General features: G+C 69.5%; 52 protein-coding genes, 1 pseudogene and 1 riboswitch (1 of these 54 cut by a window edge). Of the genes and pseudogenes, 23 read left to right on the top strand and 30 right to left on the bottom strand.

Features of this window, described 5'->3' with window-relative positions:
• Both ABS64_RS03250 and ABS64_RS03245 read right to left on the bottom strand, forming a co-directional pair.
• A protein-coding gene (locus tag ABS64_RS03250) for an ATP-dependent DNA helicase (protein ID WP_292680811.1) crosses the window boundary here: on the bottom strand, positions 1-1,314 show its 5' end (the start). It extends 1,974 nt beyond the left edge of the window; 1,314 of the gene's 3,288 nt are visible here — the first part of the coding sequence; the start codon lies at positions 1,312-1,314; its stop codon lies off the left edge, out of view.
• Entirely contained in the window at positions 1,311-4,496 is a 3,186-nt protein-coding gene (locus ABS64_RS03245) for an ATP-dependent DNA helicase (protein ID WP_288120650.1), read from the bottom strand. Before ABS64_RS03245 ends, ABS64_RS03250 begins: the two co-directional genes overlap by 4 nt.
• A gap of 176 nt (positions 4,497-4,672) precedes the next feature.
• Here ABS64_RS03245 and ABS64_RS03240 point away from each other — a divergent pair, with 176 nt between their 5' ends.
• Both ABS64_RS03240 and ABS64_RS03235 read left to right on the top strand, forming a co-directional pair.
• On the top strand, positions 4,673-4,897 hold the full coding sequence (locus ABS64_RS03240; RefSeq protein ID WP_036283262.1) for a DUF3107 domain-containing protein: 225 nt from the start codon (positions 4,673-4,675) through the stop codon (positions 4,895-4,897).
• A gap of 16 nt (positions 4,898-4,913) precedes the next feature.
• Positions 4,914-5,204 (top strand): hypothetical protein, encoded by a 291-nt coding sequence (locus tag ABS64_RS03235; protein WP_005053648.1) that lies wholly within the window; start codon positions 4,914-4,916, stop codon positions 5,202-5,204.
• A 30-nt stretch (positions 5,205-5,234) separates the two neighbouring features.
• On the opposite strand, the gene ABS64_RS03230 is transcribed toward ABS64_RS03235, so the two are convergent.
• Positions 5,235-5,951, bottom strand: a complete 717-nt coding sequence (locus tag ABS64_RS03230) for a ferritin-like fold-containing protein (protein WP_005053650.1) — start codon at positions 5,949-5,951, stop codon at positions 5,235-5,237.
• Positions 5,952-6,112: 161 nt separating this feature from the next.
• Between ABS64_RS03230 and ABS64_RS03225 the strand changes: the two genes are divergently transcribed.
• Positions 6,113-7,636: a DEAD/DEAH box helicase gene (locus tag ABS64_RS03225; protein WP_292680801.1), complete on the top strand. Its 1,524-nt coding sequence runs from the start codon at positions 6,113-6,115 to the stop codon at positions 7,634-7,636.
• 194 nt (positions 7,637-7,830) lie between these two features.
• Here ABS64_RS03225 and ABS64_RS03220 read toward each other — a convergent pair whose 3' ends face one another.
• On the bottom strand, positions 7,831-8,712 hold the full coding sequence (locus tag ABS64_RS03220; protein WP_292680798.1) for a PHP domain-containing protein: 882 nt from the start codon (positions 8,710-8,712) through the stop codon (positions 7,831-7,833).
• Positions 8,713-8,803: 91 nt separating this feature from the next.
• On the opposite strand from ABS64_RS03220, the gene ABS64_RS03215 reads away from it, so the two are divergent.
• Together ABS64_RS03215 and ABS64_RS03210 are read left to right on the top strand one after the other, a co-directional pair.
• Positions 8,804-9,835 (top strand): endonuclease/exonuclease/phosphatase family protein, encoded by a 1,032-nt coding sequence (locus ABS64_RS03215; protein WP_292680795.1) that lies wholly within the window; start codon positions 8,804-8,806, stop codon positions 9,833-9,835.
• Positions 9,836-9,890: 55 nt separating this feature from the next.
• Positions 9,891-11,321 (top strand): aminopeptidase P family protein, encoded by a 1,431-nt coding sequence (locus tag ABS64_RS03210; RefSeq protein ID WP_036288520.1) that lies wholly within the window; start codon positions 9,891-9,893, stop codon positions 11,319-11,321.
• Between the two features lie 6 nt (positions 11,322-11,327).
• On the opposite strand, the gene ABS64_RS03205 is transcribed toward ABS64_RS03210, so the two are convergent.
• Positions 11,328-11,981: an alpha/beta family hydrolase gene (locus tag ABS64_RS03205; RefSeq protein ID WP_036288522.1), complete on the bottom strand. Its 654-nt coding sequence runs from the start codon at positions 11,979-11,981 to the stop codon at positions 11,328-11,330.
• Positions 11,981-12,652 (bottom strand): general stress protein, encoded by a 672-nt coding sequence (locus ABS64_RS03200; protein ID WP_036288554.1) that lies wholly within the window; start codon positions 12,650-12,652, stop codon positions 11,981-11,983. The genes ABS64_RS03205 and ABS64_RS03200 overlap by 1 nt, the downstream gene beginning before the upstream one ends.
• 98 nt (positions 12,653-12,750) lie before the next feature.
• Between ABS64_RS03200 and ABS64_RS03195 the strand changes: the two genes are divergently transcribed.
• From ABS64_RS03195 to ABS64_RS03185, 3 genes are read left to right on the top strand one after another with little or no spacing between them, the layout of a single operon-like run.
• Positions 12,751-14,040 carry a CBS domain-containing protein gene (locus tag ABS64_RS03195; RefSeq protein WP_036283619.1) on the top strand — a complete coding sequence of 430 codons (1,290 nt, stop codon included), beginning with the start codon at positions 12,751-12,753 and terminating at the stop codon, positions 14,038-14,040.
• Positions 14,040-14,579, top strand: a complete 540-nt coding sequence (locus ABS64_RS03190; RefSeq protein WP_288120662.1) for a DUF1003 domain-containing protein — start codon at positions 14,040-14,042, stop codon at positions 14,577-14,579. The genes ABS64_RS03195 and ABS64_RS03190 overlap by 1 nt, the downstream gene beginning before the upstream one ends.
• A complete protein-coding gene (locus ABS64_RS03185; protein WP_005053669.1) occupies positions 14,576-15,766 on the top strand; it encodes a P-loop NTPase in 1,191 nt (396 codons plus the stop codon). The genes ABS64_RS03190 and ABS64_RS03185 overlap by 4 nt, the downstream gene beginning before the upstream one ends.
• A gap of 10 nt (positions 15,767-15,776) precedes the next feature.
• Here the strand turns inward: ABS64_RS03185 and ABS64_RS03180 are convergent, their stop codons facing one another.
• Positions 15,777-16,154 carry a Sec-independent protein translocase TatB gene (locus ABS64_RS03180; RefSeq protein ID WP_288120664.1) on the bottom strand — a complete coding sequence of 126 codons (378 nt, stop codon included), beginning with the start codon at positions 16,152-16,154 and terminating at the stop codon, positions 15,777-15,779.
• Between the two features lie 74 nt (positions 16,155-16,228).
• Between ABS64_RS03180 and ABS64_RS03175 the strand changes: the two genes are divergently transcribed.
• Positions 16,229-16,870 (top strand): class I SAM-dependent methyltransferase, encoded by a 642-nt coding sequence (locus tag ABS64_RS03175; protein WP_016464725.1) that lies wholly within the window; start codon positions 16,229-16,231, stop codon positions 16,868-16,870.
• Positions 16,871-16,955: 85 nt separating this feature from the next.
• Here the strand turns inward: ABS64_RS03175 and ABS64_RS03170 are convergent, their stop codons facing one another.
• From ABS64_RS03170 to dapE, 3 genes are all read right to left on the bottom strand, one after another.
• Positions 16,956-17,129, bottom strand: coding sequence for a DUF3117 domain-containing protein (locus ABS64_RS03170; RefSeq protein WP_005053677.1), 174 nt, complete (start codon positions 17,127-17,129; stop codon positions 16,956-16,958).
• A gap of 88 nt (positions 17,130-17,217) precedes the next feature.
• A complete protein-coding gene (locus tag ABS64_RS03165; protein ID WP_288120667.1) occupies positions 17,218-18,462 on the bottom strand; it encodes a hypothetical protein in 1,245 nt (414 codons plus the stop codon).
• Entirely contained in the window at positions 18,444-19,520 is a 1,077-nt protein-coding gene (gene dapE / locus ABS64_RS03160) for a succinyl-diaminopimelate desuccinylase (protein ID WP_036284910.1), read from the bottom strand. The genes ABS64_RS03165 and dapE overlap by 19 nt, the downstream gene beginning before the upstream one ends.
• Before the next feature lie 44 nt (positions 19,521-19,564).
• Between dapE and dapD the strand changes: the two genes are divergently transcribed.
• Positions 19,565-20,518: a 2,3,4,5-tetrahydropyridine-2,6-dicarboxylate N-succinyltransferase gene (gene dapD / locus ABS64_RS03155; RefSeq protein WP_292680780.1), complete on the top strand. Its 954-nt coding sequence runs from the start codon at positions 19,565-19,567 to the stop codon at positions 20,516-20,518.
• A gap of 46 nt (positions 20,519-20,564) precedes the next feature.
• A complete protein-coding gene (gene ppk2 / locus ABS64_RS03150) occupies positions 20,565-21,350 on the top strand; it encodes a polyphosphate kinase 2 (protein ID WP_005053685.1) in 786 nt (261 codons plus the stop codon).
• Positions 21,351-21,464: 114 nt separating this feature from the next.
• Here the strand turns inward: ppk2 and ddaH are convergent, their stop codons facing one another.
• The 7 genes and pseudogenes from ddaH to ABS64_RS03115 form a co-directional block, all read right to left on the bottom strand.
• Positions 21,465-22,226: a dimethylargininase gene (gene ddaH, locus ABS64_RS03145; protein WP_036284915.1), complete on the bottom strand. Its 762-nt coding sequence runs from the start codon at positions 22,224-22,226 to the stop codon at positions 21,465-21,467.
• A gap of 62 nt (positions 22,227-22,288) precedes the next feature.
• The gene (locus ABS64_RS03140; protein ID WP_005053689.1) at positions 22,289-23,584 is read right to left on the bottom strand and encodes a citrate synthase; all 1,296 of its coding nucleotides are present in this window, start codon (positions 23,582-23,584) and stop codon (positions 22,289-22,291) included.
• A gap of 98 nt (positions 23,585-23,682) precedes the next feature.
• Positions 23,683-24,792 carry a succinyldiaminopimelate transaminase gene (gene dapC, locus ABS64_RS03135; RefSeq protein WP_036284917.1) on the bottom strand — a complete coding sequence of 370 codons (1,110 nt, stop codon included), beginning with the start codon at positions 24,790-24,792 and terminating at the stop codon, positions 23,683-23,685.
• On the bottom strand, positions 24,792-25,112 hold the full coding sequence (fdxA, locus tag ABS64_RS03130) for a ferredoxin (protein ID WP_005053693.1): 321 nt from the start codon (positions 25,110-25,112) through the stop codon (positions 24,792-24,794). The genes dapC and fdxA overlap by 1 nt, the downstream gene beginning before the upstream one ends.
• Before the next feature lie 9 nt (positions 25,113-25,121).
• The gene (locus ABS64_RS03125; RefSeq protein WP_036284919.1) at positions 25,122-25,538 is read right to left on the bottom strand and encodes a hypothetical protein; all 417 of its coding nucleotides are present in this window, start codon (positions 25,536-25,538) and stop codon (positions 25,122-25,124) included.
• A 9-nt stretch (positions 25,539-25,547) separates the two neighbouring features.
• On the bottom strand, positions 25,548-25,862 hold the full coding sequence (locus ABS64_RS03120) for an AzlD domain-containing protein (RefSeq protein WP_292680770.1): 315 nt from the start codon (positions 25,860-25,862) through the stop codon (positions 25,548-25,550).
• A pseudogene (locus ABS64_RS03115) lies at positions 25,859-26,558 on the bottom strand (AzlC family ABC transporter permease). Before ABS64_RS03115 ends, ABS64_RS03120 begins: the two are co-directional and overlap by 4 nt.
• Positions 26,559-26,618: 60 nt before the next feature.
• On the opposite strand from ABS64_RS03115, the gene ABS64_RS03110 reads away from it, so the two are divergent.
• Positions 26,619-26,960 (top strand): DUF2200 domain-containing protein, encoded by a 342-nt coding sequence (locus tag ABS64_RS03110; RefSeq protein WP_036284927.1) that lies wholly within the window; start codon positions 26,619-26,621, stop codon positions 26,958-26,960.
• A 15-nt stretch (positions 26,961-26,975) separates the two neighbouring features.
• On the opposite strand, the gene typA is transcribed toward ABS64_RS03110, so the two are convergent.
• Together typA and ABS64_RS03100 are read right to left on the bottom strand one after the other, a co-directional pair.
• Positions 26,976-28,883 carry a translational GTPase TypA gene (gene typA, locus ABS64_RS03105; RefSeq protein ID WP_292680768.1) on the bottom strand — a complete coding sequence of 636 codons (1,908 nt, stop codon included), beginning with the start codon at positions 28,881-28,883 and terminating at the stop codon, positions 26,976-26,978.
• A 99-nt stretch (positions 28,884-28,982) separates the two neighbouring features.
• Positions 28,983-30,725 (bottom strand): ABC transporter ATP-binding protein, encoded by a 1,743-nt coding sequence (locus ABS64_RS03100; protein ID WP_292680765.1) that lies wholly within the window; start codon positions 30,723-30,725, stop codon positions 28,983-28,985.
• 62 nt (positions 30,726-30,787) lie between these two features.
• Between ABS64_RS03100 and ABS64_RS03095 the strand changes: the two genes are divergently transcribed.
• Positions 30,788-31,396, top strand: coding sequence for an integral membrane protein (locus ABS64_RS03095; protein ID WP_036284935.1), 609 nt, complete (start codon positions 30,788-30,790; stop codon positions 31,394-31,396).
• A 12-nt stretch (positions 31,397-31,408) separates the two neighbouring features.
• On the opposite strand, the gene ABS64_RS03090 is transcribed toward ABS64_RS03095, so the two are convergent.
• The 3 genes from ABS64_RS03090 to ABS64_RS03080 form a co-directional block, all read right to left on the bottom strand.
• Positions 31,409-32,467, bottom strand: coding sequence for an ABC transporter permease (locus tag ABS64_RS03090; protein ID WP_036284938.1), 1,059 nt, complete (start codon positions 32,465-32,467; stop codon positions 31,409-31,411).
• Positions 32,467-33,972: an ABC transporter permease gene (locus ABS64_RS03085; RefSeq protein ID WP_052241305.1), complete on the bottom strand. Its 1,506-nt coding sequence runs from the start codon at positions 33,970-33,972 to the stop codon at positions 32,467-32,469. The genes ABS64_RS03090 and ABS64_RS03085 overlap by 1 nt, the downstream gene beginning before the upstream one ends.
• Before the next feature lie 157 nt (positions 33,973-34,129).
• Entirely contained in the window at positions 34,130-35,917 is a 1,788-nt protein-coding gene (locus tag ABS64_RS03080) for an ABC transporter family substrate-binding protein (RefSeq protein ID WP_061681423.1), read from the bottom strand.
• Between the two features lie 155 nt (positions 35,918-36,072).
• Between ABS64_RS03080 and ABS64_RS03075 the strand changes: the two genes are divergently transcribed.
• Entirely contained in the window at positions 36,073-36,861 is a 789-nt protein-coding gene (locus ABS64_RS03075) for a CPBP family intramembrane glutamic endopeptidase (RefSeq protein ID WP_204947350.1), read from the top strand.
• 274 nt (positions 36,862-37,135) lie between these two features.
• Positions 37,136-38,074: a hypothetical protein gene (locus tag ABS64_RS03070; protein ID WP_271171014.1), complete on the top strand. Its 939-nt coding sequence runs from the start codon at positions 37,136-37,138 to the stop codon at positions 38,072-38,074.
• Positions 38,075-38,208: 134 nt separating this feature from the next.
• On the opposite strand, the gene gcvP is transcribed toward ABS64_RS03070, so the two are convergent.
• From gcvP to ABS64_RS03050, 4 genes are all read right to left on the bottom strand, one after another.
• Positions 38,209-41,082 carry an aminomethyl-transferring glycine dehydrogenase gene (gcvP, locus tag ABS64_RS03065; RefSeq protein ID WP_292680746.1) on the bottom strand — a complete coding sequence of 958 codons (2,874 nt, stop codon included), beginning with the start codon at positions 41,080-41,082 and terminating at the stop codon, positions 38,209-38,211.
• Positions 41,079-41,462 carry a glycine cleavage system protein GcvH gene (gcvH, locus tag ABS64_RS03060; RefSeq protein WP_292680743.1) on the bottom strand — a complete coding sequence of 128 codons (384 nt, stop codon included), beginning with the start codon at positions 41,460-41,462 and terminating at the stop codon, positions 41,079-41,081. Before gcvH ends, gcvP begins: the two co-directional genes overlap by 4 nt.
• Entirely contained in the window at positions 41,459-42,568 is a 1,110-nt protein-coding gene (gene gcvT, locus ABS64_RS03055; protein WP_016464710.1) for a glycine cleavage system aminomethyltransferase GcvT, read from the bottom strand. Before gcvT ends, gcvH begins: the two co-directional genes overlap by 4 nt.
• 156 nt (positions 42,569-42,724) lie before the next feature.
• Positions 42,725-42,831, bottom strand: a riboswitch (glycine riboswitch).
• Positions 42,832-42,888: 57 nt separating this feature from the next.
• The gene (locus ABS64_RS03050; protein ID WP_292680739.1) at positions 42,889-44,073 is read right to left on the bottom strand and encodes a MarP family serine protease; all 1,185 of its coding nucleotides are present in this window, start codon (positions 44,071-44,073) and stop codon (positions 42,889-42,891) included.
• A gap of 150 nt (positions 44,074-44,223) precedes the next feature.
• Between ABS64_RS03050 and ABS64_RS03045 the strand changes: the two genes are divergently transcribed.
• Genes ABS64_RS03045 through ABS64_RS03015 form a run of 7 tightly spaced genes read left to right on the top strand, consistent with a single transcriptional unit; the run spans position 44,224 to position 51,134 of the window.
• Positions 44,224-44,958, top strand: coding sequence for an NUDIX domain-containing protein (locus tag ABS64_RS03045; protein WP_005053731.1), 735 nt, complete (start codon positions 44,224-44,226; stop codon positions 44,956-44,958).
• On the top strand, positions 44,955-46,277 hold the full coding sequence (gene nadA, locus ABS64_RS03040) for a quinolinate synthase NadA (RefSeq protein ID WP_016464707.1): 1,323 nt from the start codon (positions 44,955-44,957) through the stop codon (positions 46,275-46,277). The genes ABS64_RS03045 and nadA overlap by 4 nt, the downstream gene beginning before the upstream one ends.
• 8 nt (positions 46,278-46,285) lie before the next feature.
• Positions 46,286-47,872, top strand: a complete 1,587-nt coding sequence (gene nadB / locus ABS64_RS03035) for an L-aspartate oxidase (protein WP_036284977.1) — start codon at positions 46,286-46,288, stop codon at positions 47,870-47,872.
• A complete protein-coding gene (gene nadC / locus ABS64_RS03030; protein ID WP_036284967.1) occupies positions 47,866-48,750 on the top strand; it encodes a carboxylating nicotinate-nucleotide diphosphorylase in 885 nt (294 codons plus the stop codon). The genes nadB and nadC overlap by 7 nt, the downstream gene beginning before the upstream one ends.
• Before the next feature lie 14 nt (positions 48,751-48,764).
• Positions 48,765-49,943 (top strand): cysteine desulfurase family protein, encoded by a 1,179-nt coding sequence (locus ABS64_RS03025; protein WP_036284969.1) that lies wholly within the window; start codon positions 48,765-48,767, stop codon positions 49,941-49,943.
• Complete coding sequence (locus ABS64_RS03020) at positions 49,940-50,908, top strand: glycosyltransferase (protein ID WP_292680734.1); 969 nt, start codon at positions 49,940-49,942, stop codon at positions 50,906-50,908. The genes ABS64_RS03025 and ABS64_RS03020 overlap by 4 nt, the downstream gene beginning before the upstream one ends.
• 25 nt (positions 50,909-50,933) lie before the next feature.
• Positions 50,934-51,134, top strand: coding sequence for a hypothetical protein (locus ABS64_RS03015; RefSeq protein ID WP_036284974.1), 201 nt, complete (start codon positions 50,934-50,936; stop codon positions 51,132-51,134).
• A 6-nt stretch (positions 51,135-51,140) separates the two neighbouring features.
• On the opposite strand, the gene ABS64_RS03010 is transcribed toward ABS64_RS03015, so the two are convergent.
• Positions 51,141-53,045 (bottom strand): ABC transporter ATP-binding protein, encoded by a 1,905-nt coding sequence (locus ABS64_RS03010; protein ID WP_292680940.1) that lies wholly within the window; start codon positions 53,043-53,045, stop codon positions 51,141-51,143.
• Between the two features lie 49 nt (positions 53,046-53,094).
• On the bottom strand, positions 53,095-53,748 hold the full coding sequence (locus ABS64_RS03005; protein WP_005053753.1) for a DUF1345 domain-containing protein: 654 nt from the start codon (positions 53,746-53,748) through the stop codon (positions 53,095-53,097).
• Positions 53,749-53,855: 107 nt separating this feature from the next.
• Between ABS64_RS03005 and ABS64_RS03000 the strand changes: the two genes are divergently transcribed.
• Complete coding sequence (locus ABS64_RS03000; protein WP_292680720.1) at positions 53,856-55,334, top strand: DHA2 family efflux MFS transporter permease subunit; 1,479 nt, start codon at positions 53,856-53,858, stop codon at positions 55,332-55,334.
• Positions 55,335-55,387: 53 nt separating this feature from the next.
• Here ABS64_RS03000 and ABS64_RS02995 read toward each other — a convergent pair whose 3' ends face one another.
• Positions 55,388-55,531, bottom strand: a complete 144-nt coding sequence (locus ABS64_RS02995) for a hypothetical protein (RefSeq protein ID WP_292680717.1) — start codon at positions 55,529-55,531, stop codon at positions 55,388-55,390.
• Positions 55,532-55,726: 195 nt separating this feature from the next.
• Positions 55,727-56,413 carry an alpha/beta hydrolase gene (locus ABS64_RS02990; RefSeq protein ID WP_292680715.1) on the bottom strand — a complete coding sequence of 229 codons (687 nt, stop codon included), beginning with the start codon at positions 56,411-56,413 and terminating at the stop codon, positions 55,727-55,729.
• Positions 56,414-56,791: the final 378 nt, after the last annotated feature.

Raw genomic sequence — 56,791 nt, 5'->3', positions numbered from 1 at the left:
GTCGATGTCGGTGTCGATGTGGATCTCCACCTCGCCCGAGCCCGCACCCGGACGCGGCCGCAGGCCTTCGACGGCGACCGGAACGCTCTCGGCGAGGGGCGCCAGCACGGCGTCGGCCGCACGCAACACGTCGACACTGTTGCGCCAGCTCGTCATCAAAGCGAAGGTCTCGGCCGCACCGGTGGTGCTGAATGCCGTCGCGAAGTCGCCGAGGTTGCCGGCGCTGGCCCCTCGCCAGCCGTAGATGGACTGATGGGGGTCGCCGACCGCCATCACCGCCGCGTCGCGGAAGGCGGAGGCGAGCAGCTGGGTCTGCACGACGGACGTGTCCTGGTATTCGTCCAGCAGCACGACGCGATAACGGTCCCTCAGCTCCTCGCCGACCGCCGGGTGCGCATCGATGATGTCGCAGGCTCCGGCCACCTGGTCGGAGAAGTCGATCACGCCGTGGCGGAGCTTTCGCCGGGCGTACTCCCGCGCCAGGTCGGCGAGGAGGTCGAGTGCGCCCACGGCGACGTGCGCTTTCGCGATATCGGCGTACACGGTGACGCGGGCCGACGTCGAGGGGCGTTCCAGGACGTCTGAGAAGCGCGCCGGGAAGCGCGCCAGCTCGTCGAGGTCGACCCGGTTGTCGGCGGCGTCGCGGGCGATCCGCAGTGCGGCGTCGATGATCGAGCGCAGCGCCTCCTCGCGCACCTCCAGCCGCGGATCGTCGGACTCGAGCACGACGCGCCGCATCAGCAGCCAGGCTGCGGACTCGCTGAGAACCGCGGCCTCAGCGTCACGGCCGAGTCTCACGGCGTGCTCACGCACGATGCTGTCGGCGAAGCTGTTGTACGTGGAGACGGTCGGCCGCTCCAGCAGTGCGTCCGCCGACAGGTCGTCCGCGACCGCGGCGGCGCCAGTGACGGCGACGAGCTGATCGAGGACGGCGAACCGGGACGGTGACGGCGCACCGCTGCGCTCGATCTCGCCGAGGACGTCGAGATGCCCCCGCGCATGGAGCGTCTCGAGGTGGGGAACAAGCCCACGGCGTTCGAACTCCGCGAGCCGCTGCAGTCGTCGATGCACGCGCTCGGCCAGCTCGCCCGCGGCCTTGCGGGTGAACGTCAGACCGAGCACCGCATCACGCGGAACGAGGCCGTTCGCCACGAGCCAGACGACCCGCCCCGCCATGGTCTCGGTCTTGCCGCTGCCGGCGCCGGCGACGACGAGCGCGGGCGAGAGGGGCGCGGCGATCACGCGCGCCTGTTCATCGGTGGGCGGGAACTGACCGAGGGCGGCCGCGAGTGCGGCGGGCGAGACGATGCTCATGAGGCGCTCACCGCGTTGATCGTGTGGATCCGACAGAGGCCGTAGGAGTGATCGTCACGACAGTGCTCCTCATACGGCGCCGAGAACTCCGCGCCGCTCATGACGGTCGCCGCCTCACGCACCCGCGCGAGGAACGCGTCGCGGGCGGCATCATCCAGCGGCGGCTGGCGGGGTTCCACGTAGTCCTTCGTGGCCGCCGACGGGCGCAAGACGAGCAGCTTCGCGCCGCCGGGGGTGAGACCGGCAGCCTCGGGGATGGCGCCCTCATCGAGCGCGAGCTGATACGCGGCGAGCTGCGGATTGTCGACCACCTTCGCGTCGGTCTGCGGTTCGCGCTTACCCGTCTTCAAGTCGACGATCACCACCTCCCCCGAGGCGGTGCGCTCCACGCGATCGATGTACCCGCTGACGATGGCGCCGTGGCTGCCGACCGGATCGAGGGCGACCGGAACCTCGAAATGCGGCTCCGAACCGATGACGCTTCCGCCCGCGGACTCGAACCGCCGCAGATACACCGACAGTCGTCGGACGAGTTCGCGTGCCCGTGCGCGCTCCGCACGCTCCCGCCAGGCGGACTCGAACTCCAGTTCGCTCCAGCGCGCGTCCACGATCGCCCACAGCGCATCTTCGTCGGAACTCTCCGCACGTTCCATCGCCGCATGCACCAGCGTGCCGAGGCCCGCCACAGCTCCCCCGTCATCGGCCCCCAGGTCGGCGAGCAGCCAGTTGAGCTGGCACTCCTCCACGCTCTGGAGCCGCGACGGCGAGACGCGCACGTCCTCCCGCGTGAGATCGCGCAGCGGTGCCGTGGATGTCACGGGCGCGATGCCGTACCACTCTTCGGGGGCGGCGCCCGGGACGCCGGCCGCAGCGAGCAGCCGCAACTGCTCGGCGGCGGCGCGCTGCGCGGACGGGTCGGCTCGACGCTCCGAAAGCGTGCGCCGGTGCTGCGCCACGAGTCCTCGCAGGGTCAGGGGATGCGCGGCGGAGCGCGCCGCCGGCTGAGCCGGCGGAAGAAGCTCGAAGAGCGGACTCGGCCCCGTATCGTCATCGTCGACCGCGGTCACGACGAGTCGTCGGCGCGCACGGGAGCAGGCGCGGGCGAACAGCCGCAACTCGTCGTGCAGCACGCCGCGTCGCCGATCGAGTGTCTCGGTGGCATCGGGCGCTGCGCCGGCGGCGAGTGCTGCCAGCCGCCAGGTCTGCAACAGGCTCCCCCGCGCGCGGAGGTTCGGCCAGACGCCCTCCTGGACGCCGGCGACCACGACGGTGTCGTACTCGGCGCCGACGGCGCCGGCCGGGGTGAGAATGTCGACGGCATCCGCGGTCGAATCGTCGGCCAGCCGGTCCTCGGCGACGTCGGAATCGAGGATGCCGCGCAGAAACGCCCCGGGTGAGGTGCCGTCCGCTCTCTCACCGTGACGTTTGGCGGCCTGGAAGAGGGCCACAAGCGCATCCAGCTCGCGGCCGGATTGCGCGGCGAGCGGACCGGAGCCCTCCGCGGCGGCGACCCATGCCCGCTCAACGCCCAGACCTTGCCACGCGCTCCACAGAATCTCGTGCGCGGTGGGCGCCTCGGCGCCACCGGCATGAACGAGGTCCCATTGGGCGTGAACGTCGGCGAGGGTGCGCGCGATCCGTTCGGCGCGGCGTCCCTCTCGCGTGTCGAGCAGCGCGAACGCGACGGGATGCCCCAGTGCGGACACGAGCAGATCGGCGCTGGAGGTGACCGGCTCGTCGGGGGCCCGCTCGCCCACCGACGGGTCACCGGCCAGCGCCGACAGCCGCAGGGCGGCGCGCAGTCGCCGGATCTCGACCGGATCCATCCCTCCGGCGCGGAGGGCGTCGACGGCGTCCTCGAGAGTCCAGGCGGTGGGCTCGAGCTCGGCCAGCAGCGCGACGCGCAGCAGATCCGCCACTGCCCGGGCCTGAGCCAGAGGTCGCTGCCCGCGGGTGCGCGTGGGCACCTCGCGGGCGGCGAGCTCGGCTTCGAGTGCCGCAACCTGTCGACTGTCGTGGGCGATGACGGCGCACGCCGACCAGGGCACCGCGTCGTGGACGTGGCGCTCTCGGAGCAGGCGCGCGATGACGTCGTGCTCTTCCGACGCGGAGCGAGCCGTGACGGCGCGGACGCTGCCGTCTCCACCGTCCTCCGGAGCATCACCGGAGGCGAGAGGGCGCAGGCGGTGCGCGACGACCCCGGCGGCACCGATCCGGGCCGTGACCGCGGCGATCAGACGTCGCTGGGCCTCGGAGCCGCGGTGCATGTGGTCGAGGACGTACACGGGCCCGGCGGCTGCCAGGCGCGAGAAGTTCTCCGGGCTGGCGCCGCGGAAGCTTCCCGAACCGACATCCGGATCACCGAAGGCGAGCACCGCCACGCCCCGCGCGCGGCAGGCCTCCAGCAGTTCCACACCGCCGAGAGTCAGCTCCTGGGCGTCGTCCACGACGATCGCCCGCAGTCGCTCCAACGCGGCGAGCCCCGGCGCGCCGGCCGGAAGCGTGCGGACGAGGCCCAGCGCCTCACGGACGAGGCCCGCGGCGTCGCGATGGGCTCCGCGCATGCGGTCGCGCGCATACAGGTACTCCCGCGAGAAGGATGCCGCCGCCGCCCACTCCGCGACGCCGTGCCGCGCCGCAAGATCCGCCAGGTGATCGGCGGAGACTCCGAGCTGCGCGCACTCGGCGAGCAGAGCGCGCAACTCGCCGCGGAACGTGCGCGTGGAGCGCACGGCCGCCGGCAGCGAGAGCGGCCACCGCACGATCCCGTCGATCTCATCCTCGGCGTCTCCGGCCAGCAGATCGGCGATCACCTGGTCCTCGTCCGGACCGGTCAGCAACTGGGGCACCGGCTCGCCACGATGGACGGCCTCGGCGCGGACGATCTGGTAGCCGAACGCCACGATCGAGCGCGCCAACGCGCCGGGTGTGGCGACGCCGACGGCGAGGGCGAGGCGGTCTCGCAGCGCAGTCGCGGAGGCGCGCGATGGCGTCAGCACGAGCACCTCGTCCGGCTGCAGGATGCCGTGCGCTTCGTCCGCCGACGGCCGAACGAGCGCGCCGACCCGTGCGATCGCGGTCGTGGTCTTGCCCGATCCTGGCGCGCCGACCACGACGCCCGACGCGTCGGCGGGAAGGTCGATGACGGCACGCTGAGCGGCATCCCACGTCACACGATCCATGCCTCTCACGCTAGCCGGAGGCGCCGACACGAGCGTTCGCGCACAGCGAGCGGCGCAGCGCCTCCGGCGCGATCCCGCTCCCGATCCGGTGTCGTAGAGTCGAGGTGCGGCCGGCTTACCGGTCCGCTCCGCACGCCGACGGCGGCGGGGTCATGAACAGAAGTGAGGCAGTCACCGTGGAGATCCGCATCGGCATCGCGAACACCGCTCGAGAGCTCAGCTTCGAGTCGGCCCAGTCGGCGGATGCCGTGACGAGCACGATCCAGAAGGCTCTCGAGGCCTCGGAGTCCTTCGTCACCTTCACCGACGTCAAGGGCAACACCTACATCGTCCCGACGACCGGCATCACGTTCATCGAGGTCGGCACGGAGGAGTCCCGCCGCGTCGGCTTCGTCGCCTGAGCGCCGGAGGACGACCGTGGACATCCTCCTCGCCTTCATCTTCGGCGGCGCCTACGGCGCAGTGATGCACTATCTGATGCCCGGACGCACCGCGCGCGGTAGCGCCGTGGCACCGGTGCTCGGTGCTGTCCTGGGTGGCCTGGTCTGGATGACCCTCACCTGGGCCGGTCAGACGACACTCGACCCGTGGCTGTGGATCCTCTCGATCGCCGTCCCCGCGATCGCCGTACCCGCGGTTCTGGCCGTCCTCACGCGCGCGCGTGCGAACCACGATGCGCGAGAGCGGCTACGACTGAAGATCTCCTGAGCTCGCTGCTGCGCCGCGCGCGGCTGACCGTCAGGCGTCCAGGCCCATCGCCGACATGCGGCGTGAATGGGCGCCGAGCAGGTCGGTGAACACCGGCTCGACCTTGCGCTCCTCCGCGGCATCCAGGGTCTGAGGACGAAGGGCGGCGCGCGCGATGAGGAGCGTGTCGCCCACGAGGCGACGACCCCACAGCGCGAGCAGCGACTTCCACTGCTCGTCGGCGGCGATCGCGTCGGTGATGATGTCGACGAGGGCTTGCCGGTCGTCGTCGCCGCGCAGGATGTCCGCGACCCGGCGCCCGGTCACGCCGTAGCTGGAAGACAGCGCGAGGTAGAAGTCGTCGAGCATGCCCGCCGTGATGTGCACCGAGAGCATCGTCTCGAGCGAGCGTGCACCGTGCGTCGACCGACGAAACGCGTCGAGGGGCTCACGGAAGGGCAGCATGAGGTCGAGGGGATCGTCGCCGCGTTCGCGGATCAGCGCGAGGATCGCGCGGTGCTTGTGCAGCGCCGCCCCGGCCGCCACCGAGATCGACTCCTTCTGCGTCAGCTCGGGGGTCGGTGCGATCAGCTCGCTGAGCGTCTCGAAGTAGCCGAGCTGCAGGTACGCAGCTTGCCCGAGGAAGGTGTCGATGTCGGGAGCCAGCTCTTCGAAGTCGACGCGCCGAACGTCGCCGAAGTCGCCGCGAGAGCGCACGCGCAGCGTACGTGCGACGGTGCGATCGCGCTGCCAGGGCCAGGTCACCACGCCCCCAGCCTAGATGCGACCCGCCGCTTCCGAGGTAGTCACGACACCCTCCGGTAGGCTGGTCAGGTCTCGGCGATGGATCGAGACCCCCGCGCCTGCGGATGAGTAGAAGGCGTGGACTTCCTCACCGGCGGCTTCTCACCGCCAGACAGGCACGTACTGTGACGACATTCGCTGAACTCGGAATCGATCCCGACATCGTGGAGGCCCTCGCCTCCAAGGGCATCGTGGACGCCTTCCCCATTCAGGAGCAGACGATTCCTCTGGGGCTGCCCGGCCAGGACATCATCGGTCAGGCCAAGACGGGCACGGGCAAGACCTTCGGTTTCGGCATTCCCGTGGTCCAGCGTCTCGGCCTCGACCCAGCACCCGGGGTGAAGGCGCTCATCGTCGTGCCCACCCGTGAGCTGGCCGTCCAGGTCTACGAAGACATGGACATGCTCACCCAGAACCGCTCGACGAGCGTGGTCGCCATCTACGGCGGCAAGGCGTACGAAGGTCAGATCGACCAGCTGAAGGCCGGCGCGCAGATCGTCGTCGGCACCCCCGGTCGCCTCATCGACCTCAACAACCAGCGCCTGCTCGATCTGAGCGGCGCGGTGGAGGTCGTGCTCGATGAGGCCGACAAGATGCTCGATCTCGGCTTCCTCGCCGACATCGAGAAGATCTTCCAGAAGGTCGCGCCGGTGCGTCACACCCAGCTGTTCTCCGCGACGATGCCCGGCCCGATCGTCGCTCTCGCGCGCCGGTTCATGAGCAACCCGATCCACATCCGGGCGACCGATCCCGACGAGGGTCTGACGCAGGCCAACATCAAGCACCTCGTCTACCGGGCGCATTCGCTCGACAAGGATGAGGTGATCGCCCGCATCCTGCAGGCAGAGGGTCGCGGCAAGACGGTCGTCTTCACCCGCACCAAGCGCGCCGCTCAGAAGCTGGTGGACGAGCTGAACGACCGCGGGTTCAACGCGGGCGCGGTGCACGGCGACATGAGCCAGGAGGCGCGCGAGCGGTCGATGGCCGCGTTCAAGGCCGGCAAGAAGGACGTGCTCATCGCGACGGACGTCGCGGCGCGCGGAATCGACGTCGACGATGTGACCCACGTCATCAACCACACGATCCCGGACGACGAGAAGACCTACCTGCACCGCGCCGGGCGCACCGGCCGTGCCGGCAAGACGGGTATCGCCGTCACGTTCGTCGACTGGGACGACCTGCACAAGTGGGCGCTCATCAACCGCGCCCTCGAGTTCGGGCAGCCCGAACCCGTCGAGACGTACTCCTCCAGCCCGCACCTGTTCACCGACCTGGACATCCCGGCGGGCACCAAGGGCCGCATCGCCAAGGCGCCCAAGACGGAGTCGGTGCGCACGCAGCGCCCGGCACCCGAGCGGGCGGTGGATGCCGCGGCCGACGGGACCGCGGAGGCCGGCACGCGTCGTCGCCGTCGCCGTCGCTCCGGATCGTCAGCGGTCGGATCGACGTTCGCCGAGGGTGCATCGGCGGGCGCCGATGCCGAGACGGCGCACACCGGCGATGCTGCCGCTGCCGCCGAGGGCGCAGGAACCCACGACGGCGCCGGCAAGGAGCACCGCGACGGCAACGCCGCGCCCGCGCGTCGCCGCCGTCGTCGCCGCGGCTCGGGCGGCGGCGCACCCGCCGCTCCCCCTGTCGCGGGAGCCTGACCTTACGCGCTGATCGCATCGCCTCGGGCACCGCGACGGACGCTCACGCCGCACGAACTCCGCAGAATCGCACGTCCTCCGCATTCACATCGGCGATCCGATGCGGAGTTCGTCACCATCTGCGGAGTTCGCGCGTCCCGGCCCGGCGCCGCCACCACAGCCGCTCGAGCGGGGTGGAATGCCGCATCGCGCCGTCAGGCGAAGACGGGGGCGCTGCCCGTCGCCCTCCCGACGATGCGCTGCACCATCTCGTCGGCGGTCGTGAACTCGCCCGGCTGGTTCGGCTTTCCCAACCCGTGATAGTCGCTGGAGCCGGTCACGATGAGATCCCTCTCCGCCGCGAGCGCGCGCAGCGCCCCGAGAGCCGGCTCGCGATTCTCCCGATGACCGAGTTCAAATCCCGCGAGCCCGGCGTCGAGCATGCGACCCAGGAGCTGGGCGGGGAGCAGGCCACCGCGGCCGGCCGGATGAGCGATGATCGGCACACCTCCGGCATCCACGACAGCGGACACCGCGGTCACCGGATCCGGCGCATACAGGTCGACGTAGTAGTCACTGCCGGGGTGCAGGATGCCGGCGAATGCCTCCCCCCGATCGCGGACGTAGCCGCGCGCGATGAGCGCGTCGGCCAGGTGCGGGCGCCCCACGGTCGCCCCCACCGTCGTCTGGGCGAGAATGTCGTCCCAGGTGAGGTCGTAGTCACGGCCGATCCGCTCCGCCATCGTTTGGGCGCGGGTCAGACGCGAGTGGCGTATCCGGTCGGTGAGTGCGCGCAGCACCGCATGCTCCGGGTCGAACAGGTAGGCGAGCACATGGACGCTGCGCCACTCATGACGAGCCGACAGCTCCATCCCCGGAATCAACGTCATCCCGAGCGACGCCGCCGCCTCTGCCGCCTCTGACCAGCCCGACGTGGTGTCGTGGTCGGTCAGCGCCGCGGTGTGCAGACCCACGGCGTGAGCGGCGACCATCACCCGCGCCGGAGTCTCGGTACCGTCCGACTGGTCGGAGTGCAGGTGCAGGTCGCTGGGCCCGCGAAACCGCGGCACCCTCTCCTGACCCGACGACACGACCATCCCCCGAGCGTACCGCCGGCTCGTGCGGGGCTCCCGCCTGCGGCATTCACGGTCCGGGAACTCCCAGGAGCACTGGCGTAGAGTCCCCCACGTGCTGCGCCTGCTCGGAATCCTCGTGACGGTGGCCGCCGCGATCGCCACGGCGGTCGTCACGTGGCCACAGTTCTTCCGCCTCGAGCAGACATTCCCGTTCGCCCAGATCGTGTCCCTGCGCCCTGTCGTCGTCCTGGTGCTCGGGGCTCTCTTCGTGCTCGGTCTGCTTCTCGCCCTCGCCCGCCCGCTCCGCGCGTTCGCGGGCGCGATCGCCGTCATCGCCCTGCTCGGTGCCCTCGCGAACGGCGGCGTCCTCCTCGTGCGCGGGGTGGGGACCGGAAGCCTGCCGCCGGCGACGGATTCCAGCATCCGCGTGATGACCTGGAACACCGCCGGCGCCGCCACCGATGCCGACCTCATCGCCCGAACCGCTGTGGCGATGAAGGCCGACGTCGTCGCTCTACCGGAGACGACCATCGAGACCGGTGAAGCCGTGGCGATCGCGATGCGCGAGATGGGCGCACCGATGTGGGCGCATCACGAGAACTACGGTGAGCGTCCTGGATATCCGGACTGGGCCGCGAACTCGACGACCCTGCTCATCTCCCCCACCCTCGGCGACTACGCCGTCGTGGCGTCCACCTCCGACGGCGCGACCAACACCTCGGCCGTCCCCAGCGTCGTCGCGATGCCCATCGACGGCAGCGGACCCACGATCGTCGCCGTCCACGCGGTCGCGCCGCGTCAGGACCGCATGTCGGACTGGCGCAGCGACCTGACCTGGATCGCCAATCAGTGCGCGAGCGATGACGTGATCATGGCCGGAGACTTCAACGCCACGGTCGACAACATGGCCCGTCTCGGCGTCGACGGCGGCGACCTGGGCCGATGCACGGATGCCGCGGCACGCACCGGTTCCGGCGCGGTGGGAACGTGGTCCACGTCGCTGCCCCCACTGATCGGCACCCCGATCGATCACATCATGGCGACGGCGAACTGGAAGCCGACCGGATCGGTCGTGCTCGGCTCGCTGGATGGGAGTGGCAGCGACCACCGTCCGCTCGTCGTGCAGTACGAGGCCGAAGGGTAGACCCCGGGGCCGCCGGCCGCCCTCCGACGAAGGGAGGAGGTGCGAGACTTGTCCCATGAGCACGAGCGAGAGCGACACGATCGCCACGACCGACACCGCCGGCGCACCCGTTGAGAACGCCAACCGCAAGCAGCCGTTCCCGCGCGGCTTCCTCGACGCCATCTCGACCGGCTGGGCCGAACGGCCCGAACTCACACCCTCGCCGCGACCGCAGGTCCCGTACACGGCGGCGCGGCGTGCGGCCGTCTCGGCAGCCTTCCCCGGGCAGCGCCTCGTGCTGCCGGCAGGAACATACAAGCAGCGATCCAACGACACCGACTACCCGTTCCGCGCGCACTCGGCGTTCGCCCACCTCACCGGCTGGGCGAGCGACAGCGTGCCCGACTCGGTCCTCGTCTTCGATCCGCGTGAGAGCGGCGACGGCCACGACGTGACGCTCTACCTGCGCGAGCGCGCCGACCGGACCACGGCCGAGTTCTACAGCGACGCGACCATCGGCGAGTTCTGGATCGGGCCGCGCCCGGCCCTGGCGGGCGTCGCCGGCGAGCTGGGACTGACCACCGCCCCGCTCGAAGACTTCGCGGCGACAGAGAGTGACCTCGTTCTGGACGAGGACCCGGAACTGACGCGCGTCGTCTCCGAGCTGCGGCTCGTCAAGGACGACTACGAGATCGCCCAGCTGCGCCTCGCCGTCGAGGTCACCGCTCGCGGCTTCGACGACATCGTCGCCGATCTCCCGCGGATCATCCAGACCCCGCGCGGCGAGCGTGCGGTGGAGGGCATCTTCCACCATCGCGCCCGTATCGAGGGCAACGGCGAGGGGTACGACACGATCGCGGCATCCGGTCCGCACGCCTGCTACCTGCACTGGACGCGCAACGACGGCGCCGTCCTTCCTGGCGACCTCATTCTCATCGACGCCGGCGCCGAGGTCGACAGCCTCTACACCGCCGATATCACCCGCACGATTCCGGTCAGCGGCACCTTCTCCCCCGTCCAGCGCATGATCTACGAGACCGTTCGGGAGGCGGCCGACGCCGCTTTCGCGGCGGCACGGCCCGGGGTGACGTTCCGTTCGGTTCACGAAGCGGCCATGCGTGTCATCGCGGAGCGCGTGGCCGCGTGGGGCCTGCTGCCGGTCACCGCAGAGGAAGCGCTCGATGCCGACAACGGCGGTCAGCACCGCCGCTACATGGTCCACGGCACGAGTCATCACCTGGGGCTCGACGTGCACGATTGCGCCCAGGCGCGCCGCGAGATGTACTACGACGGGATTCTGGAGCCGGGAATGGTCTTCACGATCGAGCCGGGGCTCTACTTCCAGATCGACGATCTGACCGTTCCGGAAGAGTTCCGCGGTATCGGCGTGCGCATCGAGGACGACATCCTCATGACTGCCGACGGCCCGGTGAACCTGTCTGCGGGCATTCCGCGCACCGCCGACGAGGTCGAGGCCTGGGTCGCGGGGCGTACCGTCACCAGCTGAGGGCGTTCAGAAGCGCTGACGGAGCCACGGGACGATCAGGTCCGCGAGCTCGGCACCGATCTGGTCGGCGGGTCGGCGGCGGCCCTTGACCTCGAAGGAGTGGGTGCCGCCGTCGATCCACACGGTGCTGGCGTCTCGGCATCCGCTGAGGGCCTGATCGTACTGCGCCCGAGGCTGGATGAACGGGTCGTTCGTGCCTTCGACGAACAGCTGGGCGACGGTGATCTGCGGAAGGTGGTCGGCGCGGAGCTTCTCCGGTGCGCCGGGCGGATGCAGCGGATACCCGAGGTACACCAGCGCCGCGGGCGCGATCGCTCCGTCGGCGGCAGCCATCGACGCCATGCGTCCGCCGTAGGACTTGCCCGCCGCGACGAACGGCACACCGGCAACCGCCTGGCGCGCTGCCGCCTCGACGGCGGCCCAGGTCGCGATCGCGTGCGAGGCGGGGCCCGGCATCTTCCGGCCCGCTTGCGCGTACGGGAACGCGAAGCGCATCACGCTCACGCCCTGGCGTGCGCAGGCTGCGGCCAAGCCGAGCAAGAACGGGTGGTCCATGCCGGCCCCCGCACCGTGAGCGAGCGCCATCACGGCCCACGGGTCGAGCGCCTTGTCCAGCGACGTCGAGACCTCGACGGCGCCTGTCGGCAGCGCGACCTCCATCACCGCTCCGGCGGCGTCGGTCCCTGTTCGCCGCCGTCTCCGACAGCGGCATCGTCCGTCGGAGGGGTCGCCGGTTCGGCCGGAGTGGTCGCGGGCGGTGCCAGGCGTTCGCCGTACTGCGGCGGATCGACGCGCTCACCGTACTGCGGAGGCGTGCTCGTGTCGGGCGTGGGTGCGGGGACCGGCGCCGCGGGTGGGCGGTGCGCGGCGGCAGGCGTCACCGTCTTGCCGACGACTTCGCGGGCGCGGTGGATGCTGCGCGGGAGAACCGTCACCTCGTAGCGGTCGGCCAGCACCTGCGTGATCGACGTGTAGTCGCGCCGGCGGCGGACGATCGAGTAGGTGATGATGCTCATCAGCATGCCCAGTGCGATACCCACCAGCATGACGCCGATGAAGAGCTGGATCGCCGCGTTCGGCGTACCCAGCACGAAGATGGCAGAGAAGAGCAGACCCAGAAGGATGCCGTTCACTGCTCCCGAGCGCGCGGCCGCCGCGTACCCGAGTCGCCCCGTGACGGTCTCCACGGAGCGCAGGCCATGGCCGACGATCGCGATGTCGCGGGCGGGGATATCCGCCTCCACGAGCTGAGACACCGCCTTCTGCGCCGCCGGGTACGTCGCGAAGTCGGCGATCTTCTCGCCGTGTTCCTGGGGTATTCCGCCCAACATGCTCACCCGACCATCTTGGCATGCGCACCCTGTGCATCCGCCGCGGCGCATCGTGCGTGTGGCCCCGGTTCCCCATGGGCGCGGACTACGCTGGTCAGGTGAGTACGCAGAGGGTTTTCGTGGCGCGCCTGGTGGGCTGCACCGTCTTCGACCCCGCGGGCGACCGGCTCGGCAAAGTCCGTGACGTGGTCGTCATCTACCGAAAAGACGACCCGCCGCGTGTGGTGGGCCTGGTCGTCGAGATCCCGGGGCGTCGCCACGTCTTCCTGTCGATCGGGCGCGTCACCTCGATCCAGTCCGGCCAGGTCATCACGACCGGACTCATCAACGTTCGACGCTTCCAGCAGCGCGGCGGCGAGGTGCGCGTCATGAGCGAGCTTCTCGGTCGTCGCGTGTACTTCACCGACGCGTCGGGACACGCCGTGATCGAGGACGTCGCGATCGAGCGCAACCGTCTCGGCGAGTGGGACATCGGTCAGCTCTTCCTCCGCAAGCCCAAGACGAGCGCCTCCCCGTTCGCGAAGGGACCGACGACGTTCGCGAGCTGGGGCGATGTGCGCGAACAGGCTGTACCCGGGCAGGCGCAGTCGGCCGAGCAGCTGGTGGCGACCTTCTCCGAGCTCAAGCCGGCCGACCTCGCCAACACCCTGCTCGACCTGCCCGACGAACGCCTCCTCGAAGTCGCGGAGGAGCTCTCCGACGACCGTCTCGCCGACGCACTGGAGGAGATGCCCGAAGACGACCAGGTGCATATCCTCGAAGCCCTCGGCGATGAGCGCGCCGCCGACATCCTCGATCAGATGGAGCCCGACGACGCCGCCGACGTTCTGGCGCAGTTGCCGGAGGAGCAGCGTGAAGAGCTCCTCGAGCTGATGGAGCCCGAGGAGGCGGAAGACGTCCGTGCTCTCCTCAAGTACGGCCCCGACACCGCGGGCGGTCTGATGACGAGCGAGCCGATCGTCCTGTCGGCCGACGCGACCGTCGCCGAAGCGCTCGCGCTGATCCGCCGCCACGAGCTGCACCCCGCCCTGGCCGCGGCGGTCTTCGTGACGCTCCCCCCGTATGAGACTCCGACGGGGCGACTGCTGGGCACCGTGCACTTCCAAAGGATGCTGCGATATCCACCGCACGAGCGACTCGGCGCGATCATCGATGACACGCTCGACCCGGTGCCCGTCACGGCATCCGCCGCCGAAGTGGCACGCCTGCTCGCGAGCTACAACCTCGTCTCCCTCCCCGTCGTCGACGCGGCGCACCGCCTCGTCGGAGCGGTCAGCGTCGACGACGTGCTGGACTACCTGCTGCCCGAGGACTGGCGCTCTCACGACGGCGACGATGATGCGCTGACCACCCCCGCGACCACCGCGACGCTCCCGAGGAGGCTCTGATGGCGAAGGACCGCCGCACCTTCTCGCTGGACGCGCCGCGCGGGCGCGCGGGCATGCTCAGCCGCAGCCCGCAGCCATCTCGCGACCGGTTCGGCCGCTTCTCCGAAGCCTTCGCCCGCGCGATGGGGACCTCCGGCTTCCTCATCGGCATGACCGTATTCGTTGCGGTGTGGCTCTGGTGGAACACCGCAATGCCGCGCGAGATGCAGTTCGACGCGGCGGAGAACAACTTCACGCTGCTGACCCTGATCCTCTCGCTGCAGGCTTCGTACGCCGCGCCGCTGATCCTTCTCGCCCAGAACCGGCAGGACGACCGCGACCGCGTGCAGATCGAGCAGGATCGTCAGCGCGCAGAGCGCAACCTCGCCGACACCGAATACCTCGCCCGCGAGGTCGTCGCGCTGCGCATGGCGATGACGGACGTCTCCGAACACGTCGTCACCCGCGACGTGCTGCGCCAGGAGTTGAAGGCTCTGCTCGAGTCATTGGAGGACTCCCGGGACCGTGACCACCGCGGCGAAAAGGCCGACCAGCCGTGACGTCTGCTCTCGCAGGCGCCGGCGACGCCACCGGTGCCGAGGGTGATGCGCGGACGGATGCCGTCCGGCGGGCCGTCGGCGCGGTCATCGACCCGGAGCTTCGCCGTCCGCTCGCCGAACTCGACATGATCCGCAGCGTCGGTGTGAGCGGCGCGCGCGCCCGTGTGGAGATCGCCCTGACGATCGTGGGATGTCCCGCCGCCGACCGCATTGAGCGGGACGTGCGCGCGGCGGCATCCACCGCGCCGGGCATCTCCGATGTCGAAGTCGTCGTCGGGGTGATGTCGCCGCCAGAGCGCCAGGCGCTGACCGCTCGGCTGCGCGGAGGCCGTGCCGCGCGGACCATGCCGTTCGGTCCCGATGCCCTGACGCGCGTCATCGCGGTCACGAGCGGCAAGGGCGGTGTCGGCAAGTCCAGCATCACCGCGAACCTCGCCGTCGCCCTGGCCCAGCGTGGGCTCGCCGTCGGGCTGATCGACGCCGACGTGCACGGCTTCTCGATCCCTGGACTGCTCGGTCTCGTGGATGCCGAGGGCCGCCCACCCGCACCCACCCGCATCGACGACCTCATGCTGCCGCCCGTCGCGTTCGGGGTGAAGGCGATCTCGATCGGGATGTTCCTCCCGCGAGACCAGCCCGTCTCCGCGGCCGTGGCTTGGCGCGGCCCGATGCTGCACCGCACGGTGCAGCAGTTTCTGACCGATGTATTCTTCGGCGACCTCGACGTGCTCCTCATCGACATGCCCCCCGGAACGGGCGACGTGGCGATCTCCGTTGGGCAGCTCCTGCCGCACGCCGACGTGCTCGTCGTCACGACACCGCAGACCGCGGCATCCGACGTCGCCGTGCGCAGCGGGCTCGTGGCGGCGCAGACCGGTCAGCGGGTGATCGGCGTCGTCGAGAACATGGGGGCGATGACGCTTCCCGACGGCAGCACCCTGGATCTATTCGGGGCCGGTGGTGGTGACGCGGTGGCGGCGTCCCTGTCCTCGGCAGATCATGTCGTTCCGCTGCTCGCCTCCGTTCCGCTCAGCGTCGATCTGCGGCGCGGCGGCGACGAGGGAGCTCCGGTGGTCGTTTCACGACCCGAGGATGCCGCCGCACGGGCGATCGCCGCGCTGGCCGAGCGGATCGCGGCGACACCCCGCGGCCTTGCCGGCAGGTCGCTGCCGGTCACGCCGCGCTGACGCTCCGCGCTTAGGTGGCCTCGTCGTCGAACGGGACCACACCGTCCGGATCGAACGTCGACAGCGGCGACGCCGTGGCTGTGGCGGCGATCGCTGTTCCGACCGCTGCGGCACGAACCGTGGGAACCGGCGCGTCATCGAGGAGGGCGTCGCGGATGATGCGACGCGGGTCGTACTGACGCGGGTCGAGGCGACGCCACTCCACGTCGTCGAAATCGTCGCCGAGCTCCTCCTTCACGCGCGTCTTCGCACCACTCAGCCACTCGCGTGCGCGCACCGTGAACTTCGCCAGGGTCTCCGCGTACTGCGGGAGGCGCTCGGGTCCGACCAGGAGGGCGGCCACGATCAGGAGCAGGACGAGCTTGTCCGGGTCGAGGCCGAAGAACATGCCTCCAGGTTACCCGTGCGCCTGTCGGATACGACGCCGACCGCCCCGTACGCTGGGCAGTGGAGGAACAACACATGGCCGATCAGGACGCGATCCGCAGGTATGTCGACGACGTCACCGTCGAACCCGAGGCGATCGAGCGTGCCCGCGCGCATGCGCTCGAACTCGGCGCGGCCCCGATCAGCCCGGCGGTGGGAGCCCAGATCGCGGTGATCGCCGCAGCGACGGCGGCCTTGAACGTCGTGGAGATCGGCACGGGTGCGGGGGTGTCCGGCCTCTGGCTGCTGCACGGCGCACCCCGCGCGACTCTCACCACCATCGACAAGGAGCCCGAGCACCTGGCTGCGGCGCGCACGGCATTCGCCGACGCGAAAGTACTGCCCGCTCGCGCCCGTTTCATCACGGGCCTCGCCAGCGACGTGCTGCCCCGGATGAACGAGGCGTCTTACGACATCGTCCTCGTGGATGCCGATCCGGAGAGCGTCATCGACCACGTCGAACACGGCCTGCGCCTCGTGCGCGCCGGCGGAACCGTGCTCATTCCTCGGGTGCTCGCCGGCGGCGCGATCGCCGACCCGGTGCGGCGCGATCCCGTGACGACGGCTTTTCGCACGCTGATCAAGGAGACCCAGGCCTCGCCGGCGGTGCTCGGTGCGCTCTCCATCGTGGGCGAGGGTCTCCTGCAGCTGACGACCGTCGCCTCCGAACTGCGCTGATCCTCCGCGGGGAGGGCCCATCGGCGCACCCCGGACACGGAAAAGGGTCGGTCCGAAGACCGACCCTTTTCACCGTGGGAGATCGTCAGGCTGCGCCGACCACGTCGCCGAGCACGCCGTGAAGTTCCTTGGCCTCTTCGTCATTGACCGAGACGACGAGTCGTCCGCCGCCCTCGAGGGGGACACGGACGATGATGAGGCGCCCCTCCTTCACGGCCTCCATCGGTCCGTCACCGGTTCGCGGCTTCATGGCTGCCATCGCGGGCTCCTTTTCGTCGTCGGACTACCTGTCAAGTTTATCGGTATGCCGAGACACCGGCCGCACGCGGCGTGCCGGAGGGTCGCGATCAGGGGATCTGGGTGTACGAGTTCCCGATCGCCAGCATCTGGTAGATCCACCACCATTGGCCGATGAGTCCGACCAGGAGCGCCCCCCACCGCCAGAGGGGATGCCGCGGGGCGGCGATGGCTCCGTAGAGAGGCGCGAGAGGCAGGAGCAGGCGGAAGATGCTCGACTGCGGAAAGAACACCACCAGCAGGTACAGCACGTAGCTCGCCGACCAGAGCCGCATCTCGGACCCGAGCCGGCGCACGTGCGGCTCGAATGCGATCACCGCGGCGATCGCCACGACGGCCGCCGCGAGTGCGAGGTATGCGACGATCTCGAGGAGCCCCCAGAGGCGGAACCAGAGCGCAGCTCCCTGCACGAACCCGTCGAAGGGCACGAAAGCGCCCTCGCCGATCCACCCGCGCCGCCACGACAGCTCGGTCTCCATGTACGCCGCCGGATCGCCCGTCACGGCGCCGGCGATCACCTGCCACGAGAAGCCCACCGCCACCGCGAGAACGCCGAGCGCGACGATGTGCACCACCTGCACGGTCGGCAGCGGGTCGCGGCGTCGGCGCAGCCACCGCACGACACCGTAGGCGCCGAGCAGGAGCGCAAATGCGAGCACGCCGGGTCTCGTGTACCCCATGACGACGATCAACGGGTACAGCCACACGAACCGGCGCCGCACGAGAAGCCACAGGGCCAGGAACAGCCACAGCAGGAAGAGCGACTCCGCGTAGCCCATCTGGAACAGCGCTGCGAGAGGGGATGCCGCCAGCAGCGCGACCGCCCACAGCGCCGTGTCCGCCGTGAGCTTCTCACGGAGGAGGTGAAAGAAGACGAGGCAGGCCCCGTACCCGGCGACGAGGGCGAGGACAACGGCGGCGAGGGGGTAGTTTCCCGCGAACACGACCGACAGAGCCCGCGTGAGCGCCGGATAGACGGGCATGAAGGCCCACGCGTTCTGCGTGACCGCTCCGGTCGCATCGACGGGAAGGTGTGCGGGGTAGCCCGCGCTGCCGACGACCCAGTACCACTGCGCGTCCCAGCCCATCGAGAGGGTTCCGATCGTGGCGTCTGCGCCGAAACGCGACGTCGGGCCGGACAGTTCGGCCGCGATGAGCAGGAACGCCGTGGTGATCAGGCGGGCCGCGAGGTAGACGACGGCGACCGCAACGGCGGGGCGCAGGACGAGGAGCCGTCCGAGCGGCCCGGTCCCTCCCCGCGGCGCCGCCTCGGCGGTCAGCGCCCGTTCAGCCATGCCCGCAGGCTCCGCTCGACGTCCTCGATCTGGCCGAACGGCACCCGCTCTTCGTCGTGGTGGGCCAAGATCGGGTCGCCGGGTCCGTAGTTGACCGCGGGTACCCCCAGAGCGGAGAACCGCGCGACGTCCGTCCAGCCGTATTTCGGGCGCGCCTCAGCACCCACGGCGGCGAGGAACTCCTGTGCGAGCGGTGCGTCCAGTCCCGGACGTGCGCCCGCCGCGGCATCCACGATCTCGACGTCGAACCCGTCCAGAACGCGGCGCACGTGAGCCTCGGCGTCGGCGACGCTGCGGCTGGGCGCGAAACGGAAGTTGACCTCCACCTCGCACAGGTCGGGGATGACGTTGCCCGCGACGCCGCCCGAGATGCGCACGGCGTTCAGTCCTTCGCGGTAGACGAGCCCGTCGACGTCGATCTCGCGCGGGCGATACTCGGCCAGGCGTGCCAGGATCGGCGCCGCACCGTGGATGGCGTTCTCCCCCATCCACGAGCGGGCGCTGTGGGCGCGGACCCCACGGGTGCGGGCGACGGCGCGCAGGGTGCCGTTGCATCCGCCCTCCACCTGCCCGTTGGAGGGCTCCCCCAGAATCGCGAAGTCGGCGGCGAACAGGTCGGGGCGCGTGCGCGCCAGACGCGTGAGACCGTTGAGGTCCGACGCGACCTCCTCGTTGTCGTACCAGAGCCAGGTGATGTCGACGCGGGGATCGACGAGTTCGGCGGCGAGCTTCAGCTGCACCGCCGTGCCCCCCTTCATGTCCACGGTCCCGCGACCCCAGAGGTAGTGCTCGCCGTCGATCTCGATGTCGCGCGTGGGCAGGTTCGCGTTGATCGGCACGGTGTCGATGTGCCCCGCGATCGCCACGCGCTGCGCGCGCCCGAGGTGGGTGCGCGCGACGATCGTGTCGCCGTCGCGATAGACGTCGAGGTGATCCAGCGGCGAGATCGCAGCGAAGATCGCGTCGGCGAGGGTCGCCTCGTCGCCCGACACGCTGGGAATGTCGCAGATCGCTCGGGTCAGGTCGACGGAGGAGGCGGTGAGGTCGAGCACGGGCATGGGGCGAGTCTATCGAGGGGTCCGGCTTCGATAGCCTGGAGGGCATGAGCGAACAGCGGACGGTATGGGGCATCGGCCTCGCGACGACGAGCGAGAACGGCACGATCCTGGACACCTGGTTCCCGGAGGTCCACGCCGGCACCGGCGACGACGCCGACACGGCGTCCGCCACGGCGGCATGGGCCGAGTATGCGGGACCCGACGCGCGTCGCGCGGTGCGTGTCGAGATCGTCACGGTCTCGATCGACCTCGACGCCGCACCGGCGTCCACTCCCGACGCCTATCTCCGTCTGCACGCGCTGTCTCACCGGGTCGTCCGCCCCAACGACGTGAACCTCGACGGCATCTTCGCGCACCTTCCCATCGTCGCGTGGACCACGGCGGGCGCGATGCACCCCGACGACGCCGAACGCCTCCGCCCGGCACTGCAGCGCGCCGGCATCCAGGTGCACAGCCTCGACACGTTTCCCCGCCTGCTCGACTTCGTGACCCCTCCGGGCGTGCGCATCGCCGACGCCTCGCGGGTGCGGCTGGGCGCCTACCTCTCCCCCGGCACGACAGTCATGCACGAGGGCTTCGTGAACTTCAACGCCGGCACGCTGGGCTCCTCGATGGTCGAAGGGCGCATCTCCCAGGGCGTCGTCGTCGGCGACGGCTCGGACATCGGCGGCGGCGCGTCGATCATGGGCACGCTGTCGGGTGGCGGCACGCACCGCGTATCGATCGGCGCCCGCACGCTCCTCGGCGCGAACGCGGGCATCGGCATCTCGCTCGGCGACGACTGCATCGTCGAGGCCGGACTCTATGTCACCGCCGGATCCAAGATCGTGCTCCCCAACGAACCCCCGCTGCACGATGGATCGCGCCCGATCGTCAAGGGCGCTCAGCTGTCGGGCCAGAACAGCCTGCTCTTCCGCCGCAACTCGCTCACGGGTGCGGTCGAGGCCGTCCGCCGCGAGGGCGTCGGGGTGACGCTGAACGAGGCTCTGCACGCCTGAGGACGCCGGCGGCGGGGACGGATAGCATCTGGTCATGAGCGACCGGATGCCGAAGGCGACGTATGAACGCGAACTGAAACGACTGCAGGCGCAGCTGGTCGACATGCAGGCGTGGGTGCAGAGCACCGGAGCACGCATCGTGGTGATCTTCGAAGGACGCGACGCCGCCGGCAAAGGATCGACGATCAGCCGGGTCTCGCAGTACCTCAATCCTCGGGTCACGCGCGTCGTGGCGCTTCCGACGCCGACCGAGCGTGAGAAGAGCGAGTGGTACTTTCAGCGCTACATTGCCCACCTCCCCGCGGCCGGCGAGATCGTGCTGATGGACCGGTCCTGGTACAACCGCGCCGGTGTCGAGCACGTGATGGGGTACTGCACGAACGCGGAGTACCACCGGTTTCTGCACCAGGTGCCGATCTTCGAGCGGATGCTGGTGGAAGACGGCATCCTGCTGAAGAAGTACTGGTTCAGCGTCTCGGACGTCGAACAGGAGAAGCGATTCCGCTCCCGCAACGACGACCCGATGAGACGCTGGAAGCTCTCCCCCAACGATGTCCTGTCGATCACCAAGTGGGAGGACTATTCGCGCGCGAAGGACACCATGTTCGTGCACACCGACATCCCGGAGTCGCCGTGGTTCGAGGTCGACAACGAGGACAAGCGTCGCGGCCGCATCAACATGATCCATCACCTGCTCTCGCAGATCCCCTACGAGGAGGTCGAGCGCGCGCCGATCGCGATCCCGGCTCGCCCGGCATCCGGCGGATACGAACGCCCTCCGCGCGAGCTGCAGAACTACGTCCCCGACTACGCCGCGACGCTCATCGGCTGATCACGCGCACAGAATCGGAGATCGGCGACAGAATCGGATGCCGCGCCCCGCGCGATCCGATTCTGTTGCGCAGATCCGAAGCCACTGCGACGGCCCGAGAGCCGGACGCGCCGCTCAGTCGCGGATACGCACCGACAGGCACGTGACGCAGCCCTCGAGCTTCTCGAACTCGGTGATGGGCGTCGCAACGACCCGCAGTCCACGCGCCTCGTAGCGGGCCGCGGTCTCGGGAGCATCGGAGGACATCAGCACCTCGTCGGGGCCGAGGACGACGACAGCCGTACCGTGCTCCTCGGGCACGGCTTCGAACGTCGCGAAGGCGGCCGGGTCGTCGACCAGGGGCTCGAAGCCGACCACGGTCCCGTCGGGCAGCGCGGTCACGCCGCTCTTGAGGTGGAGGACCCGTTCGACGGGAACGGCGACGATCTGCCATCCCCGCGGCGCCAGCAGCGCCGTCAGCTGCGCGATGCCGTCGGCGTTGGTGCGCGAAGATGCACCGACGTACACGGTCGAGCCGATCTTCAGGACGTCACCGCCGTCGAGGGTGCCGGGCGCGACGATCTCCGCCGTCTCCAGTCCGGTGGCGGCCACGGCATCGCGCACCGTGGGGGCTTCGCTGCGCCGTGACTCGGCGCCGGCGCGGCAGAGGACGATGAGATCACCGAAGACGACGACGGCATCCTCGACGAACACCCCGTCGGGCTGCTCATCGGCCGGGTCGATCTCGATGACTTCCCATCCGCGCGAGCGGAAGACGTCGACGTACGCCTCCCATTGGCGCTGCGCCAACGCGGGGTCGACCGAGGTCCGCCCGATATGCGTCACCTCGCCGTCGGCGAGGCGCGGAGACGGACGACGAACGAGCAGACGCGACATGGCTCGACCCTAGCGGATCGCCCGGTGCACGCTTCGCACGTGGCGCGCGGATGCCGCGTCGGTCAGACAGCCCCGGGATAGTTGCGTTCGCCCGCGCCCACGTAGAGCTGCTGGGGACGCCCGATCTTCGTCTGCGGGTCGTACTGCATCTCACGCCAGTGGGCCAGCCAGCCGGGCAGGCGCCCGATCGCGAACAGCGGCGTGAACATGCGCGTGGGAAAGCCCATCGCCTTGTAGATGACCCCCGTGTAGAAGTCGACATTGGGGTAGAGGCGACGCTCCTTGAAGTAGTCGTCCTCGAGGGCGACCTGCTCCAGCTCCTGGGCGAGATCCAGCAGCGGATCGTGAACGCCCAGCTCGGCGAGGATCTCGTCGGCGGACTCCTTGACGAGCTTCGCGCGCGGGTCGTAGTTCTTGTAGACGCGGTGACCGAAGCCCATCAGCTTGACCCCGTCCTCCTTGTTCTTCACGCGCTCGACGAAGCGCTGGACGCTTTCGCCGGAGTCCTGAATGCGCGCGAGCATGTCGAGCACGGCTTCGTTCGCGCCACCGTGCAACGGGCCGTAGAGAGCGTTGATGCCCGCGGAGATCGAGGAGAACTGGTTGGCGCCGGTCGATCCGACCAAACGCACCGTCGAGGTCGACGCGTTCTGCTCGTGGTCCTCGTGCAGGATCAGCAGACGCTCGAGCGCCCGGGAGGTCACCGGGTTCACCTGGTACGTCTCCGCGAGGTTGCCGAAGTTCAGCCGCAGGAAGTTGTCGACGAAGCTCAGTGAGTTGTCCGGGTAGAGGAACGCCTGACCGATGCTCTTCTTGTGGGCGTACGCCGCGATGACCGGCAGCTTCGCCAGCAAGCGGATGGTGTTGAGCTCGACGTGCTCGGGATTGTTGGGGTCGGACTGGCCCTCGTAGTAGGTGGACAGCGCCGCCGTCGCCGCCGATAGCACCGACATCGGGTGGGCGGTGTGCGGGAGGGAGGAGAAGAAGCGCTTGAGGTCCTCGTGCAGCAGCGTGTGGTGACGGATCTTGTCGTCCCACTCCCCCAGCTCATCCGCCGTCGGAAGCTCGCCGTACAGCAGCAGCCAGGCGACCTCGAGGTACGTGCTGTTCTTCGCGAGCTGCTCGATCGGGTAGCCGCGATATCGCAGGATGCCCTGGTCGCCGTCGATGAACGTGATCGCCGACTTGGTGGCCGCCGTGTTCACGAAGCCATAGTCCAAGCTCGTGTAGCCGGTCTGCTTCGTGAAGGTCGAGAAGTCGACACTGGGTGCGCCGGCGGTGCCGGAGAGAATCGGCAGTTCGGCGGTGCGGTCACCGACGGTGACGGTGGCCTTCTGGGGGTGTCCCGCGTCGCTCACGAAGCCTCCTTGCGGTGGGTGGGGTCTTTTACAGCCTACTGGGCGCGCGCTCCAACGCAGATCGCACGCAAAGGAACAGCCAGTTCGTAGGAGGAAACCTACGACGTCGGCGCCAGCCGTTGCGCCGCTGCCCGGATCCGCTCGTCGGTCGCCGTCAGCGAGAAGCGGACGTGCTCGGGGAAATGTGCGCCGTAGAAGTGGCCCGGCCCGGCCAGGATGCCGAGATCGGCGAGGCGGTCCATGGTCTTCCATGCGTCGACGCCCTCGGTGGCCCAGAGATACAGGCCGCCCTCGGAATGATCGATGCGGAATCCCGCCGCCACGAGAGCCGGGCGGAGCACTTCCCGACGCGCGCGATAGCGCTCGCGCTGCGCGGCCACGTGGGTGTCGTCGGCCAGCGCAGCCGTCATCGCGCTCTGAACGGGCCCGGGGAGCATGAGACCGAGGTGTTTGCGTGCTGTCAGCAGCCGCGACACGAGGTCGGCGTCGCCGGCGAGGAAGGCGGCACGGTATCCGGCGAGATTGGACTGCTTGCTGAGCGAGTACACCGACAGCACGTCGCGTCGGTCTTGTCCGACGACGCGCGGATCGAGGATGCTGGGGATCGGAGCGTCTGCCCAGGGCCCGTCCCACCCGAGCTCCGCGTAGCACTCGTCACTGACGATGACGGCGCCCAGATCCCGCGCACGCGTGACGGCGGCACGCAACTCGTCGACGCCGAGCACACGTCCGTCCGGATTGCCGGGGGTGTTGAGCCACACCAGGCGCGTGCCCACGGGCCACTGTGCGGGATCGTCCGCGGCGAGGGGCGTCGCCCCCACCAGCTTCGCCCCGACCTCGTAGGTGGGGTACGCGGCGCGGGGGTGGACGACGATGTCGCCGGCGCCGAGGTCCATCAGCAACGGCAGAAGCGCGACGAGTTCCTTCGAGCCGACCGTCGGGAGGACCTCGTCGACGCTGAGGCCAGGCACGGCGCGCCGCCGGCCATACCAGGCCGTGATGGCGGAGCGCAGGGCCGCGGTGCCGACGGTCTGCGGATAGGCGTGCGCATCCGTGGCGTCACGCAACGCCGCCGCGACGACCTCCGGCGTGGGGTCGACGGGAGAACCGATGGAAAGATCCACGATGCCGCCCGGGTGCACGCGCGCCCGCGCGGCGAAGGGAGCGACGGCATCCCAGGGGTAATCGTCGAGGTCGCGGACGGCCATCAGTGCGTCTGTGGCGGGAGGGCCGAGATGACCGGGTGATCCTTGGCGATCACACCGACCTTGGCGGCACCGCCGGGCGAGCCGATGTCGTCGAAGAACTCGACGTTGGCCGTGTAGTAGTCCTGCCACTCGGCCGGCAGGTCGTCTTCGTAGTAGATCGCCTCGACGGGGCACACCGGCTCACACGCGCCGCAGTCCACGCACTCGTCCGGGTGGATGTAGAGCGAGCGCTCGCCCTCGTAGATGCAGTCGACGGGGCATTCGTCGATGCAGGCACGATCCTTCACATCCACGCAGGGCAACGCGATCACATATGTCACGTGTCGAGTCTAGTTCGTGCTCGCACCGTGGTCGTGAAAAGCCGACCCCGACGGGGTCGTTGCGCGGGGGGACAGGCGCGGCCAGGCCACGACGACGGCCACCATCACGGGCACGGCCACCGTCCAGATCACTCCCGTGGAGAGTTGGCCGTCGGCGGGCGCCGGAACCACGACCGATCCGCCCGGGCCGCGTCCGGACAGCACGAGCGTCGTCAGCATGACGCCCAGACCTGTTGCCAATGCCGCCCAGCGGTCACCGGTCAGCACCCGCACCGCCAGCAGCAGTGCGCCGGTGCCGATCACGGCGACGATGAGCCCCAGAGGCACCGGGCCCCACAGCGCGGACTGACCGATGGTCCCGGCGGCCCCGTAGAAGAGGCCGATCACCGCGGCGACGGCCCAGCTCCCGATCCGTGCGATTCTCACGCCGCGATTCTACGTGGCCCACCCCAGCGCCCGGAGCACCGCAGCCACGAGCGCCGCCGCGATGACGACGATCAGGAAGGGGGCGCGCAGCATGAGCAGCCCGGCGGCGGCGACGATCGCCGGCACCCGCGCATCGGCGACGATCTGCGGGCTGGCCCCCAGGGTCTGCACGGCGACGAGCGCAGCCAGCAGCGCCACCGTCAGCAGGTCGATCGAACGCTCGGCGCGGGCCGAGCCGAACCATCGCGCAGGAATCGCGTACCCCAACACCTTCAGCGCCAGGCAGGCGAAGGATGCCGCGAGCACTGCCGTCCACGTCGTCATGATGCGCGACCCGCGAACGCATTGGTCCAGCCGACGGCGATGGCGACCACGGCGGCGACCAGCACGGGAAGGCCGGGCATGAGCACGGGTGTGAGCGCGGTGGCCACAACCGCTGCGGCGACGCCGACCGCGACCGCTTGGCGGCGACGCAGACGTGGCCACAGCAGCGCCAGGAAGGCCGCAGCCGCAGCCGCGTCCAGCCCGTAGGTGCGAGGATCACCGAGGACGTCGCCGAGCAGCGCACCGCCGAGTGTCGAGATGTTCCACCCGACGTAGATGCCGACGCCCGTGATCCAGAAGCCCGTTCGGCGCGCCGCGGGGTCTCCGTGAGCCAGAGCGACCGCCGTGGACTCGTCGATCGTGACCTGGGGCGCCACGAGGCGGCGCCAGCCGTGCCCGACCACCGGGGCCATGCGCAGTCCATAGGCGACGTTGCGCACGCCGAGCAGCGCGGCCGAAGCGATCGCCGCGGGCGCGGCGGCGAGCCCTCCCGCGCCGAGAACGCCCGCGAACGCGAACCTGCGATCCCCCGGTGAACATCAGCAGGCTCAGCACGCACGTCTGCCACACGTCAAGACCGGAGGCGACGGCCAGAGCGCCGAACGAGACACCGTAGGCGCTCGTCGCGACGGCGACGCCCACAGCCTCGCGCCGCGCGCGACGCACGGCCTCTCGGGCCTCAGCTGCGGCATCCATGCCCACCATCCTGACAGTTCGTCTGCCCGCGAACGCCTGCGGGCGAGTAGGGTGCCCGTCATGGAGCGGATCTTCGACATGCCCGTCGCCCGCGTCTACCCGCTCTACGTCCAGAAGGTGCAGCGTAAGGGCCGCTCAGCGGACGACGTCGAGGCCGTCACACGATGGCTGACGGGATACAGCGCCCAGGAACTCGCGGATCACCTCGCCGCGCAGACGAACTTCCGTGACTTCTTCGCGGGTGCGCGGCTGCATCCCGGCGCCGCGCAGATCACGGGTGTGATCTGCGGTGTGCGAGTGGAGCAGATCGCAGATCCGTTGATGCAGAAGATCCGCTACCTGGACAAACTCGTCGACGAGGTCGCGCGAGGTCGCCCACTCGAGAAGATTCTGCGGGCATGAGGCTTCCCGCGGCGCTCAGCCGTCCTGGCGCTTCGCCCGGGATGCCGCGCGGCCGCGCTCGGTCGCGTCGAGCACGACCTTGCGGATGCGCACCTTCTCGGGCGTGACCTCGACGCATTCGTCGTCGCGGGCGAACTCCAGCGACTCCTCGAGCGTGAGCACGCGCGGCGGCGTCATCGATTCGAAGGAGTCGGAGGTCGACGAACGCATGTTCGTGAGCTTCTTCTCCTTCGTGATGTTCACGTCCATGTCATCGGCGCGCGAGTTCTCGCCGATGACCATGCCCTCGTAGACCTCTTCGGTCGGCTGCACGAAGAAGCTCATGCGCTCCTGGAGCGCGATCATCGCGAACGGGGTCACGACACCCATCCGGTCGGCGACGATCGACCCGTTCTGGCGGGTGGTGATCTGGCCCGCCCAGTCGTCGTAGCCGTGCGAGATCGCGTTGGCGATGCCGGTGCCGCGGGTGATCGTGAGGAACTCGCTGCGGAAGCCGATCAGGCCGCGCGAGGGCACCACGAACTCCATGCGCACCCAACCGGTGCCGTGGTTCGTCATGGTGTCCATGCGGCCCTTGCGCGCCGCCATGAGCTGCGTGATCGCGCCGAGGTGCTCCTCCGGGGCGTCGATCGTGAGGTGCTCGAAGGGCTCCTTCAGCTTGCCGTCCTCACCGCGCTTGGTGACGACCTGGGGCTTGCCGACGGTCAGCTCGAAGCCCTCACGGCGCATGTTCTCGACGAGGATCGCGAGAGCCAGCTCACCGCGACCCTGCACCTCCCACGCATCGGGGCGACCGATGTCGACGACCTTGAGCGAGACATTGCCGATCAGTTCCCGATCGAGACGGTCCTTGACCATGCGCGCGGTCAGCTTGTGACCCTTCACCTTGCCCATGAGGGGCGAGGTGTTGGTGCCGATCGTCATCGAGATGGCCGGGTCGTCGACGGTGATCGCGGGCAGAGGCCGCACGTCTTCGGGGTCGGCGATCGTCTCGCCGATCGTGATGTCCTCGATGCCGGCGATGGCGACGATGTCACCGGGGCCGGCAGATTCGGCGGGGTAGCGCTCGAGAGCACGGGTCTTGAGCAGCTCGGTGATGCGCGCGTTGGTGTGCGAGCCGTCGTGACGCACCCAGGCGACGGTCTGCCCCTTCTTCAGCGTGCCGTTGAAGACACGGAGCAAGGCCAGACGCCCGAGGAACGGCGAGGAATCGAGGTTGGTGACCCAGGCCTGCAGCGGCGCCTCGTCGTCGTAGGCGGGAGCGGGGACGTGCTCGAGGATGGCCTCGAACAGCGGCTCGAGGTCGTCGTTGTCCGGCAGCTCGCCGTTCGCGGGCCGGTTGCGCGAGGCGGCGCCGGCACGACCGGACGCGTACACGACCGGGACGTCCAGCAGCGCATCGATGTCGAGGTCGGGCACGTCGTCAACGAGGTCGCCAGCGAGCCCCAGCAGCAGGTCGTGGGCCTCCTCCTCGACCTCCGCGATGCGCGCGTCGGGGCGGTCGGTCTTGTTGACCAGCAGGATGACCGGAAGCTTCGCCTCGAGCGCCTTGCGGAGGACGAAGCGCGTCTGCGGCAGGGGGCCCTCCGAGGCATCCACCAGCAGGACGACGCCGTCGACCATCGAAAGCCCGCGCTCGACCTCGCCGCCGAAGTCGGCGTGACCGGGGGTGTCGATGACGTTGATCGTGACCGGCACCTCGGTGTGCAGACCGTTGTAGGTGATCGCCGTGTTCTTCGCGAGGATCGTGATGCCCTTCTCGCGCTCAAGATCGTTCGAGTCCATCGCCCGCTCCTCCATGTGCTCGTGGGAGCCGAAGGAGCCGGTCTGACGGAGCATCGCGTCCACGAGCGTGGTCTTGCCGTGGTCGACGTGCGCGACGATCGCGACGTTACGGAGATCCGGACGGAGGGCGTGCGCCATGAAATGACCTAACGAGAAAGGGAGACGCTCCGAGCAGAGCGCCTCCCATTCTACAAGCCGGATGCCGCGGCGTCCTCCTCCGCGCTCCGCGCACCTCTCTCAGGCGTGCGCGGCGGCATCCCCCGGTGTCTCATCGGCGTCCACACCGGCGGCGAGATCAGCCAGACGCTTGTCACGGCGCTCACGCTGGATGTCGGGGTCGGGCACCGGCACGGCTGCCAGAAGACGCTTGGTGTAGGCCTGCTGCGGGCGACGCATGATCTGGTCGCGGGTGCCGACCTCGACGAGAGCGCCGTGGCGCATGACCGCGATCCGGTCGGCCAGCTCATCGATGACGGCGAGGTCGTGGCTGATGAACAGGCAGGCGAACCCGCGCTCACGCTGCAGATCCTTCAACAGCTCCAGAACCGTGGCCTGCACGGAGACGTCGAGGGCGCTCGTGGGCTCATCGGCGACCAGGACCTTCGGGTTGAGAGCGAGGGCGCGGGCGATGCCCACGCGCTGCTTCTGCCCACCGGAGAGCTCGTGCGGGTAACGAGATGCATAATCGCGCGGCAGTCGCACGGAGTCCAACAGCGCTCGCACGCGCTTGTCGAGGGGCGCGCCCTTGATCTTCTCGGACAGCTTGATCGGCTCGGCGATCGAATCGCCGATGGTCATCCGAGGGTTCAGCGAGCTCGACGGATCCTGGAAGACGATGCCCACCTCGTGGTGGAGGGCGTGCAGCTGCTCGCGGTTCGCTTTCGAGATGTCCATGCCGGCCACGGTCAGCCGGCCGGAGTGGATGGGCAGCAGACCGATCGTGGCGCGACCGATCGTCGTCTTGCCCGAGCCGGACTCGCCGACCAGGCCCAGCACCTCACCCTGGTAGATCTTCAGGTCGATGTGGTCGGCCGCACGGAAAGCCGGCACCCGACCGCGCTTCGGATACTCGATCGCGACGTCGTCGAACGACACCACCACGGGAGTGGACGGGGTGGCAGCATCGGGAGCCTGCAGATCCACGGTGGTGATGCGCGGCACCGCCGACAGCAGCGCCTTCGTATACGGATGCTGCGGGTCGGCGAAGACGCTCGCGACCGTGCCGGTCTCGACGATGTCGCCCTGACGCATCACGACGATGCGGTCGGCCATGTCGGCGACGACGCCCATGTCGTGCGTGATCAGCAGGATGGCCGAGCCGAGACGGTCCTGGAGCTTTCGCATGAGCTCGAGGATCTCCGCCTGAACGGTCACATCGAGCGCGGTCGTCGGCTCGTCCGCGACCAGCAGCAGCGGGTCGCACGACAGCGACTGCGCGATCATCGCGCGCTGACGCTGGCCGCCGGACAGCTGGTGCGGGTACGAGTCGAAGGCTTTCTGCGGGTCGGGAAGCTCGACCAGCGTCAGAAGCTCGACGGCCCGCGCCTTGGCCTCCGCCGGAGACACGCCGAAGTGCTGGCGCAACGTCTCCACGATCTGGAACCCGACCGTCAGGACCGGGTTCAGCGCCGTCATGGGCTCCTGGAAGATCATCGAGATCTGGTTGCCGCGGATCTCCTGCATCTCCCGAGGCTTCATGCCGATGAGCTCGCGGCCAGCCAGCTTCGCACTGCCGCTCACGCGGGAGTTCTTCGGCAGCAGGCCCAGCAGCGACATCGACGAGACGCTCTTTCCCGACCCGGACTCACCCACGATGGCGAGCACTTCGCCGGCAGCGATCGAGTAGGAGACGTGGCGGGCGGCGGGCACCCAGTACCCGTCGACGCCGAAGTCGACGTTGAGGTCGGTGACCTCGAGCACCGGACCGCTGTCCGGCTGGTGCGCCTCGGTCGTGGGCAGCATGCCGCGGGAGGTTCTCATCGGCGGTTTCCTTCTGTTGTGCGTGCGAACGGACTCGTGGTCCGGAATGCGACGATGGGGTGATGACGGATGACGTGCGCCTGTACCGATCGACCACGAACACCGTGATCGCGATCGGCGCATGGGTGGCTGTGACCGCCGGCGCGGCGCTGGTGGTTCTGCTCGGCGCGACCCGGTCGACGCAGCAGCTGTGGGCTCTGGTGCCGCTGGCGCTGATCGCGCTGCTGGTGGGCGAGCTGTTCTGGCGTCCGCGCATCATCTGGGACGAGCAGTCCATCACGCTCGTGAACCCCTACGCGACCACGACCGTCCCGTGGACGATGGTCGTCGACATCGACACCCGCTTCGCGCTGACCGTGGTGACGCCCTCGCGTCGATATCGATCGTCCGCGGCGCCCGCGGCCGGCGCACTCACCATGCCGCGCGGAGGGCGTGACAGCCTCGGACCCGACCAGAAGGGCGGCGTCCTGCGCAAGTCCGACGCCCTCGGCACCGATTCCGGTGACGCCGCGTACATCATCCGGGGAGCATGGCATCGGCTCGTGGAGAGCGAGGCCATCCCCCTGGGCCGCGCGGGAAGCGACCGCGCCCGCGTGCACGTGCACGTCACCGCCCTCGCGCTGAGCCTGCTGCTGGCCGCGGCGACCGTTCCGGCGCTGCTGAACCTCTGACGGCATCCGGTCTTACTCCGGATCCTGCAGGGTCGGCGTGCCGGTGCGCGGGTTCTGCGCCGCGGCATCCATCAGGCTCGTCGGAGCGGCGACATCGGGCTCGACACCGTCGGCGCGCTCCTTCGTGCGACGACGGGAGAACCGACGGCTGCGCGGGTCGAAGGCCTCGCGGAGGGCATCGCCGAAGATGTTCGCCGACAGCGCCAGCGTGACGATGAACAGCGCCGGCCACCAGAACAGCCACGGCCGCACGGTGAAGGCCGACTGGTTGACACCGATGAGCAGACCCAGCGAGACGTCAGGAGAGCGGATGCCGTAGCCGAGAAGCGAGATCGCCGCCTCGAGCAGGATGGCACCGGCTGCCAGGAGCGATCCCGACACGATGATCACACCGGTCGCGTTCGGAAGGATGTGCCGGAAGATGATGCGGGCATCGGAGGCGCCGGCCACGCGGGCAGCCTCGACGAACTCCCGTTCGCGCAGCGAGAGGAACTCACCGCGGACGAGACGCGCGATCACCATCCAGCTGAAGAACCCGAGCATGGAGCCCAAGACCCATACGCCGACCGCGCCGGCCCAGTTACCGACGACGGCGGCGATCACGATGGCGGGGATCACGATGAAGACGTCGGTCAGGCGCATGAGCACCGCGTCGACCCAGCCGCGGAAGTAGCCCGCGATCGCGCCCACCGTGACACCCACGATCAGCGCGATGCCCGTGATCAGCACCATGGCCACGAACGAGTTCTGGATGCCGCGCATGGTCATCGCGAAATAGTCGCGCCCGATGCGGTCCTGACCGAAGGGGTGGTCGCCGAGCGAGAACGGGAACAGGCTCAGAGTCGGCTCTCCGCCGTTGACGCTGTTCGACAGGTCGTACCAGTTGTACTTCCACCAGCCGGGAATCGGGCCGAGCCCGACGGCGCTCGTGGCGAAGGCCACGACCGCCAGCAGGACGATGGCGGCGATGAGGCCGACCTTCTGGGAGAGGAAACGGCGCCAGATGATCCGGCTCTGACTGATCGAGCGCTCTTCGACGTCGCCGGGGGTTTCGGAGATGGTGCTGGACATCAGCGCACCCTCACTCTCGGGTCGAGTGCCGCGTACGCGAGATCGGCAAGGAAGTTGAACAGAATGGCCATGAAGGCGATGACGATGAAGTAGCCCATCACCGGGTACAGGTCACCGGGACCCAGCGAGCGCTGGAAGAGCGCACCCATACCGGGGATCGCGAAGATGAACTCCGTGATGATGGCCCCACCGAGCAGCCCGCCGAGGTCGGTCGCGACGAGCGTCGTGATCGGGATCAGCACGTTGCGGAATGCGTGGCGGACGACCACCACCCGCTCGGGCATGCCCTTGGCGCGAGCGGTGCGCACGTAGTCCTGGCTGAGCACCTCGATCATGCCGGCGCGGGCATAACGCGTGTACCCCGCGAACGAGATCGTCAGCAGCGAGATCGTCGGAAGCAGCAGGTGGAAGAAGACGTCCAGACCGACGCGCCACATGTTGTCGGGAGCGTATCCCGGCGTCGAGGAGCCGACGGTCGCGATCGGGCGTCCGTTCATGTCCTCCATGTAGCCGGGGAAGGACTGCATGAAGCGGTCGATGAGGATGATGACGCTGATGATCACGGCGACCAGAACACCGATGCGCATGTTCTGGGCGCGGTCGTCTCCGCCGACGAAGAAGCCGGCCGCGAAGCCGACCGCCAGCGCCACGACGAAAAGGATGCCGATGGTGGCGAACGTGGACACGTCGAACAGACCCTGCAGCGCGAAGTAGCTGATGATTCCGGCGACGGCGACGATGCCGGCCGTCAGCAACGCGCGGCGCTGGTGGATGCCGGCGATCAGCACGGTCACACCGAGGGCGGCACCTGCGCTCAGCACGATGACGCCGACCGGGCCGAACCCGGGCGTGAGGAACCAGCCGGTGACGCTCATGTAGATGAGCAGGCCCGTGGTGAGCACGAAGCTCGTGCCCCCGGACGTGAGGCGACGGCGGGTGTCACCGCCGACGACCGCCTGCACGATCAATGCCACCACGATCCCGACGATCACCGCGACGACGATGGGGATGACGGGGTCTTGCAGGAAGTCGTTGAAGCCGATGGCGACGAAGTTCTTGAGAAGCGCGGCGGCCAGGAAGGACGGCAGGGAGTAGAGGAACAGGCTGAGGACGGTGAACGACACGTCGAAGCCGCTGTTCTCACGCAGCGCAGAGAGGATTCCGGTCGAGATGCCGAAGAGGATGGCCAGCAGCAGGGCCGCCGTGACCATCTGGATGGTGGACACCATCGCGATCGGCAGGACGTCGGTGACGGGGGCGCCCTGGAAGGTGGTGCCCAGGTCGCAGGCGTTCGCGAAGGGGATGAGGCACTTGGCGGCGCCGCCGACCCACATCGCCCAGCGAAGCGGAGGCGCGACGTCCAGGTTGGCGAGCTGAATTCGCGCTTCGATCAGCTGCTGCTTGTTCGGGTTGTTGGAAGAGCGGAGGTCCTCGAGCGGATCCGTCGACAGAGCGACGAGATTGAACATCACGAAGGATGCCGCGAGGAGGATGAGGATCGACACACCGACCCTACGGAGAATGAAACCGACCAAAGGTCACTCACTTCGACGTGCGACGGGCGGGCGGCATCGGGTTGCGATCGCCTCGCCCATCGGTTGACAGACAGGGGCCAGGGTGGCGCCTTCGGGATCTACCGTAGACGCCACCCTGGCGTGGGTACTACTTGGTGTTGGTGCTCTGCTTGACGGACCACTCCCAGTTGTTCCAGATCGGACCGGTCTGGTTGCCCATGTACTTGACGCCGTCCAGCTTGCTGGAGACGCCGTAGATGCCGGGCGCCTGGAAGAGGGGCAGGCCGTAGCCCTCGGTGAACGCCGTCTTGTCGATGTTCAGGAGGAGCTGCGTCAGCTTGTCCTTGTCAACCGTGGTCTGCGACGCGATCGCGTCGTCGTTGGCAGCGGTGAACTTGTTGTAGTTTCCACCACCGTCGGTCGAGAACAGCTGCGGGATCTGCGCCGTGCCGATACCCGGGGAGATCCAGCCGAACAGCGACGCGTCGTAGTTGCCAGCCGACAGCAGGGTCGACCACTTGGGGTCGCCACCGTCGACGACCTGGAAGCCGGCCTTGGCCGCGGAGGACTGGATCGCCTGGAACTCGTCCACGCGGTTCGGGTTCTTCGTGTTGTAGAGGATCTTCACGGTCGGCGTCTTGCCGGCGAGGAGCTCCTTGGCCTTCGCGATGTTGTCGTCGAGCTTGGACGGGTCGTACTTGTCCGAGCCGTTCTGGGCGACGGTGGTCGCGTACTCCGACTGGCTCGGGAGCCAGATCTGCGAGTCGAGGACCTTGGCGTCGGGGTTGACCGGCGTCACGATCGCGTCGAGGATCTGCTGACGCGGAACCGTCAGGAGGAAGGCCTCGCGGACGGTCGCGTCCTTGAACACCTCCGAGCCGAAGTTCAGGTCGAGGTGGTCGTAGGAGACCTGGTCACCGGTCATGACCTGAGCACCCGAGACGGCCTCGAGCGACTTCTTCGTGTCGGCGGATGCCTGCGGGTAGACGAGGTCGACCTCGCCGTTCTGCAGAGCCGTGACCTGCGCGGCGGCGTCGCCGATGACACGCATGACGAGCTTGTCGATCTTCGGCGCGAGGTTGCCCTTGTAGTTGGGGTTGTGCTCGAACGTCAGCGACTGACCCGGCGTCCACGCCGAGAGCACCCACGGGCCCGAGGTGACCAGCAGGTCCTTGTCGGTCGGGAACGACGTGATGTCGTAGCCCGTGTTGACGAAGTCCGCAGCCTTCTTCAGGGTGTCGTTCGCGGCGACGGGAGCCTTCGGGTCGCCCTTGGGCAGACCCTGGAGGAGCTTCGTCAGGTCAGCGGCCGAGGAGAGGCCGGCCTTCTTGGCCACGACGTGCGCGGGCTGCGCGATGGGGCTGAAGATCTCCCAGTCCACGTAGGGCTCGGAGTACTTCAGCGTGATCGACGTGTTGTCGTCGCCCACCTCGGGGAAGTCGGTCGAGTTGATGCCCGCCGTCGAACCCGCGATCTGGAAGTACTGCGTGCCACCCGTGACGTTGCCGTCCGCGTCGGTGGTCGCGTCATCGTAGTGGCCCGAGGCGATCGCCCACGCGAGCACCATGTCGTCGGCCGTGATCGGCTCGCCGTCGGACCACTTGAGGTCCTTCTTGAGCGTGTACTTCACGGTCAGCGGGTCGTCCGAGGTCTTCTCGTACGTGCCGAACGACTCGTCCTTGACGAGGTTGAAGCTGTTGTCCGGGTAGAAGAACCCGCCCGTGGTCAGGTAGACGTACTGCCCGTTGGTGTCCAGGTTGCCCTGCGGCGTGTTGCTGTTCAGCGACGTCAGGTCGTTCACGATGGCCATCGTGACGGTGCCACCGGTCGGCGCAGCGTTGGTGGCGTTGCCGCCGCCGCCGGCCGTGCAGCCCGTCAGGGCGAGGGCGCCGGCCGCGGTGACCGCGACAAGTGCTCCCCAGCGTGACTTCTTCAATTTTCCTCCTGGGTAAGGGATGGATGCGCAGGCAGGTGAAACACCCACGGCGCGGATACCGAAACCATAAGTTTTGATCAGCGTCGATCAAAACCGTTAGGGAAAACGTTACAGACCCTTAACTCAGTTCAGGGCCGATATGGCAATCTGACAAGGTGAGCGATTCCGAGGCCGCCGAACTGCCAAGACTGAGGGGCACGCGCGCCCGGTTGTGGTGGGAGATCAGCATTGTGCTCGCTCTGTCGGTCGGGCGCTCGGCGCTGTCCTCGGTGCTCGCGCTCGTCCAGGCGCTGACGCGCGACCAGGCCCTGGCAGACCAGTCGACCTCGCTGAACCCGGGCGCGAACGCCGCCCAGTTCTGGGACGTCCTCAACCAGTTCCTGGCCCAGTTCTTCGCGTTCGCCCCCATCGCACTGGCGATCTACCTGCTGTGGGAGCCCGGGATCTCGGCGTTCCGTCGCATCGGCTTGGATTTCCGGGTTCTCGGGCGGGATCTGGGTGCGGGCGTGCTGCTGGTCGCCGTCATCGGCATCCCGGGTCTCGGCCTCTACGTCGCCGGTCGCGCGCTGGGGATCACCGTGCAGGTCGACGCCGCACCACTCGACTCCTCGTGGTGGACGATTCCGCTCCTGCTGCTGGCAGCCGTGCGTGCCGGCCTGACCGAAGAGGTCATCTTCATCGGCTACCTGTTCGACCGTCTGCGGCGGCTCGGATGGGGGACGTGGACGATCATCCTGTCCACAGCTGCGCTGCGCGGCGCATATCACGCCTACCAAGGGTGGGGACCGATCGCCGGCAACATCGCGATGGGCATCGTTTTCGGGTGGGTCTATCAGCGCTGGGGCCGCGTGATGCCCCTGGTGATCGCGCACACCCTCATCGACGTCATCGCCTTCGTGGGCTATCCCCTGGCCGCCGCCTGGTGGCCCGCCGTCTTCGCCTGACCCACCCCCCTACGCTCCCGCGCCGGCCACCGCCCGGCCCGCACCGACCACCGCCCGGTCTGCGAGACACGCGCCGCGCACCGAGACACGCGCTGCACACCGGTGTTTCGGTGCACGGACCGTGTCTCGCGGGGCGAGCGGGGGTTCCTCCCCACATCGAGAGACGGTGGCGGCTCCCACCGAAAGCGGTGAGCAGCGGAGGCGGCAACTCATCACCGGGTGCAATGGCGACATGCCAACCGCGATCGCTACGCCAGATGTCCGAGAGTGCCCGGTGCCGTTGATCACGCGAGGCGGCGAGCCGCACGTCGATCGCGCGGTGCGGCGCGGGGAACTCGTTCGCGTGATGCGCGGGGTGTACGCCCCGGCGCAACTGTGGCGGGATCTGCCGCCTTGGGATCGCTACCTCGCTCGCGTCCATGCGGCCGTGCGGGTCTACCCCGACGTCGTCTTCGTTCGAGAGTCCGCGGCCGCACTTCGCGGGCTCCCCGTCTTCGGCGAACCGCCGCACGTCCACGCCGTCGCCCTCGGCTCACGAGCGACGCACGCTGTCGGGGAGATCCGGCTGCACGCCGCCGAACGCCCGCCACAGTGCGACGAGGTGAGCGGAGTGCTCGTCGCGACAGGTGCCGAAATTGCGGTGGATGCCGCGCGACTACGGCATCCCGCTGTCGCCCGTGCGACGGCCGATGCCGCACTCCGGGCCGATCCGCACCTCACCACCTGCTGCATGCGGGCGATGAGCGAGACTCACCCGTCCTCGCGAGGTCGCCGTCGCGCACGTGACGTGTTCGACCGCGCGTCGGCGGTTGCCGAGTCACCGCTGGAGTCCGTGAGCGCGACGGTTATCGAGGCGCTCGGTTTTCCTGTGCCGGAGATGCAGCGATGGGTGCGAGGTCCGGAGCCGGGAGAGGACGACCGCGTCGACTTCGCATGGCTGCGCAACGACCATCTCGTGGCGGGAGAGGCCGACGGAGACATCAAGTACAGCGGCGCCTTGGGCGACGCTCGTGTCGCACTCGGCGAACGGCGTGCTCGGGACGCGCGGCTGATGCGACGCGGCGTCCACACGGTCCATCACTGGACGTGGGCCGACGTGATCGCCCCGAGCCAACTCCGCGCGATCCTGTTGTCGGCGGGGCTGCCTCTCGTTCGACAGCCCGATCTCGGGCTGCTCGGTTCGCTCGACCGCGCGCTCCGCGGCCTGCCGTGACCGCACCCGCTCCGTCCGTTCCGTCCGCGAGACACCGCCCCCGCACCGAGACACCGGGTGTGCATCGGTGTCTCGGTGCGGAACGTGTGTCTCGCGGGCCACACGGACCGCGAGACCGCGCGGGCCGCTCGGGGCTAGGCGAAGGCCTCCACGGGCGGGCAGGCGCAGACGAGGTTGCGGTCGCCGTACGCGTTGTCGATCCGGCGCACCGGCGGCCAGTACTTCGTGCGCACCAGACTGTGCACGGGGTAGACGGCAAGCTCGCGCGGATACGGATGCGACCACTGCCCCGCGATGACCGACTCCGCCGTATGCGGCGCGTTCACCAGCGGATTGTCATCGGCGGGCCAGGCACCCGACGCCACGGCATCCGCCTCGGCCCGGATGGCGATCATGGCCTCGATGAACCGCTCGAGCTCTCCGAGGTCCTCGGATTCGGTCGGCTCGACCATCAGCGTTCCCGCCACCGGGAACGACATCGTCGGCGCGTGGAAGCCGTAGTCGATCAGCCGCTTCGCGACGTCGTCCACGCTCACACCGGTCGCTTCCTTCAGCGGCCGCAGATCGAGGATGCACTCGTGGGCGACGAGCCCGCCCTCCCCCGCGTACAGCACCGGATAGTGGTCGCGCAGGCGCACGGCGATGTAGTTCGCCGCGAGCACCGCCGCCCCGGTCGCCTCCCGCAGCCCCTCGGCGCCCATCATCCGGATGTAGGCCCACGAGATCGGCAGGATGGATGCCGAGCCATACGGCGCCGCCGAGATCGGTCCGCCGTCGAAGACGAACCCGCCCGCGTGCTCGGCGCGCTGCGCCAGCGGGTGCGACGGCAGGAACGGCGCGAGGTGCGCCTTCGCGGCCACCGGGCCGACGCCCGGCCCGCCGCCGCCGTGCGGGATGGCGAACGTCTTGTGCAGGTTCAGGTGCGAGACGTCTCCGCCCAGGTCGCCGAACCGGGCGAAGCCGACCAGCGCGTTCATGTTGGCACCGTCGACGTACACCTGACCGCCGGCGTCGTGCACGGCGGCGGTGATGTCGACGACGTCCTGCTCGTACACGCCGTGCGTCGAGGGGTACGTGATCATCAGAGCGGCGAGCGCCTCTGCGTGTGCGGCGATCTTGGCGCGCAGGTCGCCGAGGTCGACGTTGCCGGCTTCGTCGCACGCGACGACGACGACCCGCATGCCGGCGAGGACGGCGGATGCCGCATTGGTGCCGTGGGCCGACGAGGGGATGAGGCACACATCGCGCTGCTCGTCACCGCGGGAGTGGTGATAGCCGCGGATCGCGAGCAGTCCCGCCAGCTCGCCCTGCGAACCCGCGTTGGGTTGGAGGGAGACCGCGTCGTACCCGGTGATCTCCGCCAGCCACGACTCCAGCTGCTCGATGAGCACCAGGTACCCCGCGACGTCGTCGGCGGGAGCGAACGGGTGAACGCGGGAGAACTCGGTCCACGACACCGCCGCCATCTCGGTCGCCGCGTTGAGCTTCATCGTGCAGGACCCCAGCGGGATCATGCCGCGATCGAGCGCATAGTCCCGGTCGGCCAGCTGCTTGAGGTAGCGCATCATGGCGGTCTCCGAGTGGTGAGCGTGGAAGACGGGGTGCGTCAGGAACTCGTCCGCGCGCCGCAGCGACTCCGGCAGCGACGCGGCACCGCTTCCGGTGGCCCACCCGAAGGCGCGCTGTGCGCGTCCTCCGAAAACCTGGGCGAGCACGTGCAGTTCGCTGACCGTCGTCGCCTCGTCGACGGAGATGCCGACGCTGTCACTGTCGCGGAACCACAGCTGGAACCCGCGCTCCCGCGCCGCGTCCACGATCTCACCGGCGCGGCCGGGCACCGACACGACGATGGTGTCGAAGAAGTCGTCGTGCAGCACCTCGTTGCCGGCCTCCACGAGCCAGTCGCGCAGCAGGTGCGCCTTGCCGGTGACCTCGTCGGCGATGCGACGCAGTCCGTGCGGACCGTGATAGACGGCGTACATCGAGGCCATGACGGCCAGCAGCACCTGCGCCGTGCAGATGTTGGAGGTCGCCTTCTCGCGACGGATGTGCTGTTCGCGCGTCTGCAGCGAGAGGCGGTAGGCCGGGCGGCCCTCGGCATCCACCGAGACGCCGACGAGGCGGCCCGGCAGCTGGCGTTCGAGTCCGGAGCGGACCGCCATGTACCCGGCGTGCGGGCCGCCGAAGCCCATCGGCACGCCGAAGCGCTGCGTGGTGCCCACGGCGATGTCGGCGCCGAGCGAGCCCGGCGAGCGCAGCAGCGTCAGCGCCAGCAGATCGGCCGCGACGACGACCAGGCCGCCCTGCGCCTGCACGGCGGCGATCACGGCGGACGGGTCCCACACGCGTCCGGAGGCTCCGGGGTACTGCACGAAGGCGCCGAACGCGCCCGCCGCGTCGAGGGGCACACCATCGGCGGCAAGGTCGGCCTCGACGATCTCGATGCCGAGAGCCGCCGCACGATGAACGAGCAGGGCCTTCGTCTGGGGCAGGGCGTCGGCATCCACGAGGAACACGGGGCTCTGCGCCTTCGAGGCGCGGCGGGCGACGAGCATCCCCTCGACGACGGCGGTCGCCTCGTCGAGCATCGAGGCGTTGGCCGTGGCGAGACCGGTGAGGTCGGCGACCATCGTCTGGAAGTTGATGAGGGCCTCGAGCCGGCCCTGCGAAATCTCCGGCTGGTAGGGGGTGTAGGCCGTGTACCAGGAGGGGTTCTCGAAGACGTTGCGCGCGATGACGGACGGGGTGAGCGTGTCGTAGTAGCCGAGCCCGATCATGGCGCGCGCCGGGCGGTTCTGCGACGCAAGCTCACGCAGCTCGGCGAGCGCCTCGGCCTCGGTGGCGGCGAGCGGGATCGCGCTGTCGGCGACGGGCGCGGCGTGGATAGATGCCGGGACCGCCCGCTCGACGAGGGCATTCACGCTCTCGTAGCCGAGCACGTTGAGCATCTGCGCCTGAGCGGAGGCGTCCGTGCCGATGTGCCGATCGCGGAAGGGCGCCGTATTCACTCCTCGCCGCCCGTGAGTGCGACGTAGGCGGTCCGATCGAGCAGGGCGTCGACATCGGCGGGATCGACCTGGATCTTCACGAGCCATCCGCCTTCGAACGACCCGCTGTTGACGAGAGACGGGTCGTCCACGACGGCGTCGTTGACGGCGACGATCTCGCCGGACAGCGGCGCGTAGAGCTCACCGACCGACTTCGTGGACTCGATCTCGCCGCACACCGTGTTCGCGGTGACGGTGGAGCCCACCGCGGGCAGGTCGACATAGACGACGTCGCCGAGCTTTTCGGCGGCGTAGTCCGTGATCCCGACGGTGGCGACGTCGCCCGCGAGGGCGACCCACTCGTGTTCTTCGGTGTACTTGAGGGCGGTCAGGTCGGTCATGCGGTCCTCCGGTAGAAAGGCAGGGCGGTCACTGTCGCGGGGATGAGAGTGCCCCGCACGTCGATGAAGAGCGAGGTGCCGGGCTCGGCGAGAGCCGGCGGGACAAAGGCCATGGCGATGGGGTGTCCGAGCGTCGGGCTCAGTGCCCCGCTCGTGATCTCGCCGACCGAGGTGCCGTCGGCATCCACGACGGCGTACCCCGCGCGGCCGGCGCGACGCCCCTCGGCAACGAGACCGACGAGCACGGGCAGGTCGGTGGATGCCGTGACGACGGCCTCCTTGCCAACGAACTCGCCCTTGTCGGCGGAGACGACGCGTCCGAGCCCCGCCTGAGCGGGTCGGATCGCGGTCGACAGTTCGTGGCCGTGCAGCGGCATGCCCGCCTCCAACCGGAGCGTGTCGCGGGCGGCGAGTCCCGCGGGGACGAGCCCGAGCGGCTCCCCCGCCGCGAGCAGAGCATCCCAGAGTGCGGGGGCGAGCGCGTTCGGCACCATCAGTTCGAAGCCGTCCTCACCCGTGTACCCGGTGCGGGCGATGAAGAGCTTCTCGCCTTGGAACCGGCCCTGCGACCAGGCGTAGTAGCCGAGGTCGGCGAGGGCGGGCGCCACGTCCGTGACATCGACCGTCGCCTCCACGATCTCTCGCGCGCGCGGACCCTGCACGGCGATGAGGGACATCTGGTCGGAGATGTCCTCGACGACAGCGGAAATGTGTGCGGTCCGGGCAACGAACGCCTCCGCGACGAGCGCACGGTTGCCGGCGTTGGAGATCACCAGGAAGTCATCGTCGCCGGTGCGGTAGACGATGACGTCGTCGATCACCCCGCCCTTCTCATCCAGCAGCAGCGAGTACTTCGCCTTGCCGATCTTCATGGTCGAGATCCGTCCGGCGAGCGCATAGTCGAGGAAGGCCGCGGCTCCCGAACCCGTCACAAGAAACTCCGCCATGTGCGAGATGTCGAACAGGCCGGCGGTGGTGCGCACAGCGTGATGCTCGGCGAGATCCGAGGTGTAGCGCACCGGCATGTTCCAGCCGCCGAAGTCGGTGAACGAGGCGCCGAGGGCAGCATGGCGATCGGCGAGGGCGGTGGTGCGAAGATCTGGCATGAGTTCTCCCCGGGACATCGGGCGGGCGGATGCCGGGACCGGCAGCCGCGAACTCCCCCTCTGTCATCGGCCTGAGAGTTTCGCCGGACCCGCCTGCGCGGAACCGGCTTTCACCGTCGGCGGATCCCCCACTGCGGGATCACTTTCCAGAGCGGCCGGACGCGAGCGGTACGCGGACCTGAGAGATTGGCGGGGAGGCTTGCTCCTTCGGTGCCCGGATCCTCGAGAAACGCTGGATGCCGGGGCTCTCCCGCACACGTCATGCGGCCTGTCTTCAGTTGCCCTGTCAGCATAGCGCCTGGCTCGACGCACATCAGCGGCTAGCGCGTGCAGCGTCCCGATGCGACGGTCGGCGAGTCGGCCGTGACCCGATCCAGCTCCGGGCGCAGCACGGTCGTCGTGGTCGCATAGCCACGCCCTTCGCCGTCCGCGCCGCGGGCGAAGACCACGCCAACGACGTCGCCGGCGGCATCCAGCAGCGGGCCGCCGGAGTTTCCCGGCTGGACGTCGGCCTGCAAGGCGTAGATCTCCCGCGGATTCACCGACGAGTCGTAGATGTCGGGCACGGGCACCGACGACACGGACAGAATCCCCGCCGACACGTTGGTGAACGGGCCGCCGTGCGGGTATCCCTGCACGGCCGCCTGCGTTCCGGCGGCAGCGGGGTCGGCGATGGTGAGCGGGGTCGCCGGCAGGCCGCCGATCGAGAGCACGGCGAGGTCGTTCACCGGATCGAAGAGGACGATGCGCCCCTCTCCCGCACGACCACCGGGCAGTTCCACGACGGGCGTGTCCACTCCCGCAACGACGTGGGCATTCGTCACGACCAGTCCCGGCGCGGCCACGAAGCCCGATCCCGTCATCGAGACCCCGCACGCGTAGGCGGTGCCACTCACCCGGGCCACGGATGCCGCAGCGTTCTGCAGCGCGGGGTCGTCGAGGCTGATCGGCGGATCGGTGGGTGTGACGAGCGCGCCGATCGCCGCCTCCAGCCGCGGCAGGCCGTCCGAGAGCAGCGCACCACGCGCCTGGGCCAGCGCGTCCTGGACCGGCGGCGGCGTGATCGCCTGCAGCGCACCGACGACGCGCGAGGAGGCGACCGCCGACGACACGTAAGGGATGCCCGCGGTCGCAAGCCCCGAGGAGACGAGCACGAGAGCCAACGCGGCGGCCACGGTGGTCAGCACGCCGCCGAGGAAACGCTCGAGTCCGCGCAGTCGCGCGCGGTCGACGCCGCGACGAATCGCCATCCCGATCGCGGTACCGGACGCGGTCCCGACGACGACGAGCACGATCGCGGCGACGGCGAGCGCCGCGGTGCGCCAACCTCCGGAGGGGACGACGGTGGACAGCCACGGGGTCACCAGAGGCAGCAGCCACAGAGCCGCGGCGGCGCCGGCGATCATCCCGATGACGCTGCCGAGGCTGGCGAAGAATCCGCGCGCCAGACCCGACGCGAGGGCGAGGAGCAGCGCCACGACGGCGATGATGTCGACGATCAGCACGGGGAACCTCCGCGCACACCGTAACGCGTACGGCTCCGCGATTCCTGCACGAATGCTGCCGGTCGAGCGCGATCGGGGTTTTCGGCGGCGGCGCGGGTTTGCCCTTCAAGTCCAGATGACTCTAAGATCGTCTGCGAGGTTATGGTCATCATGACAAGAACAAGCGCCCCGACCGACACGATCCGTGTCGCCGTCTCGACGGTCATCTTCAGCCTGCGCAGCGACGAGTCGGGACGCCTCGCCGTCGTGCTGCCGCTGGTTCGTCGCACGCGCGATCCGCACGAGGGACTCTGGGCCCTTCCGGGAGGCTGGCTGGATGCCGCCGAGAACCTCGAAGCTGCAGCCTCACGAACCCTGGCCGAGACGACCGGCCTCGCCCCGAGCTACCTCGAACAGCTCTACGCGTTCGGCGACGTCGGCCGCGCCCCGGGTCGCGTCGTGTCCATCGTCTACTGGGCGCTGCTGCGCGAAGGCGCCCAGCTTCCCGCGGACGCCCACAACGTGAGGTGGTTCGACGCGGCGCATCTGCCGGCCCTGGCCTTCGACCACAACCACATCGTCGACTACGCGCTGTGGCGTCTGCGCAACAAAGTCGGCTACAGCCGCATCGCCCACGGGCTGCTGCCCGAACTGTTCACCCTGTCTGATCTGCGCGAGGTGTACGAGGCGATCCTCGAACGCGACCTGGACCCCGCGAACTTCCGCCGGCAGGTGGAGAACTCGGGGACGCTGATCCCCACCGACGCGTTTCGCACCGGCAGCCACCGGCCGGCGCGTCTCTACCGCTACAACCACGACGTGGAGCTCGCCGAACGCGGGCCCCTGCCACCCGGCGCGGTCGCCGACGCCGCACCATCCGTCCTTCCCGAAGAGGTCACGATATGAGCGCCACCTTCCTCACCCTCCAACCGCGCCCCGACGGCGAGGTCGACCCCAGCGTCGACCACGCCGTCCAGGCCATCGTCGCCGGCGCGTCGACGGCCGAGACCTGCAACACCGATCTCGCGGCGGGACCGTGGGCCTTCGACGCGCGCCCCGGATACGGACCCGGCTCGTCGATGGGCGACGTGATCCCCACCGGGGCGCCCCGTCAGGGCGAACTTCCGGCGGAGTACCGCACGGCATCCGAAGACGAGCTGCACGCCCGTATCCGCGCCGCGAAGGCGACCCTCGGCGAACGCGTCGTCGTGCTCGGCCACTTCTATCAGCGCGAGGAGGTGGTCACGCACGCCGACTATGTCGGGGACTCGTTCCAGCTCGCGAACGCGGCGCTGGAGCACCCCGACGCGGACGCCATCGTGTTCTGCGGCGTGCACTTCATGGCTGAGACGGCGGATCTGCTCTCCCGCCCCGAGCAGGCCGTGATCCTCCCCAACCTCGCCGCCGGCTGCTCGATGGCCGATATGGCCTCCATCGACGAGGTGGAGGAGTGCTGGGAGCAGCTCGAAGACGTCTACGGCGATCTGACCGCCGCTGATGCCGACGGGCGTGTCCCGGTGATCCCGGTCACATACATGAACTCCTCGGCGGCGATCAAGGGCTTCGTCGGGCGGCACGGCGGCATCGTCTGCACCTCGTCGAACGCGCGCACCGTGCTGGAATGGGCGTTCGCCCGCGGGCGCCGGGTGCTGTTCTTCCCCGATCAGCACCTCGGTCGCAACACGGCGAAGGCGATGGGCGTGCCCCTGGCGCAGATGCCCATGTGGAATCCCCGCAAGCCTCTCGGCGGCTCGAGCGCCGACGAGCTGGACAGCGCCCGGGTGATCCTCTGGCACGGGTTCTGCTCGGTGCACCGCCGGTTCACGGTCGACCAGATCGACAAGGCCCGCGCCGAGCACCCCGGCGTGCGCGTGATCGTCCACCCGGAGTGCCCCATGGCCGTCGTCGACGCGGCCGACGAGGCGGGATCGACCGACTACATCCGCAAGGCCATCGCCGCCGCCACCGAGCCGACGACGTTCGCGATCGGCACCGAGATCAACCTCGTGCAGCGTCTCGCGGCGCAGTTCCCCCAGCACGAGATCTTCTGCCTCGACCCGGTGGTGTGCCCCTGCTCCACGATGTACCGCATCCACCCCGGCTACCTCGCCTGGGTGCTCGAGCGCCTCGTCGCCGGCGACGTCGTGAACCGCATCACGGTGCCCGCCGACGTCGCCGACCCCGCACGCGTCGCCCTCGAGCGGATGCTGGTGGCCAAGCCGTGAGCGTCGACGTGCCTGACGTCGTCGTGGTCGGCTCGGGGATCGCGGGGCTCACCGCGGCGCTGCACGCCGCGGCATCCGGATGCCGGGTGACCCTCGTCACGAAGGACGTGCTCGAACACGCCAACACGCGCTACGCCCAGGGCGGCATCGCAGGCGTCATGTTCGACGACGACAGTGCCGCCGCGCACGAGCACGACACTCTCGTCGCGGGGGCCGGGCTCAGTGATCCCGCCGCCGTGCGCGTCCTGGTGAGCGAAGGGCCCGAGCGCATCCGTGAACTCATCGAGCTCGGCGTCGCGTTCGACCGCGGCAGCGATGGCGCTCTCGTGAAGGGACTGGAGGCCGCGCACTCCTACCCGCGGGTGCTCCACGCAGGGGGCGACGCGACCGGGAGCGTGATCGAGAAGGCGCTCGTTGCACGCGTGCGCGCCAGCGGGGCCCGCGTCATCGAGCACGCCTTCCTCGTCGATCTGATCCTCGACAGCGACGGTCGCGCGTGCGGCGTCGACCTCCTGGTCGGCGACACGCGGCGCGATCGGATCCCGGCGGATGCCGTCGTGCTGGCGACCGGGGGTGTCGGTCAGCTCTACGCGCACACCACCAACCCCGCCGTCGCCACCGGCGACGGCATCGCCGCGGCCGTGCGTGCCGGCGCGAGCGTCTGCGACCTGGAGTTCGTGCAGTTCCATCCCACCGTCCTGTCCGTCGAGGGCACGGAACCCTTCCTCGTCTCGGAAGCCGTGCGCGGCGAAGGGGCGGTCCTGCGCGACCAGGAGGGGCGGCGTTTCATGCTCGACCTCCACCCCGACGCCGAGCTCGCACCCCGCGACGTGGTCGCCCGCGCGATCGCCGCGGTGATGGAGGGCCAGGGCGGCGAGCCGGTGCTCCTCGACGCGACCGGCCTGGGCCTGGACACCGCCGCGACAGGATCGGCGCGCAAGAGGGCCGGCGCCTTCCTTCGGCGCCGGTTCCCCACGATCGACGCCGCCGTGCGAGAGCGCGGGCTGGACTGGTCGCAGGAGCCGATTCCGGTGACGCCGGCCGCGCACTATCTGATGGGGGGCGTGGTCACCGACCTCCAGGGGCGCACGAGCGTCGCGGGACTGTATGCGGTGGGCGAGGTCGCGCGCACCGGCGTGCACGGCGCGAACCGGCTCGCCTCGAACTCGCTGCTGGAGGGAGCCGTGTTCGGCGCACGTGCCGGTGACGCGATCGTCGGCGACACCGCGTCCGGTGCGTGGCCCGTCACCGCGCCGTCCGCTGCGGCGACCGCCCCGGCGGGAGATTTCGCCGCAGCGGCGGCGGCGTGGCATCGAGCTGCGCTGCAGGAGCTGATGTGGGCGCACGCGGGGCTCGTCCGTGATGCGGTGGGTCTGCGCCACGCCGCCGCCGTGATCGGCAGCTGGCGGGTCGGGCAGCGCACGCCGCGGACGGAGGCGGAGTTCGAAGATGCCAACCTGCTCCTGGTGGCCGCCTGCCTGGTGGATGCCGCGCTCGCCCGCACCGCATCGGTGGGCGCGCACGCGCGCCGCGACGAGGATGCGTCCGCGCCATCCGCCCCGGCGCGACGCGAGCTTCAGGGGTCGGCATGCTGACCGCACGCCAGATCGAGCGCGTCGTCATCGCCGCTCTCGAGGAGGACGCGCCGTGGGGTGACGTCACCAGCGACTATCTGATCCCGGCCGATGCCGTCGCGACGGCAGACCTGGTCGCACGAGAGGCCGGCGTGTTCAGCGGCGGCGACGTCTTCGCGGCGGCGTTCGCCCTCACCGACCCCGCCACCGCCGTCACCGTGGCGACTGCCGATGGCGCGGCCTTCGGCGCAGGAGATGTGCTCGCGACCGTCAGTGGGCCGGCACGCGGCGTCCTGACGGCCGAACGGGTGGGTCTCAACCTCGTGCAGCGCATGAGCGGCATCGCCACCCTCACCGCGCGCTACGTCGACGCGGTCGCCGGCACCGGCGCGCGGATAGCCGATACCCGCAAGACGACTCCGGGGCTGCGGGCGCTCGAACGCCACGCTGTCCGCAGCGGCGGCGGTCACAACCACCGCTACTCGCTGTCGGACGCCGTGATGGCCAAGGACAATCACCTCGCGGTGCTGACCGCCGACGGCGGCGATCTGACGACCGCACTGCGTCGCGCATTGTCCGCCCTGCCCCACACGACCCACGTCGAGGTGGAGGTCGACCGGCTGGAGCAGATCGAACCCGTCCTCGCCGCCGGCGGCGGCGCCGCGCGCATCGGCACGATCATGCTCGACAACTTCGCGCTCGACGACCTCCGCGCCGGGGTCGCACTCATCGCCGGACGCGCCACGGTCGAGGCGTCGGGCGGAGTGAGCCTGGACACCGTGTCCGAGATCGCGGCTACGGGCGTCGACGTGATCTCCGTCGGAGCCCTGACGCATTCCGCCCGTGCCCTCGATCTGGGCCTGGACGCCCGCGTCGCGAGCAACGGCGGCGGTGCCTGACCCGCGAGGAAGCGATGTTCTATCTCGATCACGCTGCCACCACCCCGGTACGTCCCGACGTGGTCCAGGCGATGCTGCCCTACCTCGGCGATCGGTTCGGTAATCCGTCCAGCCACCACACGGTCGGTGAGGCCGCGGCATCCGTCCTCTCGGATGCGCGACGGCGCGTCGCCGCCGTGTTCGGCATGCGCCCCGCCGACATCGTCTTCACCTCGGGTGGCACCGAAGCGGACAACCTGGCGGTGAAGGGCATCACGATCGGCACGGCGCTGCATCGCGGCGGAGGCCGAAGCGCTCCGATGCACGTGATCACCACGCCCATCGAGCATGAAGCCGTCCTCGCCTCCTGCGGGTACCTGGAGCGTGTGCACGGCGCGACCATCACCCGGCTGCCCGTGGACGCGACGGGCCTCGTCGCGCCCGCGGACATCGCCGCGGCGCTTCGCCCCGAGACCGCGCTCGTGTCGGTCGGCTACGCGAACAACGAGGTCGGCACGGTTCAGGATCTGGGCGCGATCGCCGCGGTGACGCGCGCGGCCGGCGTCGCGCTGCACGTCGACGCCGTACAGGCGGCGGGCTGGCTGCCGCTGGCCGACACCGGAGCCGATGCGATCTCGGTCGCCGGACACAAGATCGGGGCTCCCCCGGGCATCGGCGTGCTCGCGATCCGAGGCCGCGTGCCTCTGGAACCGTTGCTCCACGGCGGCGGCCAGGAGCGCGAGCGGCGCAGCGGCACCGAGAACGTCGCCGGCGCGGTCGCGATCGCAACCGCCCTGGAGATCGCGGAGCGCGAGCGCCTCGCCGCAGCGGCACGCGTCGGCGCGCTGCGCGACCGCTTCACCGCCCGCGTGCTGGCCCTCGTCCCCTCCTCGCAGCTCACCGGTCACCCCGTGCGTCGCCTGCCCTCCTTGGCCAGTTTCACCTTCGCGGGAACCAGCGGCGAGTCGGTGCTGCTCGAGCTCGAACGCCGTGGCGTCGTCTCCTCCAGCGGCTCCGCGTGCGCCGCCGGAAGCGACGAGCCGTCCCATGTGCTGCTCGCGCTGGGCATCACCCCGGAGCTCGCCCAGACCGCCGTGCGCTTCAGTTTCGGCCATGACTTCGGGGCCGGCGACGAGGAGCGGGCCGCAGCGCTGCTCGATGCCGCCGCGGACGCGGTCGCCGCATCGGTGACGGCGGTACGATCGGGGCCGTGAGCACACCCGTCGTCACCGTCACCGTCATCGTCCCCGGACGCGACGTCGCCGCCTACGCGCACGAGGCCGTGGACTCCCTCCGCGCCCAAACGCTCACGAGCTGGCGCGCCATCTTGGTCGACGACGGATCCCTCGATGCGACCGGGGAGGTCTTTGCGGCGGCGGCGGCATCCGACGATCGTTTCCATGTCGTCAGCCATCCCGTCGCGCGCGGGCTGTCGGCTGCCCGCAACACCGGACTGGATCTCGTCGAGACACCGTTCGTCGGATTCCTGGATGCCGACGATGTGCTCACCCCGCGCGCACTGGAGCGCTTCGTCGACACGCTGACACGATCGGGCAGCGATGTCGTCGTGGGCGCATATGTCCGGCTGCGCGCCGACGAGGCGGGCGTCTACCGTCCCGGTCCCGTGCAGCCGTGGGTTCGCGCCGCCACCGATCCGCCACGTCTCGCGACGACGCTGGCGGCGCATCCCCAGGTTTCCGGCAACATCGTGGCGTGGTCGAAGCTCAGCCGGGTGGAGCTGTGGCGGCGGACGGGCCTGCGCTTTCCCGAGGGCAAGCTCTACGAAGATCAGCTGGTCGCGCAACGCCTCTACACGGCCGCGCGCGCCATCGACGTCATCCCCGACGTCGTCGTCCACTGGCGAGAGCGCGCGGACGGCTCATCGATCACGCAGAACAAGAATCTGCTCCCCGTGCTCGTGGACTATCTCGACGCGCTCAGCGGAGGCATCGCCGTGCTCGACGGCGCCGGCCAGCGCGCCGCCGTCCGTGCCCGCATCCGTCTCATTCTGGAGATGGACGTCCCTCCGCTCGTTCGCATCGCGCAAGACAGCCCCGACGACGCCTACCGACGCACGCTCGGCACGTTCATCCGCGCCCTCCACGACCGTGCGGGTGCCGAGTCCATCGAACTCGACCACGCCGCGGCCCGGTTGCGCAGCGCGGCTGAACTGTGGTGAGACGAGCCGGAGATATGCTGAGCGGATGACCGATTCCGACGCCGCTCACCTCCCCGATCGTCCTACGGGTCCCGATCTCGCCGCGATCCGTGCCGAGATCGACGAGCTCGCGGCCCTCTCCACGGAGGAGCTCGTCAACCCGAAGCCGAAGGCGATCGCCGAGAACGAGCCGATCCCGGCCCCCACGGACGCGATCGGGTCCGAAGACGGGAACAAGCCGGCCTGAGCTCTTTCAGGCCTGTTCGCGCGCCTGCGCCTCCATGCCCGCGATCGTCGCGGCCGCCATCTGCTCGAGCGCCAGCTCGGCGTAGAGCCCACCCTGGGCCAGCAGTTCACTGTGGGTCCCGGACTCCACGATGCGCCCCGCCTCGACGACGTGGATGACGTCGGCGCCGACGACGGTCGACAGTCGGTGCGCGATCGAGATGGTGGTGCGCCCGCGCGCCACATTGTCCAGCGCTTCCTGCACGACCCGTTCCGAGACGGTGTCCAAAGCCGACGTGGCCTCGTCCAGCAGCAGCACCGGTGGATCCTTCAGCAGTACGCGCGCGATCGCGATCCGCTGCTTCTCGCCGCCCGAGAGCCGATAGCCGCGCTCGCCGACGACCGTGTCGTAGCCGTGCTCGAAGCTCGCGATGGCGTGGTGGATGTTCGCCGCCGTGCACGCCGCGACGAGCTCCTCGTCGGTGGCATCGGGCTTCGCGTAGCGGAGGTTGTCGGCGATGGTGGCGTGGAACAGGTAGGTCTCCTGTGACACGATGCCGACGTTCTCCACGATCGAGTCCTGGGTGAGTCCCCGCACATCCCGCCCGGCGAAGACGACGGCGCCCTCGGACGCTTCGTACAGACGCGGAGCAAGGTAGACGATGGTGGTCTTGCCCGCGCCGGACGGCCCCACGAAAGCGATGTGCTGGCCGGGCTCGGCGACGAAGGACACTCCGTCGAGAGTCGGGCGGGTGTCGCCCGCGGCATCCGGATAGCGGAAGACGACGTCGCGGAACTCGACCCGTCCGATCGGCCCGGGGGCCCGCGCGACGTCGATCGCGTCGGGAGCGTCGACGATGGCCGGCGTCAAGTCGAGGTACTCGAAGATGCGCGCGAACAGGGCCCGGGAGGTCTGCAGATCCAGCGCCACACGCATCAGCCCCATGAGCGGTTGGAGCAGGCGCGCCTGCACCGTGGTGAAGGCGACGACGGCGCCGGCCGTGATCGCGCCGGTACCGCCCGCGATGAGGTAGCCCGACAGCAGATAGATGACGGCGGGCACCGAGGCCATGATGACCTGCACGACGGCGAAGAAGCCCTGTCCGCTCATGGCCCGGCGCACCTGCAGACGCACCTGGTTGAGGTTCTCTGCGCGGTAGCGCTCCGACTCCGCCCGTTGGCGGTTGAAGGCCTTGGACAGAAGGATGCCGCTGACCGACAGCGTTTCCTGGGTGATGCTGGTCAACTCGCTGAGCGACTCCTGCGTCTGCCCCGCGATACGGGCCCGCACCTGCCCCACCCGCCTCTGCACGAGCACGAGCGCGGGCATCATGATCACGGCGATGATGGTCAGCCGCCAGTCGATCAGGATCATGGCGACGAGGGCGGAGATCACGGTCACCGTGTTGCCGAGGATGCTGGTGATGGTGTTGGTCAAGACGTCCGAGACGCCGCCGACGTCGTTCTGCAGCCGCGACTGGATGACCCCGGTCTTCGTCCGGGTGAAGAAGCCCAGCTCCATCGCCTGCAGGTGATCGAACAGGCGGACCCGGAGGTCTCCCGTCACACGATTGCCGACCGTCGAAGTGAGCCAGGTCTGGGTGACACCGAGCACCGCGGAGAACAGGAACAGCCCGATCATGGTGAGCACCAACCGCAACAGGAGCGCGAGATCGGGAGGCGCACCGTCTGTGGGAAACAGCGCGTCGTCGAAGATGCGCTGCACGATGAGGGGCGGGACGACACCGATCGCCGCGCCGACGACGACCATCACCGCCGTCACCAGAATGCGCACACGGTAGGGGCGGAACAGGGCGACGACCCGAGCACCCAGGTTCGGGATCGCCGGGGCCTGTGCGTTCAGTCGCCGTTGCGCGCCTTCGTCCACGCCGCGGAAGGCCGCCGGACGACCACCCGGCCCCATTCCCCCCATGCCCATACTCACCGGGTCACTCTAACCCCGTGCCGGAGGGGGCGGCGGCTCAGCCGAGGCCGGCGACGAGATTGATCACCGATGCCAGGATGACGGCCCCGAACAGGTAGGCCAGCAGCGTCTGCGCGACGATGATGCGCCGGATCTCATTCGCGGACACATTCGTGTCGGACACCTGGTAGGTCATCCCCAGGCCGACCGAGAAGTAGCCGAAGTCGGAGTACGTCGGCGCATCGTCCTGATTGAAGTCGATGCCACCCGCCATCCCCGCGGCGACGCGTCCGTAGTAGACGCGCGCATAGCGCAGCATGTAGTCGACCTGGATGAGCGCCCACGAGCTCACCACGGCCGCGATCGCCACCCCCGCGACGAGGAACGCGCGGGCGTGGCCGCTGCTCCCACTCCCGATCAGCACCGCGACCACGCCGCCGAGGCTCGCGACGCTGCCCGCGAGTGCGATCAGGCGCGCGACCGGCCGGCCCGGGTCGACGCTCGTCGTGTGCGAGCGCGTCTGCTCGGCATCCATCGGCCAGACCACGCTCAGCAGCCACACCACGTTGGTCGCGGCCACGACGGCCCATCCGGCGAGAAGACCGACGGAGAGCCCGGCACCGACCGACGCGACGACGGCGACCACGGCCCCGACGGAGAGGGAGAGGGGGCCGCGGACGGCCACCCGCGACGGATGACGACGAAAGCTCATGCCTCGATGCTCCCACCGCGACCGGGAATGCCGTGTCCGACCCTCCCGTTACAGTGGACAGTCGCCCCGCCCGCCGGGAACGCGTCCCGACGACACCCAGGAGCCCGATGACCTCTCCCGACACCGCCACCACGCCTGATGCGCCCACGCAGGTCGGAGCCAAGGAGAACCGCGTCATCTGGTTGCTGCTGGCCGCCGCGTTCGTGGCCATCCTGAACGAGACGACGATGGGCGTCGCGATCCCGCACCTGATCGGCGACCTCGGCATCACCGCGGTGGCCGCGCAGTGGCTGACCACCGCGTTCATGCTGACGATGGCGGTCGTGATCCCCACCACGGGTTTTCTGCTGCGGCGATTCACGACGCGGGCGATGTTCGCGACGGCGATGGGTCTGTTCTCCGCGGGCACGCTGATCGCGCTGATCGCCCCGGGCTTCGAAGTGCTCGTCGCGGCCCGTGTCGTCCAGGCGTCGGGAACGGCCATCATGATGCCCCTGCTCATGACGACGCTCATGACTGTCGTCCCGCCGCACCTGCGGGGGCGGATGATGGGCCGTGTCAGCGTGGTGATCTCGCTGGCCCCCGCCATCGGACCGACGATGGCGGGCATCGTCCTCGACAATCTCACCTGGCGGTGGATCTTCGCGATCGTCCTTCCCATCGCACTGGTGGCCCTGGTCGTGGGCGTGCGCTGGATCCACAACCTGGGTGAGAGCACCCACACGCCGATCGACATCCTTTCCGTGGCGCTGTCTGCCGTCGGGTTCGGCGGTGTCGTCTTCGGGCTCAGCCAGATCGGCGGACATGGCTCGGATCTCGCCGCCGCGGAGGCGGCGACCACGACTCTCGTCGTCGCGCTGGGCATCGGACTCGTCGCCCTCGGCCTGTTTGCCTGGCGTCAGCTGATGCTCCAGAAGCGCGATGAGGCGCTCCTGGATCTGCGGATCTTCCGCTCGGGCAACTTCTCCCTTTCGGTCGCGCATTTCGCGGTGATGTCGCTGGCATTCTTCGGGACGCTGACCGCTCTCCCGCTGTACCTGCAGAACACGCTGGGGCTGTCGGCGAGTGCGTCCGGTCTCGTCGTCCTGCCGGGCGCACTTGCGATGGGTCTTCTCGGCCCGGTCATCGGGCGCATCTACGATCGCTGGGGCACCCGCGTGCTTCTGCTTCCCGGCACCATCGTCGTGCTGACGATCCTGTGGAGCTTCACGCTCCTCACCGAATCGACCCCCGGGTGGATCCTCGTCGTCACTCAGACGCTGTTGTCGATCGGGCTGGCGATGTCGTTCACACCCTTGTTCACGGCATCCTTGGGCTCGCTGGAGCCGCGGTTCTACTCCTACGGCAGCGCGATGGTCTCGACCATCCAGCAGGTCGCCGGTGCGGCCGGGATCGCCCTGCTGATCTCTGTGATGTCGTCTGCGGCTGCGGCGGCGGCGCGGAGCGGAGTGGCCGAGGCGCCCGCCGGAGCTGCAGGCGCACGAGCGGCGTTCCTGCTCGCGGCGATTATCGGGACGCCCCTGTTGATCAGTGCTTTCCTCATCAGAAAGCCGGATGACGTACCGGACGGGCCACCCGCGCACTGAGCGAGCTGACGCGCGCCGACCCTGCGCGAATCGGACGGCAGAGCTCGGGACGTTCAGCCGATACTGCAGGACCCGCCACCGCAGCACGATGCGGATGCGTCGACGCTCGCGTCCACGAGCGGAAGAAGCATGATGGCACCCTGAGCGCTCGAAGCGTCGTCGTCGACAGCGACCTGGGGCTGGTGAGAGGTGGTCATCCGTCGATCATACGTCGCTGTCGCGACGAGCGGCCTCGAGGACGGCGAACTGACCGCACCCTGGCAGGCGGTGACGGATACCGGGTCACGGCGGTGATGATCTCCCCCGCCGACCAGGCCGCGTTCACGGGAAAGCTCGTCGAGGAGATCGGCGATGGGCAGCACGACGGCCCGACCGCCTGAGCGGGACGGCTCTCAGTCCCAGTCGAGGTGGTCCTCGATGAACCACGACGTCTCGCCGGGGTGGGTCAGGGGAAAGAAGTGGCCGGCGCCGTCGACCGCTTTCACGCTGACCAGCCCCGGCGCGGCGTCACGCAGCGACTCTCCGCCCTCGACCGGCGTGACGCGGTCCGCGGATCCCTGGACGACGAGCACGGGCGTGGCATCCGCGACGGGCTGCCAGGCCGCGCCGTCCGTCGCCGCGAGCGCATCCGCCTGCATCTGACGCACATCGGTCTGCGGCGAGAACGAGTCCCCGAACACGGCGCGTACCTCCGCGTCGAAATCCTCACCGTACGGAGCGTCACGCGTGACACCCAGCAGCAGCACCCCGCTCACTCGTTCGTGATGGTCGATCGCGACGGTCCGCGCGACAGCGCCGCCGAATCCGTGCCCGCCGATCCATGCCTCCGAGATGCCCAGGTGCTCCAGGACGTCGACCACGTCCTGGGCGAGCTCGTGCAACGTCTGCGCGTCGGAGCGTCGCGCGGCGATGCGCACCACCCGGAAGTCCTCTTCGACGAGGATGCTCGCCAGAGCGCCGAAGTAGGCGAAGTCCAGCCCCGCCTCAGGCAGCAGGACGATGGCGGGGCCGGTGCCCTCATCGAGGTAGCTGATGTCGCGAACGTCGGCATCGAAGATCTGTCGAAGGTTCTCGGTCACGATCCTCCATCCTAGGCGGCGGCGAGTATGCACGGAGCATCTCCGTCCCCGCGAGGATGCCTAAGCTGGAACGGTGACGTATCCCACGGCACGGTGGTGCCGCAACCGGCGAGGGAGCGCCCTGTGCACGCGAGCGTCCGGGCATGCGGGACTGCACAACCGCGTCGGCACGTCGCAGATGTGGTCGGACGTCGACGCCGACCCGCCGACGTGCCCGGCCTCCGGTACCGAGGCCATCAGCGCGCCACGCCTGGCAGACGACTCCCCCGCCGCCGGTTTTCGGGCTCTTCGCAGTTGACGGTGTAGACGTCCGGGCCGCGTCGCTGTCGGGATAGGGGTCGAGGTCTTCCAGGATGGAAGTTCCTACGCTCACCGTCC

It is taken from the genome of Microbacterium sp. SCN 69-37 (assembly GCF_001724435.1).
GTDB lineage: Bacteria > Actinomycetota > Actinomycetes > Actinomycetales > Microbacteriaceae > Microbacterium > Microbacterium laevaniformans.
Note: the sequence above shows the minus strand (reverse complement) of the source record. Positions and strands in the feature narration are given on the sequence as shown.

What these genes read in the sequence shown, in the direction of transcription:
- ABS64_RS03005 (WP_005053753.1), bottom strand. Translation starts at nt 53,748, where the DNA reads ATGAGCTTTCGTCGTCATCCGTCGCGGGTGGCCGTCCGCGGCCCCCTC.
- ABS64_RS03110 (WP_036284927.1), top strand. Translation starts at nt 26,619, where the DNA reads ATGGAGCGGATCTTCGACATGCCCGTCGCCCGCGTCTACCCGCTCTAC.
- dapD (WP_292680780.1), top strand. Translation starts at nt 19,565, where the DNA reads ATGAGCGAACAGCGGACGGTATGGGGCATCGGCCTCGCGACGACGAGC.
- gcvH (WP_292680743.1), bottom strand. Translation starts at nt 41,462, where the DNA reads ATGACCGACCTGACCGCCCTCAAGTACACCGAAGAACACGAGTGGGTC.
- ABS64_RS03165 (WP_288120667.1), bottom strand. Translation starts at nt 18,462, where the DNA reads ATGGCTGAACGGGCGCTGACCGCCGAGGCGGCGCCGCGGGGAGGGACC.
- ABS64_RS03090 (WP_036284938.1), bottom strand. Translation starts at nt 32,467, where the DNA reads ATGTCCAGCACCATCTCCGAAACCCCCGGCGACGTCGAAGAGCGCTCG.
- ppk2 (WP_005053685.1), top strand. Translation starts at nt 20,565, where the DNA reads ATGCCGAAGGCGACGTATGAACGCGAACTGAAACGACTGCAGGCGCAG.
- dapE (WP_036284910.1), bottom strand. Translation starts at nt 19,520, where the DNA reads ATGCCCGTGCTCGACCTCACCGCCTCCTCCGTCGACCTGACCCGAGCG.
- ddaH (WP_036284915.1), bottom strand. Translation starts at nt 22,226, where the DNA reads ATGTCGCGTCTGCTCGTTCGTCGTCCGTCTCCGCGCCTCGCCGACGGC.
- ABS64_RS03095 (WP_036284935.1), top strand. Translation starts at nt 30,788, where the DNA reads ATGACGGATGACGTGCGCCTGTACCGATCGACCACGAACACCGTGATC.
- ABS64_RS03205 (WP_036288522.1), bottom strand. Translation starts at nt 11,981, where the DNA reads ATGGAGGTCGCGCTGCCGACAGGCGCCGTCGAGGTCTCGACGTCGCTG.
- ABS64_RS03000 (WP_292680720.1), top strand. Translation starts at nt 53,856, where the DNA reads ATGACCTCTCCCGACACCGCCACCACGCCTGATGCGCCCACGCAGGTC.
- ABS64_RS03245 (WP_288120650.1), bottom strand. Translation starts at nt 4,496, where the DNA reads ATGGATCGTGTGACGTGGGATGCCGCTCAGCGTGCCGTCATCGACCTT.
- ABS64_RS03010 (WP_292680940.1), bottom strand. Translation starts at nt 53,045, where the DNA reads ATGGGGGGAATGGGGCCGGGTGGTCGTCCGGCGGCCTTCCGCGGCGTG.
- nadA (WP_016464707.1), top strand. Translation starts at nt 44,955, where the DNA reads ATGAGCGCCACCTTCCTCACCCTCCAACCGCGCCCCGACGGCGAGGTC.
- ABS64_RS03180 (WP_288120664.1), bottom strand. Translation starts at nt 16,154, where the DNA reads ATGTTCTTCGGCCTCGACCCGGACAAGCTCGTCCTGCTCCTGATCGTG.
- ABS64_RS03220 (WP_292680798.1), bottom strand. Translation starts at nt 8,712, where the DNA reads ATGGTCGTGTCGTCGGGTCAGGAGAGGGTGCCGCGGTTTCGCGGGCCC.
- ABS64_RS03025 (WP_036284969.1), top strand. Translation starts at nt 48,765, where the DNA reads ATGTTCTATCTCGATCACGCTGCCACCACCCCGGTACGTCCCGACGTG.
- ABS64_RS03190 (WP_288120662.1), top strand. Translation starts at nt 14,040, where the DNA reads ATGGCGAAGGACCGCCGCACCTTCTCGCTGGACGCGCCGCGCGGGCGC.
- ABS64_RS03045 (WP_005053731.1), top strand. Translation starts at nt 44,224, where the DNA reads ATGACAAGAACAAGCGCCCCGACCGACACGATCCGTGTCGCCGTCTCG.
- ABS64_RS03120 (WP_292680770.1), bottom strand. Translation starts at nt 25,862, where the DNA reads ATGACGACGTGGACGGCAGTGCTCGCGGCATCCTTCGCCTGCCTGGCG.
- ABS64_RS03170 (WP_005053677.1), bottom strand. Translation starts at nt 17,129, where the DNA reads ATGGCAGCCATGAAGCCGCGAACCGGTGACGGACCGATGGAGGCCGTG.
- nadC (WP_036284967.1), top strand. Translation starts at nt 47,866, where the DNA reads ATGCTGACCGCACGCCAGATCGAGCGCGTCGTCATCGCCGCTCTCGAG.
- ABS64_RS03015 (WP_036284974.1), top strand. Translation starts at nt 50,934, where the DNA reads ATGACCGATTCCGACGCCGCTCACCTCCCCGATCGTCCTACGGGTCCC.
- dapC (WP_036284917.1), bottom strand. Translation starts at nt 24,792, where the DNA reads ATGGCCGTCCGCGACCTCGACGATTACCCCTGGGATGCCGTCGCTCCC.
- ABS64_RS03210 (WP_036288520.1), top strand. Translation starts at nt 9,891, where the DNA reads ATGAGCACGAGCGAGAGCGACACGATCGCCACGACCGACACCGCCGGC.
- ABS64_RS03175 (WP_016464725.1), top strand. Translation starts at nt 16,229, where the DNA reads ATGGCCGATCAGGACGCGATCCGCAGGTATGTCGACGACGTCACCGTC.
- typA (WP_292680768.1), bottom strand. Translation starts at nt 28,883, where the DNA reads ATGGCGCACGCCCTCCGTCCGGATCTCCGTAACGTCGCGATCGTCGCG.
- ABS64_RS03200 (WP_036288554.1), bottom strand. Translation starts at nt 12,652, where the DNA reads ATGTTGGGCGGAATACCCCAGGAACACGGCGAGAAGATCGCCGACTTC.
- ABS64_RS03100 (WP_292680765.1), bottom strand. Translation starts at nt 30,725, where the DNA reads ATGAGAACCTCCCGCGGCATGCTGCCCACGACCGAGGCGCACCAGCCG.
- ABS64_RS02995 (WP_292680717.1), bottom strand. Translation starts at nt 55,531, where the DNA reads ATGACCACCTCTCACCAGCCCCAGGTCGCTGTCGACGACGACGCTTCG.
- gcvT (WP_016464710.1), bottom strand. Translation starts at nt 42,568, where the DNA reads ATGCCAGATCTTCGCACCACCGCCCTCGCCGATCGCCATGCTGCCCTC.